General features: G+C 70.2%; 53 protein-coding genes and 1 tRNA gene (2 of these 54 running past the window's edge). 23 read left to right on the plus strand and 31 right to left on the minus strand.

The annotated features are described in order from the left end of the window. The 8 genes from ACIBI9_RS10735 to ACIBI9_RS10770 form a co-directional block, all read right to left on the minus strand. On the minus strand, positions 1–88 hold the 5' end (the start) of the coding sequence (locus ACIBI9_RS10735) for a LacI family DNA-binding transcriptional regulator (protein WP_397221843.1). Its footprint begins 896 nt before the window's first position; the window shows 88 of its 984 coding nt (coding positions 1–88); the start codon lies at positions 86–88; its stop codon lies off the left edge, out of view. A gap of 64 nt (positions 89–152) precedes the next feature. After that, a complete protein-coding gene (gene mmsB, locus ACIBI9_RS10740) occupies positions 153–1412 on the minus strand; it encodes a multiple monosaccharide ABC transporter permease (protein WP_397221728.1) in 1260 nt (419 codons plus the stop codon). Then, positions 1409–2941, minus strand: coding sequence for a multiple monosaccharide ABC transporter ATP-binding protein (gene mmsA, locus ACIBI9_RS10745; protein WP_397221729.1), 1533 nt, complete (start codon positions 2939–2941; stop codon positions 1409–1411). Before mmsA ends, mmsB begins: the two co-directional genes overlap by 4 nt. Positions 2942–3001: 60 nt before the next feature. Next, positions 3002–4117, minus strand: a complete 1116-nt coding sequence (chvE, locus tag ACIBI9_RS10750; protein WP_397221730.1) for a multiple monosaccharide ABC transporter substrate-binding protein — start codon at positions 4115–4117, stop codon at positions 3002–3004. A 193-nt stretch (positions 4118–4310) separates the two neighbouring features. Then, the gene (gene yjfF / locus ACIBI9_RS10755; protein WP_397221731.1) at positions 4311–5303 is read right to left on the minus strand and encodes a galactofuranose ABC transporter, permease protein YjfF; all 993 of its coding nucleotides are present in this window, start codon (positions 5301–5303) and stop codon (positions 4311–4313) included. Further along, positions 5300–6418 carry an ABC transporter permease gene (locus ACIBI9_RS10760; protein ID WP_397221733.1) on the minus strand — a complete coding sequence of 373 codons (1119 nt, stop codon included), beginning with the start codon at positions 6416–6418 and terminating at the stop codon, positions 5300–5302. The genes yjfF and ACIBI9_RS10760 overlap by 4 nt, the downstream gene beginning before the upstream one ends. Further along, positions 6415–7926, minus strand: coding sequence for a sugar ABC transporter ATP-binding protein (locus ACIBI9_RS10765; RefSeq protein WP_397221734.1), 1512 nt, complete (start codon positions 7924–7926; stop codon positions 6415–6417). Before ACIBI9_RS10765 ends, ACIBI9_RS10760 begins: the two co-directional genes overlap by 4 nt. A 195-nt stretch (positions 7927–8121) precedes the next feature. Further along, complete coding sequence (locus ACIBI9_RS10770; protein ID WP_397221735.1) at positions 8122–9102, minus strand: ABC transporter substrate-binding protein; 981 nt, start codon at positions 9100–9102, stop codon at positions 8122–8124. A 347-nt stretch (positions 9103–9449) separates the two neighbouring features. On the opposite strand from ACIBI9_RS10770, the gene ACIBI9_RS10775 reads away from it, so the two are divergent. Further along, positions 9450–12857: an alpha-L-arabinofuranosidase C-terminal domain-containing protein gene (locus ACIBI9_RS10775; RefSeq protein WP_397221736.1), complete on the plus strand. Its 3408-nt coding sequence runs from the start codon at positions 9450–9452 to the stop codon at positions 12855–12857. Between the two features lie 40 nt (positions 12858–12897). Here the strand turns inward: ACIBI9_RS10775 and ACIBI9_RS10780 are convergent, their stop codons facing one another. Further along, complete coding sequence (locus tag ACIBI9_RS10780; protein ID WP_397221737.1) at positions 12898–13647, minus strand: metallophosphoesterase; 750 nt, start codon at positions 13645–13647, stop codon at positions 12898–12900. A gap of 79 nt (positions 13648–13726) precedes the next feature. Between ACIBI9_RS10780 and ACIBI9_RS10785 the strand changes: the two genes are divergently transcribed. The 3 genes from ACIBI9_RS10785 (at position 13727) to ACIBI9_RS10795 (ending at position 16980) form a co-directional block, all read left to right on the plus strand. Next, on the plus strand, positions 13727–15160 hold the full coding sequence (locus tag ACIBI9_RS10785) for a PLP-dependent aminotransferase family protein (RefSeq protein WP_397221738.1): 1434 nt from the start codon (positions 13727–13729) through the stop codon (positions 15158–15160). Between the two features lie 51 nt (positions 15161–15211). Then, positions 15212–15415 (plus strand): DUF4236 domain-containing protein, encoded by a 204-nt coding sequence (locus ACIBI9_RS10790; RefSeq protein WP_397221739.1) that lies wholly within the window; start codon positions 15212–15214, stop codon positions 15413–15415. A 101-nt stretch (positions 15416–15516) separates the two neighbouring features. Continuing rightward, positions 15517–16980, plus strand: coding sequence for a pyridoxal-dependent decarboxylase (locus ACIBI9_RS10795; RefSeq protein ID WP_397221741.1), 1464 nt, complete (start codon positions 15517–15519; stop codon positions 16978–16980). A gap of 4 nt (positions 16981–16984) precedes the next feature. Here ACIBI9_RS10795 and ACIBI9_RS10800 read toward each other — a convergent pair whose 3' ends face one another. Then, a complete protein-coding gene (locus tag ACIBI9_RS10800; RefSeq protein WP_397221742.1) occupies positions 16985–17929 on the minus strand; it encodes a helix-turn-helix transcriptional regulator in 945 nt (314 codons plus the stop codon). 90 nt (positions 17930–18019) lie between these two features. On the opposite strand from ACIBI9_RS10800, the gene ACIBI9_RS10805 reads away from it, so the two are divergent. Further along, positions 18020–18409 (plus strand): VOC family protein, encoded by a 390-nt coding sequence (locus ACIBI9_RS10805; protein WP_397221743.1) that lies wholly within the window; start codon positions 18020–18022, stop codon positions 18407–18409. 16 nt (positions 18410–18425) lie between these two features. On the opposite strand, the gene ACIBI9_RS10810 is transcribed toward ACIBI9_RS10805, so the two are convergent. Next, a complete protein-coding gene (locus tag ACIBI9_RS10810) occupies positions 18426–18860 on the minus strand; it encodes a GNAT family N-acetyltransferase (RefSeq protein WP_397221744.1) in 435 nt (144 codons plus the stop codon). A gap of 169 nt (positions 18861–19029) precedes the next feature. On the opposite strand from ACIBI9_RS10810, the gene ACIBI9_RS10815 reads away from it, so the two are divergent. Beyond that, a complete protein-coding gene (locus ACIBI9_RS10815) occupies positions 19030–20151 on the plus strand; it encodes an SGNH/GDSL hydrolase family protein (protein WP_397221745.1) in 1122 nt (373 codons plus the stop codon). Between the two features lie 9 nt (positions 20152–20160). Here the strand turns inward: ACIBI9_RS10815 and ACIBI9_RS10820 are convergent, their stop codons facing one another. Both ACIBI9_RS10820 and ACIBI9_RS10825 read right to left on the minus strand, forming a co-directional pair. Further along, entirely contained in the window at positions 20161–20883 is a 723-nt protein-coding gene (locus ACIBI9_RS10820; RefSeq protein WP_397221746.1) for a hypothetical protein, read from the minus strand. Further along, on the minus strand, positions 20870–21382 hold the full coding sequence (locus ACIBI9_RS10825) for a SigE family RNA polymerase sigma factor (protein WP_394498804.1): 513 nt from the start codon (positions 21380–21382) through the stop codon (positions 20870–20872). Before ACIBI9_RS10825 ends, ACIBI9_RS10820 begins: the two co-directional genes overlap by 14 nt. Positions 21383–21512: 130 nt before the next feature. Between ACIBI9_RS10825 and ACIBI9_RS10830 the strand changes: the two genes are divergently transcribed. Then, positions 21513–22445, plus strand: coding sequence for a hypothetical protein (locus ACIBI9_RS10830; RefSeq protein WP_397221747.1), 933 nt, complete (start codon positions 21513–21515; stop codon positions 22443–22445). Between the two features lie 116 nt (positions 22446–22561). Next, complete coding sequence (locus tag ACIBI9_RS10835; RefSeq protein WP_397221748.1) at positions 22562–23644, plus strand: pentapeptide repeat-containing protein; 1083 nt, start codon at positions 22562–22564, stop codon at positions 23642–23644. 74 nt (positions 23645–23718) lie between these two features. Here ACIBI9_RS10835 and ACIBI9_RS10840 read toward each other — a convergent pair. Next, positions 23719–23791 (minus strand) — tRNA-Ala (locus ACIBI9_RS10840). A gap of 75 nt (positions 23792–23866) precedes the next feature. Here ACIBI9_RS10840 and sigJ point away from each other — a divergent pair. Next, positions 23867–24757 (plus strand): RNA polymerase sigma factor SigJ, encoded by an 891-nt coding sequence (sigJ, locus tag ACIBI9_RS10845; RefSeq protein ID WP_397221749.1) that lies wholly within the window; start codon positions 23867–23869, stop codon positions 24755–24757. An 11-nt stretch (positions 24758–24768) separates the two neighbouring features. Here sigJ and ACIBI9_RS10850 read toward each other — a convergent pair whose 3' ends face one another. The 7 genes from ACIBI9_RS10850 to ACIBI9_RS10880 form a co-directional block, all read right to left on the minus strand. Then, the gene (locus ACIBI9_RS10850; RefSeq protein ID WP_397221750.1) at positions 24769–25299 is read right to left on the minus strand and encodes a Clp protease N-terminal domain-containing protein; all 531 of its coding nucleotides are present in this window, start codon (positions 25297–25299) and stop codon (positions 24769–24771) included. A gap of 4 nt (positions 25300–25303) precedes the next feature. After that, complete coding sequence (locus ACIBI9_RS10855; RefSeq protein WP_192786846.1) at positions 25304–25519, minus strand: helix-turn-helix domain-containing protein; 216 nt, start codon at positions 25517–25519, stop codon at positions 25304–25306. 401 nt (positions 25520–25920) lie between these two features. Continuing rightward, positions 25921–26751, minus strand: coding sequence for a metal-dependent hydrolase (locus tag ACIBI9_RS10860; RefSeq protein WP_397221751.1), 831 nt, complete (start codon positions 26749–26751; stop codon positions 25921–25923). After that, positions 26748–27977 (minus strand): CynX/NimT family MFS transporter, encoded by a 1230-nt coding sequence (locus ACIBI9_RS10865; RefSeq protein WP_397221752.1) that lies wholly within the window; start codon positions 27975–27977, stop codon positions 26748–26750. The genes ACIBI9_RS10860 and ACIBI9_RS10865 overlap by 4 nt, the downstream gene beginning before the upstream one ends. Positions 27978–28202: 225 nt before the next feature. Further along, the gene (locus ACIBI9_RS10870; protein WP_397221753.1) at positions 28203–28583 is read right to left on the minus strand and encodes a hypothetical protein; all 381 of its coding nucleotides are present in this window, start codon (positions 28581–28583) and stop codon (positions 28203–28205) included. Beyond that, the gene (locus tag ACIBI9_RS10875) at positions 28580–28942 is read right to left on the minus strand and encodes a hypothetical protein (protein WP_350740632.1); all 363 of its coding nucleotides are present in this window, start codon (positions 28940–28942) and stop codon (positions 28580–28582) included. Before ACIBI9_RS10875 ends, ACIBI9_RS10870 begins: the two co-directional genes overlap by 4 nt. Before the next feature lie 66 nt (positions 28943–29008). Further along, on the minus strand, positions 29009–29698 hold the full coding sequence (locus ACIBI9_RS10880; protein ID WP_397221754.1) for a TetR/AcrR family transcriptional regulator: 690 nt from the start codon (positions 29696–29698) through the stop codon (positions 29009–29011). Positions 29699–29741: 43 nt separating this feature from the next. Between ACIBI9_RS10880 and ACIBI9_RS10885 the strand changes: the two genes are divergently transcribed. Both ACIBI9_RS10885 and ACIBI9_RS10890 read left to right on the plus strand, forming a co-directional pair. Next, positions 29742–31097 (plus strand): DHA2 family efflux MFS transporter permease subunit, encoded by a 1356-nt coding sequence (locus ACIBI9_RS10885; RefSeq protein WP_397221755.1) that lies wholly within the window; start codon positions 29742–29744, stop codon positions 31095–31097. Beyond that, a complete protein-coding gene (locus ACIBI9_RS10890) occupies positions 31067–31561 on the plus strand; it encodes a DUF523 domain-containing protein (protein ID WP_397221756.1) in 495 nt (164 codons plus the stop codon). Before ACIBI9_RS10885 ends, ACIBI9_RS10890 begins: the two co-directional genes overlap by 31 nt. On the opposite strand, the gene ACIBI9_RS10895 is transcribed toward ACIBI9_RS10890, so the two are convergent. Further along, positions 31506–31940: a hypothetical protein gene (locus tag ACIBI9_RS10895; protein WP_397221757.1), complete on the minus strand. Its 435-nt coding sequence runs from the start codon at positions 31938–31940 to the stop codon at positions 31506–31508. The two genes, ACIBI9_RS10890 and ACIBI9_RS10895, sit on opposite strands and share 56 nt — an antisense overlap. Before the next feature lie 93 nt (positions 31941–32033). Further along, on the minus strand, positions 32034–32567 hold the full coding sequence (locus ACIBI9_RS10900) for a hypothetical protein (protein ID WP_397221758.1): 534 nt from the start codon (positions 32565–32567) through the stop codon (positions 32034–32036). 27 nt (positions 32568–32594) lie between these two features. On the opposite strand from ACIBI9_RS10900, the gene ACIBI9_RS10905 reads away from it, so the two are divergent. From ACIBI9_RS10905 to ACIBI9_RS10940, 8 genes are all read left to right on the plus strand, one after another. Further along, complete coding sequence (locus ACIBI9_RS10905; protein WP_397221759.1) at positions 32595–33272, plus strand: response regulator transcription factor; 678 nt, start codon at positions 32595–32597, stop codon at positions 33270–33272. 10 nt (positions 33273–33282) lie between these two features. Beyond that, positions 33283–34581, plus strand: a complete 1299-nt coding sequence (locus ACIBI9_RS10910) for a sensor histidine kinase (protein ID WP_397221760.1) — start codon at positions 33283–33285, stop codon at positions 34579–34581. A 41-nt stretch (positions 34582–34622) separates the two neighbouring features. After that, positions 34623–35630 carry a lytic polysaccharide monooxygenase gene (locus ACIBI9_RS10915; RefSeq protein ID WP_397221761.1) on the plus strand — a complete coding sequence of 336 codons (1008 nt, stop codon included), beginning with the start codon at positions 34623–34625 and terminating at the stop codon, positions 35628–35630. 158 nt (positions 35631–35788) lie between these two features. Further along, on the plus strand, positions 35789–37159 hold the full coding sequence (locus ACIBI9_RS10920) for a Dyp-type peroxidase (protein ID WP_397221762.1): 1371 nt from the start codon (positions 35789–35791) through the stop codon (positions 37157–37159). 131 nt (positions 37160–37290) lie between these two features. Next, on the plus strand, positions 37291–37974 hold the full coding sequence (locus ACIBI9_RS10925) for a GAP family protein (protein WP_397221763.1): 684 nt from the start codon (positions 37291–37293) through the stop codon (positions 37972–37974). Between the two features lie 40 nt (positions 37975–38014). Continuing rightward, positions 38015–39811, plus strand: coding sequence for a Na+/H+ antiporter NhaA (nhaA, locus tag ACIBI9_RS10930; RefSeq protein ID WP_397221764.1), 1797 nt, complete (start codon positions 38015–38017; stop codon positions 39809–39811). Positions 39812–39888: 77 nt separating this feature from the next. Further along, positions 39889–40287: a hypothetical protein gene (locus tag ACIBI9_RS10935; protein ID WP_397221765.1), complete on the plus strand. Its 399-nt coding sequence runs from the start codon at positions 39889–39891 to the stop codon at positions 40285–40287. 81 nt (positions 40288–40368) lie between these two features. Further along, positions 40369–40761, plus strand: coding sequence for a hypothetical protein (locus ACIBI9_RS10940; RefSeq protein ID WP_397221766.1), 393 nt, complete (start codon positions 40369–40371; stop codon positions 40759–40761). Here the strand turns inward: ACIBI9_RS10940 and ACIBI9_RS10945 are convergent. After that, the gene (locus ACIBI9_RS10945) at positions 40758–41210 is read right to left on the minus strand and encodes a hypothetical protein (protein WP_397221767.1); all 453 of its coding nucleotides are present in this window, start codon (positions 41208–41210) and stop codon (positions 40758–40760) included. The two genes, ACIBI9_RS10940 and ACIBI9_RS10945, sit on opposite strands and share 4 nt — an antisense overlap. Before the next feature lie 46 nt (positions 41211–41256). Here ACIBI9_RS10945 and ACIBI9_RS10950 point away from each other — a divergent pair, with 46 nt between their 5' ends. Further along, positions 41257–42234 carry a helix-turn-helix transcriptional regulator gene (locus ACIBI9_RS10950; RefSeq protein ID WP_397221768.1) on the plus strand — a complete coding sequence of 326 codons (978 nt, stop codon included), beginning with the start codon at positions 41257–41259 and terminating at the stop codon, positions 42232–42234. Positions 42235–42274: 40 nt separating this feature from the next. Here ACIBI9_RS10950 and ACIBI9_RS10955 read toward each other — a convergent pair whose 3' ends face one another. From ACIBI9_RS10955 to ACIBI9_RS10985, 7 genes are read right to left on the minus strand one after another with little or no spacing between them, the layout of a single operon-like run. Then, the gene (locus ACIBI9_RS10955; protein ID WP_397221769.1) at positions 42275–43270 is read right to left on the minus strand and encodes an ABC transporter ATP-binding protein; all 996 of its coding nucleotides are present in this window, start codon (positions 43268–43270) and stop codon (positions 42275–42277) included. Further along, the gene (locus ACIBI9_RS10960; RefSeq protein WP_397221770.1) at positions 43267–44247 is read right to left on the minus strand and encodes an ABC transporter ATP-binding protein; all 981 of its coding nucleotides are present in this window, start codon (positions 44245–44247) and stop codon (positions 43267–43269) included. The genes ACIBI9_RS10955 and ACIBI9_RS10960 overlap by 4 nt, the downstream gene beginning before the upstream one ends. After that, the gene (locus ACIBI9_RS10965; protein ID WP_397221771.1) at positions 44244–45068 is read right to left on the minus strand and encodes an ABC transporter permease; all 825 of its coding nucleotides are present in this window, start codon (positions 45066–45068) and stop codon (positions 44244–44246) included. Before ACIBI9_RS10965 ends, ACIBI9_RS10960 begins: the two co-directional genes overlap by 4 nt. After that, entirely contained in the window at positions 45065–46045 is a 981-nt protein-coding gene (locus ACIBI9_RS10970; protein ID WP_397221773.1) for an ABC transporter permease, read from the minus strand. Before ACIBI9_RS10970 ends, ACIBI9_RS10965 begins: the two co-directional genes overlap by 4 nt. Further along, positions 46042–47649 carry an ABC transporter substrate-binding protein gene (locus ACIBI9_RS10975; protein ID WP_397221774.1) on the minus strand — a complete coding sequence of 536 codons (1608 nt, stop codon included), beginning with the start codon at positions 47647–47649 and terminating at the stop codon, positions 46042–46044. Before ACIBI9_RS10975 ends, ACIBI9_RS10970 begins: the two co-directional genes overlap by 4 nt. Next, positions 47646–48356 (minus strand): PIG-L deacetylase family protein, encoded by a 711-nt coding sequence (locus ACIBI9_RS10980; protein ID WP_397221776.1) that lies wholly within the window; start codon positions 48354–48356, stop codon positions 47646–47648. Before ACIBI9_RS10980 ends, ACIBI9_RS10975 begins: the two co-directional genes overlap by 4 nt. Further along, positions 48353–49285, minus strand: coding sequence for a GNAT family N-acetyltransferase (locus tag ACIBI9_RS10985; RefSeq protein WP_397221777.1), 933 nt, complete (start codon positions 49283–49285; stop codon positions 48353–48355). The genes ACIBI9_RS10980 and ACIBI9_RS10985 overlap by 4 nt, the downstream gene beginning before the upstream one ends. A gap of 272 nt (positions 49286–49557) precedes the next feature. Here ACIBI9_RS10985 and ACIBI9_RS10990 point away from each other — a divergent pair, with 272 nt between their 5' ends. From ACIBI9_RS10990 to ACIBI9_RS11000, 3 genes are all read left to right on the plus strand, one after another. Beyond that, complete coding sequence (locus ACIBI9_RS10990) at positions 49558–50847, plus strand: PHB depolymerase family esterase (protein ID WP_397221778.1); 1290 nt, start codon at positions 49558–49560, stop codon at positions 50845–50847. A 133-nt stretch (positions 50848–50980) separates the two neighbouring features. After that, complete coding sequence (locus ACIBI9_RS10995) at positions 50981–54748, plus strand: S8 family peptidase (protein WP_397221779.1); 3768 nt, start codon at positions 50981–50983, stop codon at positions 54746–54748. Positions 54749–54951: 203 nt separating this feature from the next. After that, positions 54952–55460, plus strand: partial view of a 4'-phosphopantetheinyl transferase gene (locus tag ACIBI9_RS11000; RefSeq protein ID WP_397221780.1) — the 5' portion only. The gene runs 202 nt beyond the window's last position; only the first 509 of its 711 coding nucleotides appear in the window; it begins with the start codon at positions 54952–54954; the stop codon falls past the right edge of the window.

Below are 55460 nucleotides of genomic sequence, written 5' to 3' on the forward strand. Positions count from 1 at the left end.
GAGTGTCCGCCCGGACGTTCGGGTGGTCGTTGAGCACCCGGGAGACCGTCTGGTGCGACACGCCCGCTTCCTTGGCCACATCGGCCATGACCGGCAGGCGGCGCTTGGGGGTCGTCACGGTCTCTCCTTTCGCTGGGCTCAGGGGATCTTAGCTAACGGGAAGCACCCGCCCTACGCTTGGTCCACACGTCGAACGCGACGGCAGCCAGAAGGACCGCCCCCTTGACGAGCATGACCCGCTCGCTGGGGGAGCCGATCAGGGACATGCCGTTGTTGATGACCGCCATGATCAGACCGCCGGTGATGGCGCCGACCACCTTGCCGACGCCGCCCTGGACGGCCGCGCCGCCGATGAAGGCCGCGGCGATGGCGTCCAGCTCGAAGCTGTTACCGGCGGTGGGGCCCGCCTGGTTGAGCCGGCCGGCGAAGATGATGCCGGCGATGGCCGACAGCACGCCCATGTTGACGAAGATCCAGAAGACCACCGACTTGACCTTCACGCCGGACATCACGGCCGCCTGGAGGTTGCCGCCGATGGCGTAGATCTGCCGGCCGAAGACCGTGCGGTTGGCCATCAGCGAGTAGCCGAGCACGAGCACCGCCAGCAGCACCAGCACCCACGGGAGGTTCTTGAAGCGGGCGAGCTGCACGACCAGGAAGAGGATCAGCGCGGCCCCGGCCGCCAGCTTCAGCACGAACAGCGCCATCGGCTCCACGGCCTGCCCGTAGCCGCGGCGCGCGTTGCGGGTGCGCCACTGGGAGGTCGCCATGCCGGCGATGGCCACGATGCCGATCAGGAGGCTGAACAGGTCGGCGCCGCCGAGCGGGCCGAGGCCGATGTTGCCGAGGTAGCCGTTGGTGAAGCCGTTGGCCAGCGTGCGGACCTGGTCGGGGAACGGGCCGATGCCCTGGTTGCCCAGCACGGTCAGGGTCAGCGCCCTGAACAGCAGCATGCCGGCCAGCGTCACGATGAACGCCGGGATGCCGAAGTACGCGATCCAGTAGCCCTGCCAGGCCCCGATGAGCGCCCCGGCCACCAGCGTGACCAGCAGGGCGAGCGGCCAGGGCCAGCCCATGTTCACCATGAGCACGGCCGCCAGCGCTCCCGTGACCGCCACCACCGAGCCGACCGACAGGTCGATGTGCCCGGCGATGATGATCAGGATCATGCCGATCGCGAGGATCAGGACGTAGGAGTTCTGGACGATGATGTTGGAGATGTTCTGCGGCGTGAGCATCGCGCCGTCGGTCAGCACCGAGAACAGCACGACGATCAGCGCGAAGGCGATGTAGATACCGCTGGATCGCAGGTTGAGCGACACTCCGCCGAACGACACCCTGCCCGGCTGCCGTGGAGCTCCTCCGTCGCCCTTGGCGCCGACCTCCACGTCGGTGGGCGTGATGCTACTCATTTTTCCTGTCCCTTGGTCATCAGGTACATGAGGTGTTCCTGGGTGGCCTCCTGGCGCGGCACCTCGCCGGTGATGCGGCCCTCGGAGAGGGTGTAGATGCGGTCGCACAGACCGAGCAGCTCGGGCAGCTCGGAGGAGATCACGAGCACGGCCTTGCCCTGGTCGGCCAGCCGGTTGATGATCGTGTAGATCTCGTACTTGGCACCGACGTCGATGCCTCTGGTGGGCTCGTCGAGGATGAGCACGTCAGGCTCGGTCAGGATCCACTTGGAGAGCACGACCTTCTGCTGGTTGCCGCCGCTCAGCTTGCCGACGACGCTGTTGACGCTGGGCGCCTTGATGTTCATGCTCTTGTGGAACTGCTCGGCGACCTTGTACTCCTCGTTCTCGTTGACCCAGCCGCGCTTGGACAGCCCGGTGAGCCCGGCCGCCGAGATGTTGCGCTTGATGTCCTCGATGAGGTTGAGTCCGTACCTCTTGCGGTCCTCGGTGGCGTAGGCGATGCCGTGCCTGATCGCGTCCTGCACGTTGCGGATCTCGATCGGCTTGCCGTCCTTGAAGATCTTGCCGGAGATGTGCACCCCGTACGCGCGCCCGAACACGCTCATCGCCAGCTCGGTGCGCCCGGCGCCCATCAGCCCCGCGAGGCCGACGATCTCCCCCCGGCGCAGCGTGAGGGCGGCGCCGTCGACCACCTTCCGGCCGGGCTGGCTGGGGCTGTAGACCGTCCAGTCCTCGATGCGCAGCACCTCGTCGCCGATGGTCGGCTCGTGCGGCGGGAAGCGGTTGTCGAGCGCGCGGCCGACCATGCCGGAGATGATGCGGTCCTCGGTGACGTGGTCGGTGGCCATGTCGAGGGTCTCGATCGTCTGCCCGTCACGGATGATCGTGACGGAGTCGGCGATGGCGGTGACCTCGTTCAGCTTGTGGGAGATGATCACGCAGGTGATGCCCTCGTCCCGCAGGCCGCGCAGCAGGTCGAGCAGGTGGGCCGAGTCGTCGTCGTTGAGCGCGGCGGTCGGCTCGTCGAGGATGAGCAGCTTCACCTCTTTCGAGAGCGCCTTGGCGATCTCGACGAGCTGCTGCTTGCCCACGCCGATGTCGGAGATCGGCGTCGTCGGGTTCTCTCGCAGGCCGACCCGCTTCATCAGCTCGCCGGCCTCGTAGTTGGTGCGGTTCCAGTCGATGAAGCCGCGCTTGGCGCGCTCGTTGCCGAGGAAGATGTTCTCGGCGATCGACAGCTGCGGGCTGAGCGCCAGCTCCTGGTGGATGATGACGATGCCGGCGTGCTCGCTGTCGCGGATGCCGCCGAACTCGACCGTCCTGCCCTCGAAGCTGATCTCGCCCTCGTACTCGCCGTGCGGGTAGACCCCGGAAAGCACCTTCATCAGCGTCGACTTGCCGGCGCCGTTCTCGCCGCAGATGGCGTGGATCTCGCCTCGCCGGACGGACAGGTTGACGTTCTGCAGCGCCTTGACGCCGGGGAACGTCTTGGTGATCCCGCTCATCCGCAAGATGTGCTCGGTCATATATCCCTCGCTCAGAGAGGAAGCCCCGGGGACTCCTGGGGGTCCCCGGGGCTCTGGCCCTTACTTGAGCTGGTCCTCGGTGTAGTAGTTGCCGCCGATGATGACTTCCTTGTAGTTGCTCTTGTCGACGATCACCGGGTCGAGCAGGTACGACGGGACGACCTTGTTGCCGTTGTCGTAGTCCTTCTCGTTGTTGACCTCGGGCTTCTGACCCTTGAGCACGGAGTCGGCCATCTTCACGGTCTGCTCGGCGAGCTTGCGGGTGTCCTTGAAGATGGTGGAGTACTGCTCACCGGCAATGATCGACTTCACCGACGCGAGCTCGGCGTCCTGGCCGGTCACGATCGGGTAGGGCTGGCCGCTGGTGCCGTAGCCGGAGCTCTTGAGCGCCGACAGGATGCCGATCGACAGACCGTCGTACGGCGACAGCACGCCGTCCACCTTCTTGCCGCCGTAGGTCTTGGTGAGGATGTCCTCCATGCGCTTCTGCGCCGTGGCGGGGTCCCACCGCAGGATGGCGGCCTGCTTGAAGTCGGTCTGGCCGCTCGCGACCTTCAGGGTGCCGTCGTCGATCTTCGGCTTGAGCACCGACATGGCGCCGTTCCAGAAGAACGTGGCGTTGTTGTCGTCGGGCGATCCGCCGAACAGCTCGACGTTGAACGGGCCCTTCTTGCCGTCCTCGACGCCGAGGCCCTTGAGCAGCGAGGTCGCCTGCTGCACGCCGACCTTGAAGTTGTCGAACGTGGCGTAGTAGTCGACGTTCGGGCTGTTGCGGATCAGACGGTCATAGGCGATGACCGGGATCTTGTTGTCGGCGGCCTGCTGGAGCTGGGAGGTGATGGCGGTGCCGTCGATCGAGGCGATGATCAGGAGCTTGGCGCCCTTGGTGATCTGGTTCTCGATCTGGTTGGCCTGCGTCGGGATGTCGTTCTCCGCGTACTGGAGGTCGACCTTGTAGCCCAGCTTCTCCAGCTGCTGCTTGACGTTGTCGCCGTCGTGGATCCAGCGCTCCGACGACTTCGTGGGCATGGTGACGCCGATCAGGGCGCCCCCGTTACCGGCCGAGGCCGAGGCGGAGGCCTGGGCGTCGACGGTCTTGGTGCTCGATCCGCAGGCCGTCATCGTCGCGGCGAGGGCGATGACGGACACCACGCCCCCGATTCGTCCCAACCTCATGTCATCTCCTTGCGATGGGGGTCGCGGCAGCGCTGGACGCGGCGGCTGCCGGTAGAGCGAGGGATTCGATTACAGAAAGTAACGAATCAGAACTTAATTCTCGTTCGCTTCCGCCGATTGTTATCGCTAACAACACTCATGTCAACGGGCGCGCATAACCTACCGGAAACTTTCGGGTAACTTTCACCGCAGGTCAGCGCCTCGAACGGGCCGAAAACAGGCGCTGCAGCAAGATGAAGACGAAGAGCAACATTCCGATGAAGATCTTGGTCCACCAAGAGGACAGCGTGCCCTCGAAACTGATGATCGTCTGGATAAGGCCCAGCACGAGCACCCCGAGGACGGTGCCCAGCAGGAAGCCGCTGCCGCCGGTCAGGAGCGTGCCGCCGATGACGACCGCCGCGATGGCGTCCAGCTCCATGCCCACGGCGTGCAGCCCGTAGCCGGAGAGCATGTAGAACGACAGCAGCACGCCGCCCAGCGCCGAGCAGAACCCGCTGATCGTGTAGACCGCGATCTTCGTCCGGCCCACGGGCAGCCCCATGAGCAGCGCGGACTGCTCGCTGCCGCCGGTCGCGTACACCCCGCGGCCGAGGCGGGTGTAGTGCAGCACGTACGCCGCCACCAGCACGACCACCACGGCGACGATCACACTGGGCGATATCCACATGTCGGCGAACAGGTCGATCCTCGCCTGCGCGAACGCCGTGAAGGTGGGATCGTTGATCGGGATGGAGTCCGTGCCGATCGTGTAACACAGCCCCCGCGCCAGGAACATGCCCGCCAGCGTCACGATGAACGGCTGGATGTCGAAGGCGTGCACGATGTACCCCATCACCAGCCCCAGCCCCGACCCGATGACCAGCACCAGCGGGATCACCAGGTACGGCGGCCACCCGGGCCCCGCCATGAGGCTGGCCGAGATCATCGTGGACAGCGCCACCACCGACCCCACCGACAGGTCGATGCCCCCGGTCAGGATCACGAACGTCATCCCGACGGCCACCACCAGCAGGAAGGCGTTGTCGATGAAGACGTTGAGTATCACCTGCCCGCTGGCGAACCCCTCGTAGCGGATCCCGCCGACCACGAACATGGCCAGGAACAGGCACCCGGTCACCAGGACCGGCAGGTACTTGGCGGGCACACTGGCCCTGCCGATCGTGAGTGTGGTCATCGTGTTCATTGCCTCACTCCGTGAGGCGGCTCGGTCGCTGGTGAGCCGCCGCCTTCCCTCGTCGCTCTGGTCGCTACGCTCTCGCCGCTCCTCAGTCCAGGCGGCGGCGCTCCCTCGCGCACTCGCACCTTCTCCTCGGCCGCCGGGCTGGGCGGCGCGGTCCGGCCGCGTCTGCGGAACGCCTTCTCGCGGAAGGACGGGGACTGGATGAGGCAGACCGCCGTCACGACCAGCGCCTTGAACAGCAGCGTGGTCTCCGGCGGCACGCCGATCGAGTAGATCGTCGTGGTCAGGGTCTGGATGATCAGCGCGCCCAGCACGGTGCCGCCGAGCGAGAACCGGCCGCCGGACAGCGACGTGCCGCCGATCACGACGGCCAGGATGGCGTCCAGCTCGATCCACAGGCCCGCGTTGTTGCCGTCGGCGCTGGAGACGTTCGAGCTGATCATCAGCCCGGCCACGCCCGCGCACAGGGCGGCGAACGCGTACACCATGATGATGATCCCGCGCGCCCTGATGCCCGCCAGCCTGCTGGCCTCGGCGTTGCCGCCGACGGACTCGATCAGCATGCCCAGCGCCAGCCGCCGGGTGAGGAACGCCGTGATCGCCAGCACGCCGATCACGATGATGATGCCGAACGGCACGGTCAGCCAGTAGCCGCCGCCGATCACCTTGTACGCCGGGCTGTTGACGGTGATGATCTGCCCGTCGGTGATGAGCTGGGCCAGGCCGCGCCCGGCCACCATGAGGATGAGCGTGGCGATGATCGGCTGGATGCCGACGGCCGCGACCAGGAACCCGTTCCAGGCCCCCAGCACCAGGCAGAGCGCGAGCGCCGTCGCCACGGCGGTGAACACGCTCGCGTCCTGGCTGATCTGCAGGCAGGCCAGCGCCCCCGAGATCGCCACCACCGAGCCCACCGACAGGTCGATGCCGCCGGTGGCGATGACCAGCGTCATCCCGAGCGAGACCAGGATCAGGGGGGCGCCGAAGCGCAGGATGTCGATCAGGCTCCCGTACAGGTGGCCTTCCCTGACCTGGATCGAGAAGAAGCTGGGCGTGAAGAACACGTTCAGCGCCAGCAGCAGTACGAGGACCACCACCGGCCAGAGCAGCCGTCTCATGAGGTCCGGCCTCCGCTCGCGATCGTTTCCATGAGCACGTCCGTCGTGAGCTCGTCGTCGTTGGGCAGTTCGGCCACCAGCCGCCGGTCGCGCAGCACCTCCACCTTGTGGCTGAGCCGCAGCACCTCCTCCAGCTCGGCCGAGATGAACAGCACCGCCATGCCGCCGTCGGACAGCTCGGCCACCAGGCGCTGGATCTCGGTCTTCGCCCCGACGTCGATGCCCCGGGTGGGCTCGTCCAGGATGAGCAGGCGCGGCTCGAGGATGAGCCATCGGGCCAGCACGACCTTCTGCTGGTTGCCGCCGCTGAGGTTGCGTACGAGGTGCTCGGGGTTGGGCGGGCTGATTTTCAGGGCCTTGATGTACCTGCCGACCAGCTCGTCCTGCTGCTCGCGCGGCACCGGCCTGGTCCAGCCCCTGGTGGCCTGGAGGGCGAGGATGATGTTCTCGCGCACGGTGAGGTCCGGGATGAGGCCGTCGGCCTTGCGGTTCTCGGAGCAGAACGCGATCTTGTGGTTCATGGCCGCGCGGGGCGTGCGCAACGACGCCGGGGCCCCGCCGATCACGATCTCGCCCGTGCCCGCGTGGTCGGCGCCGAACAGCAGCCGGGCGATCTCCGTACGGCCGGAGCCGAGCAGCCCGGCCAGACCCACCACCTCGCCCTCGTGGATCGTGAGCGTGAACGGCTCGATGGCCCCCGCCCGGCCCAGCTCGCGCGCCTCGACCAGCGGCCGGTCGAAGACCTTGGCCTCGCCGTGCAGCCGCTCCAGCGCGGCCAGCTCCTGGCCGATCATCTTGGCGACCAGCTCGACCTGCGGGAGCTGATCGGTGAGGTATTCACCGACGAGCCTGCCATTGCGCAGGATCGTCATGCGGTCCGAGATCTCGTAGATCTGGTCGAGGAAGTGGGAGACGAAGAGGATGGCGATGCCCTCCTCCTTCAGCCTCCTCATCACCCTGAAGAGCTGCTCGACCTCGTCGGCGTCCAGGCTGGAGGTGGGCTCGTCCAGGATGAGCACCCTCGCCTCGATGTCGATCGCCCGCGCGATGGCCACCATCTGCTGGATGGCCAGCGAGTACGTCGACAGCGGCGCCGACACGTCCACGCTCAGCTCCAGCCGGGACAGCAGCTCGGCGGCCCTGGCGCGCATCCGTTTCCAGTCGATGCGGCCCCCTTTCCGGGGCTCGCGGCCGATGAAGATGTTCTCGGCCACCGAGAGGTTCGTGCAGAGGTTGACCTCCTGGTAGACCGTGCTGATGCCGGCCTGCTGCGCCTCCAGGGGGCTGCCGAACGCGACGGGCGCGCCGCCCAGTTCGATGGTGCCCGCGTCGGCGGGGTAGACGCCGGTGAGCACCTTGATCAGGGTGGACTTGCCCGCGCCGTTCTCTCCCATGAGCGCGTGCACCTCGCCCGGTAGCAGCCGCAGGTCGACGCCGTCCAGGGCCTTCACGCCAGGGAACTGCTTGCCGATCCCGCTCATCGTCAGGACCGGCGCGGGTGTGACCATGTCTCTCCTCATATGGGCCTTGCCTCGTCACTACGCCTCCCTGGCACCCCGGTCCAGGGCCCTGGGGCGTTCAGAAGGACGGCCGCGCCCCGCGCCCCCGCGCCCCGGCCTCGGCCGGGGCACGGAGGCGCCTTCGCCCCTTCGTCATCCCAGGGACCTCGACCGGAGTACGGAGGCGCGCGGCCGGAAGGCGGGTCAGTACTGGCGGGAGGACAGGACCTGCTTGGCCTGCTCCTGCGTGAACGTGGTCTCCTCGGTCACCACGCGGGCCGGCACCTGCTCACCCTTGACGACCTTCTTGGCCAGGTCCATGAGCTGCGGGCCGAGCAGCGGCGAGCACTCGACGATGTAGTTGATCTTCCCGTCGGCGAGCGCCTGCATGCCGTCCTTGACGGCGTCCACGGTGATGATCTTGATGTCCTTGCCGGGCACCTTGCCCGCGCCCTCGATGGCCTCGATCGCACCCAGGCCCATGTCGTCGTTGTGGGCGTACAGCACGTCGATGTCCGGGTTCGACTTCAGGAAGGCCTCCATGACCTCCTTGCCCTTGGCCCTGGTGAAGTCGCCGGTCTGCGAGGCGATGATCTTGAACTTGGCGTCGGCCCCGATGACCTCCTGGAAGCCGGACTTGCGGTCGTTGGCCGGCGCCGAGCCCGTCGTGCCCTGCAGCTCGACGATGTTCACCGGGTCCTTGCTGTCCTTGTACTCGTTCACCAGCCACTGGCCGGCCTTCTTGCCCTCTTCGACGAAGTCGGAGCCAAGGAAGGTCTTGTAGAGCGACGTGTCCTTGGAGTCCACGGCGCGGTCGGTCAGGATGACCGGGATCTTCGCGTCCTTGGCCTCCTTGAGCACCGTGTCCCAGCCCGACTCCACCACCGGCGAGAAGGCGATGATGTCCACCTTCTGCTGGATGTAGGAGCGGATGGCCTTGATCTGGTTCTCCTGCTTCTGCTGGGCGTCGGAGAACTTGAGCGTGATGCCCGCGGTCTTGGCCGAGTCCTGCACGGACTTGGTGTTCGCGGTGCGCCACCCGCTCTCCGCGCCCACCTGGGAGAAGCCCATGGTGATCGAGTCGCCACCGCCACCGCCGCTGCCGCCGCTGCCACCGCTGCCGCACGCGGTCATCGTCATCGCGGTCAGACCGGCGAGGACTAGCGCCGAGATCCTCTTAAACACGTGGGGGATTCCCTTCTGATGTTCGCGCTAACATCCCAGAGCGGGACGCCGGCGCCTTCCTGCCTTGCGCTACGGCATACGCACCAGCCGCGCTGGTCCCCGAGTGCGTCGCCGAGACCCACCTTTCGATGGGCTGAGGATGCTGACGAGCGTCTTGAAGTGCTTGGTGAGCTCGCCCCGACTGTGAACGCTAACAACCGGTCTCGTCAAGGGGCCGCCTGATTACGGTCGGATCACACGAACTGGGCCTTGACGAGGGTCGGGGCCAGTCCTTAACTTGTCGCGAATCGCCGTTGTTAACGCTCACTTGATTTGTTAACGCTAACAACCTTGAGGAGCCCCCACTCATGACGCGAATCGCCTTATCCGCCCTGCTCCTGGCCGCCTCGCTGGTGGCGCCACCGCCGACAGCCTCGGCGGCCTCACTTGCCGACCCCATCCCGGACGGCGCCGTGGTCGACCAGTTCGACGGCACCACGCTCGGCGAGGACTGGACGGTGTTGTCGCCGGACAGCTCCCGCTGGTCGCTGTCGGACGGCGCGCTGCGCGTGGAGAGCCTGACCGGCGACACCTACCAGGGCACCAACACCGCCAGGAACCTCTTCCTCGTGGACGTCCCCGCCGGCGACTTCGAGGTGGTCACCAAGCTGAGCGCCCCGGTGGCGCTGGACTACCAGAGCGCGGGCCTGCTGGCCTGGCAGGACTGGGACAACTACGTACGCGCCGGGCTCGCCCACGTCGGGTCCGCGGGCGGGCCGGTGATCGAGACGGACACCGAGGTCGGGGCCTCGTTCAACGCGAACTTCGCGGCCCGGCCCGGCTCGACCGGCGAGATCGTCAAGCTGGCCAGGACCGGGGACGAGTTCGTCTCCTCGTACTGGGACGGCTCGGCCTGGGTGCAGGCGGCCAAGGTGACCGCGAAGCTGGACGTCAGGCAGCTCGGCCTGTTCGCGCTGTCGGCGCAGAACGGCACGTCGATGACGGCGGTGTTCGACTACATCGCGATCAAGGCGAGCGAGGGCAGGCCGGTGGTGCCGTCCGGGGCGTTCACGCTGCGCTCCGGCTCGCTGCCGTACCTGTCGGCCGGCCCGTCGGGGGTGGTGCGGGCGTCGGCGAAGGCGGGGATGACCAGCCTGGCCCTCACGGCCACGGCCGCCGGCGACGGCGTGACGCTGAAGGACGTGGCGAGCGGCGAATTCCTGCGGGTCGCCGCCGGGAAGGTGCGGCTGGGCGGGACCGCGTCGGTCTTCCAGCTCAAGGACGCGGGCGGCGGCAAGGTCGTGCTCTCCTCGGGCGGCCAGAGCGTCTCCGTCGGCGACGGCGTCCTGGTCGCGGGGACGGCGATCACGAAGTTCAGGGTCGAGGGCTACAGCTCGGGCAAGCTGACCGTGGACGCCGGGGCCAAGGGCACCAAGGTCAGCCCCGACCTCTACGGGGTCTTCTACGAGGACATCAACCACGCCGCCGACGGCGGGCTCTACGCCGAGCTGGTGCAGAACCGCTCGTTCGAGTTCAACAGCGTGGACGAGAGCTCCTACACGGGCCTGACCGCGTGGTCCAAGGCCGAACGCGGCGCCACCGCCACGCTCGCCATCGGCACCGACCAGCCGCTGAACGCCAACAACCGCAACTACCTGCGGCTCGACGTGACCGGCGACGGCACCGCGGGCGCGAGCAACGCCGGGTTCAACCGCGGCATCCCGGTGAAGCAGGGCAAGCGGTACGACGTGTCGCTCTGGGCCAGGCGTGACGCGGCGGGGCCGCTGACGGTCTCGGTGGAGAGCGGCTCCACCGTCCTCGGCACGGCCACGCTGCGGGTGAAGGCGGGCGGCTGGGCGAAGTACACCGCGTCGTTCACGGCCTCGGGGACGACGGACGCGGGCCGGCTGGTGGTGCTGGCGCCGGGCGGCCGGACCGACCTGGACATGGTGTCGCTGTTCCCGCGCGACACGTTCAAGGGGCACGGCATGCGGACCGACCTGGCCAGGATGATCGCCGACCTGAAGCCCAGGTTCCTGCGCTTCCCCGGCGGGTGCGTGACGAACGTCGGCACGTACGACCCGTACTCGGACAACCAGGACCGGCGGCGCATCTACCAGTGGAAGGAGACGATCGGCCCGGTCGAGGAGCGGCCGACCAACTTCAACTTCTGGGGCTACAACCAGTCCTACGGCATCGGCTACTACGAGTACTTCCAGTTCGCCGAGGACATCGGGGCGCGGGCGCTGCCGGTGCTGTCGGTGGGCGTGAACGGGTGCGGCGAGAACCGGCCGCTGACCGACGAGGCCAAGCTGGCCCGGTGGGTGCAGGACACGCTCGACCTGATCGAGTTCGCCAACGGGCCGGTCACCTCGGAGTGGGGCAGGAAGCGGGCCCAGCTCGGGCATCCGAGGCCGTTCGGGCTGGAGTACATCGGGCTGGGGAACGAGGAGATCTACCCCGAGTTCTTCGCGAACTACCCGAAGTTCTCGGACGCCATCAGGGCCAAGTACCCGGACATCAAGATCATCAGCAACTCGGGGCAGACGTCGCAGGGCGCCTGGTTCGACCGGATGTGGCAGTTCGCCCGCGACCAGAAGGCGGACCTCGTCGACGAGCACTACTACAACAGCCCGGAGTGGTTCCTGACCAACAACCACCGCTACGACACCTATGACCGCACCGGGCCGAAGGTGTTCGTCGGCGAGTACGCCTCGCGCGGCAACGCATTCCACAACGCGCTGGCGGAGGCGTCGTACATGACGGGCCTGGAGCGCAACTCCGACGTCGTGCGGCTGGCCTCGTACGCGCCGCTGCTGGCCAACGTGGACTACGTGGACTGGACGCCGGACCTCATCTGGTTCGACAACGACCAGGCCTACGGCTCGCCGAACTACTACGTGCAGCGGCTGTTCTCCACCAACGTCGGCGACCGGGTGCTGCCCAGCACCTTCGCGGGCGAGGGCAGGCCGGTCGAGGACATCGGCGGCGCGGTGGGGCTCGGCGCGTGGAACACCGCCGTCCGCTACGACGACGTGAAGGTCACCGCAGCGGATGGGACCACGCTGCTGGCGGACGACTTCTCGGCCGGGGCCGGCAAGTGGACCCCGGGCCTGGGGACCTGGGCCGTGCAGGACGGCGCCTACGCGCAGACCGCCCAGGTGACGGACGCCAGGTCCACGGCGGGCTCGGCCGGCTGGTCGAACTACACGATGGAGGTCACCGCCAGGAAGACCGCCGGCGCCGAGGGCTTCCTGATCATGTTCGGGGTCAAGGACACCGGCAACTTCTACTGGTGGAACCTCGGCGGCTGGGGCAACACCCAGTCCGCCGTCGAGAAGGCCGCCAACGGCGCCAAGTCCTCGATCGCCACCTCCGCCACCACGATCGAGACCGGCCGCGACTACCAGATCAAGATCCAGGTGAGCGGGCGGCGGATCACGACCTGGCTGGACGGGCAGAAGATCAACGACTTCGTGGACAACGCCGTCGTGGAGCCGCTCTACCAGGTGGTGTCCAGGGACGGGAAGTCCGTGACGCTCAAGGTCGTCAACGTGCAGGACACGTCCGTGCGCAGCAGCGTGGACCTCGGCCCGGCGCGGTTCCGGCCGGTCGCCACGGTGACCACGCTGACGGGCTCGCCGTCCGACACGAACTCGCTCTCCGAGCCGGAGCGGGTGGCGCCGGTGGAGCGGCAGGTGCACGGCTTCTCCTCGGCCTTCACCTACGACTTCCCCGCGCACTCGGTGACGTTCGTACGGCTGACCGAGCGATGACGGCGCGGGGCGGGCCTCCTCCCGGAGGCCCGCCCCGCGGCTACGCGACGACCCGGTAGTGCGTGGTCATCCGGCCCGTGTCGTCGAGCACGTGAAACGCGATCGCCGGCGGGAGGTCGTAGTCGGCGCAGTTGGCGAACGTCGTGCCGCCCTCCCACGGCAGCTTCAGCGTGGACACGACTCCGGGGGCGGCCAGCAGCGGGCGGCCGGCGAAGGTGGTGGCGGCGCCCGTGTGGGCGTGGCCGACCAGCACGGCGGGCACGTCCGGATGGCGCCCGAGCAGCTCTTCCAGGGGTTCGGACCGGTGCAGCCTGATGCCGTCGGCCACCGCGCTGTGCAGCAGGGCCGGCGGGTGGTGGAAGGCCACGAACACCGGCCGGTCCGCGCCCGCGAGCACGTCGTCCAGCCAGGCGAGCGTCTCGTCGTCCAGGTGGCCCGCGTCTTCGCCGGGGATGGAGGAGTCGCACATGGCGTAGACGGCTCTGTCCGTGCGCAGGACCTGGTTGATCGGGCCCGCGCCGCCGCTCAGGTCGCCCAGCAGGACGCGCCTGAACTGCTCCCGCACGTCGTGGTTGCCCGGGCCGACCAGGACGGGGTGGCGTGAGGAGAGCAGCTTGCGCGCCTCCTCGTACTCCTCGGGGAGCCCGTGGTCGGCGATGTCGCCGGTGACGAGCACGGCGTCGAGGTCGGCGGGGAGCGCGTCGAGGTAGCGCATGACGGAGGTGGCGCGGTCGACGCTCTCGGGCGTCGCGCCGATGTGGATGTCGCTCAGGTGAGCGATCACGATCATGTTTTACGTCGTCCTTCCGGGTTCTGCCTGCTCACCTACCGTAGGCCCGGGTACCGGACCACACGTAAGATCCGGTTTTGTGCGGAAAGATTGGGCCGGTTTCGGGGTGGACCTGCATCTGGAGGTCTCCACCGGCGGCGGGCGGCGGCGCGGGCTGGAGGAGGCGCTGCGGCAGGCGGTCCGGGACGGGCGGCTGCCGCGCGGCACGCGGCTGCCTTCGACGCGGTCGCTGGCGGCGCAGCTGGGGCTGTCGCGCGGCACGGTGAGCGTGGCCTACGACCAGCTCGTCGCCGAGGGCTACCTGGCCACCCGCCCGGGCTCCGCCACCGAGGTCGCCGACGTGTCCCCCACCACGCCGCCCCCGCCGTCCCATCCGGGGCCGCCGTCCGAGCCCTCCCCGGCACCGGGCCACGACCTGCGGCTGCCGTCCGGGCCCTCTCCCGCGCCGCTCCATGACCTGCGGCCGGGGCAGCCCGACGTGTCGGCGTTTCCGGCGCGGGCCTGGTTGCGGGCCACCCGGCACGTGCTCTCCACCGCGCCCGCCGAGGTCTTCGGCCCGTGCGACCCGCGCGGCCGGATCGAGCTGCGGGCGGCGCTGGCCGACTACCTCGGCAGGACGCGCGGGGTGGTCACCACGCCGGACCTGATCGTGGTCACGACGGGGTTCGTCCAGGCGCTCAACCTGATCGTCCAGGTGATCGACGGCCCGATCGCCACGGAGGAGCCGGGGCACGACTTCTACCGCGAGGTGCTGCGCCGTGCCGGGCGCGAGACCGTACCGCTGCCCGTGGACGGGCTGGGCGCGCAGGTGGACACGCTCACCGGCGCCGTCGCGGCGGCCGTCGTCACGCCCGCGCACCAGTACCCCATGGGCGTGCCCCTGCACCCCGTCCGCCGCCGCACGCTGCGCGAGTGGGGCGGGCTCGTCGTGGAGGACGACTACGACGGGGAGTTCCGCTACGACCGGCAGCCGGTCGGCGCGTTCCAGGGGACCGCCCCCGATCGGGTCGTGTACGTCGGCACCACCTCCGAGTCCCTCGCCCCGGCCCTGCGCCTGGGCTGGATGGCGGTGCCGCCTTCCCTGATCGGCCCCGTGGCCGAGGCCAAGCTGCACGCCGACTCCCACACCGAGGTGCTCGGCCAGCTCGTGCTGGCCAGGCTGATCGAGACCCACGACTACGACCGCCACATCCGCGCCGCCCGCCTGCGCTACCGCCGCCGCCGCGAGCTGCTGCTCGCCCGGCTCGGCCCCGGGCCCGGCCAGCCGCTGCCCGGCGTCGCCCTGCCCGGGGTGGCCGCGGGGCTGCGCGCGCTCCTCCTGCTCCCGAAGGCGGGCCCCGCGGAAGGGGAACTGCTCGCCGAGTGCGAGCGCAGGGGCATCGCGCTGCGCGCCGCCTCCCCGCTCTGGCGCGGCGACGGCCCCGGCGGCCTGCTCATCGGGTACGCCGCCCCGTCCGAACGCGCCTACCCGCACGCCCTCGAAGCCCTGGCCCGGGCACTCGCCGGAACCTGACGGCGGCCCCGTCCGTTGTCAAGGTGAGCGCACGAACGGCGAAGGAGGGAAATGGGCTGGCACTACCGGAAGACCATCAAGGTGGGCCCGTTCCGGATCAACCTGTCACGTCACGGCGTCGGTCACAGCTTCGGCAACCGCCGCTTTCACGTCACGACCACTCCCGACGGCCGCCGCCACATCTCCGTGCACCTGCCCGGCGGCTTCCATGTGGGCAAGTCGTTCGGCGGCCGGCGCCACCACAGACATTACTGACCCAAGGCGGTCGCTCGACCGCTCGACATAGACGGGCCGAAGGCGGAAAGCCTCCGGCCCGTCCCCTTTCCCAACGCCCGCCATGCGATCAGAGTGGGCGGATGAGCGGTCACATGAGCCCGGAGGAGTTCCGCCGCCACGGCAGGCAGGTCGTCGACTGGATCGCGGACTATCTCGCCGGCATCGAGTCCTATCCCGTGATGTCCCAGGTGAAGCCGGGTGACATCCGCCGCGCGCTGCCGCCCGCGGCGCCCGAGCACGGCGAGCCGTTCGAGGCCGTGCTGTCGGACCTGGGGCGGATCCTGCTGCCCGGCATCACGCACTGGCAGCATCCCGGATTCTTCGCCTACTTCCCCTCCAACGCCAGCGGCCCGGCCATCCTGGGCGACCTGCTGTCCGGCGGGCTCGGCGTGCAGGGCATGCTCTGGGTGACCAGCCCGGCGTGCACGGAGCTGGAGACGGTGGTGGTCGACTGGCTCGCCGGGCTGCTCGGCCTGCCGGAGCATTTCCGTACGGACCGGGCGGGCGGCGGCGTCATCCAGGACTCGGCGTCGAGCGCCTGCCTGGTCGCCCTGCTGGCCGCCCTCCACCGGGCGAGCGGCGGCCGGGTCACCTCCGACGGCGTCACCCGGAGGTACACGATCTACGTGTCGTCGCAGACGCACTCGTCGCTGGAGCGGGCGGCGCGGATCACGGGGGTGGGGGCGGCGGGCGTACGGGTGGTGGACGTCGATCCCCGTACGCTGGCCATGGACCCCGGCCACCTGCGTACCCTGCTGGACCGGGACGAAGCGGACGGCGCCGTCCCGGCCATGGTGTGCGCCACGGTCGGCACCACCTCCACCACCGCCGTCGACCCGGTGCCCGCGATCGGCGAGGTGTGCCGCGAACGCGGGATCTGGCTGCACGTGGACGCGGCCTACGCCGGGGTCGCGGCGATCTGCCCCGAGCTCCGGTGGCTGAACGAGGGCGTGGCCGAGTACGCCGACTCCTACTCCACCAACCCGCACAAATGGCTGCTGACCAACTTCGACTGCACCGTGCTCTGGACGGCCGACCGCGCCCCGCTGCTCGACGCGCTGTCGGTCATGCCCGAGTTCCTCAGGAACCCCGCCACCGCGACCGGCTCCGTCGTCGACTACCGGGACTGGCAGGTGCCGCTGGGCAGGCGGTTCAGGGCGTTGAAGCTGTGGTCGGTGATCCGCTGGTACGGGGCCGAGGGACTGCGGGCGCACATTCGGAAGGGCGTGGCGCTGGCGCAGGAGCTGGCGTCGTGGATCTCCGCGGACCCCGGCTTCGAGGTGCACGAGCCGCATCCGCTCGGGCTCGTGTGCTTCCGTCCGGTGTGGCCGGGGCTGGCGGCGGACGAGGCGGACCGGGCCACGATGCGGCTGCTGGAGCTGCTCAACGCCAGCGGCTCCATGTACATGACGCACACCAGGATCGATGACCGGGTGGTGCTGCGGATGGCCATCGGCGGCGTGGCGACGGAACGGCGGCACGTGGAGCAGGCGTGGGAGCACATCCGGTGGGAGCACGCGGCGCTGTCGGGCACGCTCCCCTGACGGCTCAGGCGCGGTAGCGCTCCACGAGCTCGGACCCGATCCTGGCCAGCTGGGCCCTGACCTCCTCCGGCTCCACGACCTCCACCGTCGCCCCCCATCCGGCCAGCTGCTCGGCGATCGACAACGCCATCGGCGCCGCCACGCGTGCCCTGACCCGCCCGTCCTCCTCGACACGTTCGACCTCGCAGTGGCGCCCGAAGTGGTGGCGCAGCACCGGCAGGAACCGCTCGGCGATGAGCACGGTCGCCGACAGCAGCGAGCGCCGCCGCTCCATCTCGTCCACGACCTTCCCCCACGCCTCCGACAGCACGAAATCCTCCGGCCGCTCGAAGGTCAGCTCCGTCACCTCGGCCCCGGCGATCCGGTCCACCCGGAACGTGCGCTGCCCGGCCTCGGTGCCGGCGATCAGGTACCAGACGTCGTCCTTGTCCACCAGGCCCCAGGGGTCGACGAGCCGGTGCGTACGTTCGCCGGAGCGGCCCTCGTACCCGAGCCTGACCTTGCGGCGCCGTACGGTGGCGCTCTGCAGGACCCGCACCAGCTCGGGACGGTCGGGGTCGCGCTCGCCCCAGCCGGTGGGGTCGATCACCACGGCGTCGGCGGCGGCCTCGGCGTCGTCCCTGAACGTCTGGGGCAGGGCCCGCACCAGCTTGCGCAGCGCGGACTTGACCTCGGGCGTGGCGGCCGCTGCCGGGCCCGCCAGCAGGAACAGCGCCTCTGCCTCGTTGGCGGTCAGGCCGCTGAGGTCGGTCCTGGCGCCGCCCAGCAGGGACCAGCCGCCCCCGCGCCCGGCCTGCGGATATACCGGCACGCCCGCCGTGGACAGCGCTTCGAGGTCCCGGCGCGCGGTGGCCACGGACACTTCCAGCTCCGCGGCCAGCTCGGCCGCGGTCACCCGGCCGCGCGACTGCATGAGCAGCAGGACGGCCACAAGTCGATCGGCTCGCATGGCAGGAAATTCTCCCCAGAAAAGTGCTCAATGGATGAGCACTTTGACCGGAAGAATCATAGACATCACCCGGAAGGAAGGACCACACAAATGCTCCGCGGATTCGCCACCATGAGCTTCTACGCAGCCGACCTCGAGGCGGCCAAGGCCTGGTACACCGAGCTGCTCGGTCTCGAGCCCTACTACCAGGTGCCGGGCTACATCGAGTTCCGCGTCGGCGACTACCAGCACGAGCTGGGCATCATCGACGCCCGCTTCGCCCCTGCGGGCGCGACCGACGGGCCCGCGGGCTCGATCACGTACTGGCACGTGGACGACCTGGAGGCCGCCCTCGACCGGCTCCTCGCCCTGGGGGCCGAGGAGCACCAGCCGATCACGAAGCACGGCGAGGGGTTCGTCACCGCGTCGGTGGTCGACCCGTTCGGCAACGTCCTCGGCGTCATGTACAACCAGCACTACCTGGACATGCTCGCCAAGTGACGGGCCGTCGGGTCGCTCAGGAGTTGTCGACCCTCAGCCCGAAGGCGGACAGCCCCTGCTCGTGGTGCTCGATCAAACCCATCCGCCGGTAGAAGGCGTGGTTGGCGACCCCTTCGGGGGTCGACTCGTGGTCGGTGGTCAGCACGAAGTAGCGGCAGTGCGCATAGCGCTCCTTCAGGCGCTCCAGCAGCTGCCGCCCGATCCCCTGGCCGTGGCGCCGCTTGTCGACGAGAATCTCCTGCACGTAGCAGACCATCTCGTCGTCGGAGACCGTCCGGGCCAGTCCGAGCAGTCGGCCGTCCTCGTCCCTGGCCACGAGGACGAGGTGCGAGTTCGCCAGGCTGCGGCACACCTTGGCGATGTCGCGGGTCCAGGGCTGCCAGCCCACCGAGTCGTACAGGGCGAAGATCTCGGCCTCGTCGAACGACGTCTCCTGAGCGATGCTCACCACTTATGGGGCTCCCGATATTCCTGCGTGAAGTAGACGGTTTCCAGCTTAGTTTCAGGCTCCGTTCATCGAGCCGACGGTGAAATCCCAGGTCGGCGCGTAAGGGCGGAATCAGATCTTGCGGCGTCCGGACAAGCGCTCGTTACAATCGCCCAGCCGCAAAGGAGAAGCTGTGCGAACTGTGCGTGTGACCGTAGTACTGGCCGCGTTGGTGGGCTCCATGGCGCTGCCCGGCGTCGCGAGCGCGGCCCCGGCCCACTCGTCCTGGGGGACGGCGTCCGGCGCCCTCTCCAAGGTGCACACCGCCGGACGCGTCAAGGCCGGCGGGGACTCCCTGCAGTACAGCTGGCCCGGTGTCTACTTCGAGGGCCGCTTCCGCGGCACCGGCGTCGGGATCGTCCTCGACGACGCCGACAACGACTACGACGTCGAGGTCGACGGCGCGACCGTCGCCACCCTGGTGACCCCGGGCCGGACCACGTACTGGGTCAACGGCCTGACCCGCGGCGTGCACCGCGTACGGCTGGTCAAACGCACCGAGAGCCCGTGGGCCACGAGCGCCTTCGGCGGCTTCGTCGCCGCCCCCGGCAGCGCGATCCTCGGCAGGCCCGCCGCGCGCCACCGGCAGATCGAGTTCATCGGCGACTCCTACACCGTCGGCTACGGCAACCGCTCCGACAGCCGCGACTGCACCAACGACAAGCTCGCCCGCACCACCGACGCCAACCTCAGCTTCGGCGCCCTCACCGCGCGCCGCCTCAACGCCGACTACCAGATCAACGCCTTCTCCGGTCGCGGCATGGTGCGCAACTACAACGGCAGCGCCCCCGGTACCGACTACCGCACCTACTACGACCGGGCCCTGCTGAACGTCGACGGCGACGTCTGGCAGAACCCGGGCACCTGGCGTCCCCAGCTGGTCGTGATCGGACTGGGCATCAACGACTTCTCCACCGCCATCAACCCGGGCGAGCCGTGGACGCCGGACACGCTGGTGGCCGCCTATCGCACCGCCTACCAGGGCTTCCTCGACAAGCTCCGAGCCCGGTACGGCCCCCGCACCACCATCGTGGTCAGCGCCACCTACATGTCCAACACCACCGGGTTCGCCGAGACCGCGCAGCAGATCGTCCAGGAGCGCAACAGCAGGGGCGACGATCGCATCCGTTACTGGTACTACAGCGAATCCGGCCTGGACTATCTCGGCTGCCACTGGCACCCGTCCGTCCACGACCACCGGATCATCGCCGACCGGCTCGGCGAGTTCATCGCCACCCTCCCGCTGCGCTGGTAGCCGGATCCTCTAGTCGTCGGCGGTGAGCCCTTCGGCGATCTTGGTCAGCTCGCGGTTGACGGCCTTGGCGTCGCGGAACTTCTTCGCGTACACCGGGCTGAACATGATCTCGGCCCTCCGCCGCTCGCCCATGTTCAGGATGAGCGTGGGGGTGCCCTTCATGCCGTCCTCGCCGACCCCTTCGACGACCACGTACCCGGTGCGGTCGCCGACGGTCACCTCCTCGCCCCTCCCCTCGTCGCGATTCACCTGCACGCGATCGTCGACCTCCTGGACGCTCTGGCCCTCGTACACGTAGATCTGGACGCAGTAGAAGCCGTTCTTGTCGCCGTCGTAGTTCCACGAGGTCGTGTACCTGTCGCCGAAGTCATAAGACCGCTGGGACCACCGCAGGCCGTCAGGCAGGTAACCCACCCTGACATGCTTGAACGCCCTTCCGTCGCCCAGGTCCCCGAGGCTCGGGGGCTCGGACGGCACGGGCGGGGTGTCGTCGATGGCGGGCGGCTCCGGCGTCTCCGAGACGACGGGCGTCTGCACGGCGCCCGGAGCCGCCACCAGGTAGAGCGGGGCCGCCGCGGCCACGGCCAGCGACGTGGCCACGGCCGCGATCCGGCCGCGGGTCCTCTTCCGCCGTGAGGACCGGACGACCCGGTCCACGAGGTCGGGCGCGGCGTGCAGCCGCGCGGTCTCCTCCGCCATGATCTGGCGGAGCTGGTCCTCAAGCATGGGCATTCCCGATCACTCCTTCCATGGCTTCCTCGCCGAGTGCCGTACGCAGCTTGGCCATCGCCTTCGAGGCCTGACTCTTCACCGTGCCGAGCGTGCAGCCGAGCACCTGCGCGGTCTGCGTCTCGCTGAGGTCCTCCCAGTACCGCAGGACGACCACCGCGCGCTGCCGGGGAGGCAGGCTGCGCAGCGCGTCCATGAGCACGTGACGCAGGTCGACGTCGGTCGCGCGCGCCGCTCTCTCCGGTGGCACGCGCATCGGGATGATGCTCAGGATGGCCCGGCGCCGGGCCCGGCTGATGGCGGTGTTGATGATGACGCGGCGCACATAAGCCTCGACGGTGTCGCGCCGCACCCGGTCCCAGTTTCTGTACGTACGCTCCAGCGCCGTCTGCAGCAGGTCCTCCGCCTCCGCCTCGTCTCCGCAGGCGAGGTAGGCGACCCGCAACAGGGTCGTGGCCCTTGCGGCCACGAACGCGCTGAAGTCATGGTCCGCGCCGCTCACGGCTGTCTGTCCAGTTTCACGCCCCCTAATACGCCTCGGCCGCGCCAAACAGTTGCCAGGCGTCGCGGGCAACCTTGCCCGGCGCCCAGGCGTATTGGTGGACATCAAATCGGATTTCTGGAGGAAGCACATGAAGCGCGCGACCGCACCGGCCCGGCCGCTGATCGCCGTCGGGGCCGGCCTGGCCGCCCTTGGCACCGCCGCGCTGCTGGGCCTGCCGAGCCTCGCGAAGGCACCGGAGGCACGGCTCACGGCCGCGGCGTCGGCTCCGCCGGAGGGCACGTATTGGCATACGAGAGTGCTGTTGAAGCGCACCAATCCCCGGCAGGTCGGCAGCGGCGCGAACCGTTACTGGGTGGTCCAGCAGTCGCTCACCGAGGAATGGTCCGCGCCCGACGGCAGACGCTGGGGCGGGTACCGGGAGCTGGGGGCGTACCCGAAGAGCGCGGCGGACCGCGCGGCGTGGCGCCGCGACGGCTCCCCCACCAAGTGGACCCGCACCGCCGACGGCCAGACCGTGTCGCTGTCCACCAAGCCCGCCAAGGGCCACGTCACCCCCGTACGGGGTGAGAACACGTTCTTCCTGGCTGGCCAGCGGCTGACGTACGACGAGGTCCAGCGGCTGCCCGCGGACCCGAACGCGTTGAAGACCTGGCTCGGGCAGGCCGCGCGGGTCTCGCAGGTTCCGGAGAACGGCGTGGACAGGTACATCACCGGGGCGCTGCCCACGCTGCTCCACCGGCTCCCGGCGCCGAAGGAGGTCCGCGCCGCGGCCTACCAGGCCCTGCTGACGATGCCCGGCGTCCGCTCCGGCGGAAAGGCCGTGGACGGCTCCGGCAGACCCGGCGCGGCCCTCTCGATCAACTATGAGCCGGTCAGTCAGAAGGAGGAGAAGATCAAGGTCACGACCGACCTGGTCGTCGACACCGGCACGATGCTCCTGCTGTCCGAAAGCCAGACGAGCTTGATCAACGGCAAGGTGTTCCCGAACAAGACCATGACCCAGACCGTGCTCCAGGCCGGCTGGACCCAGGCCGAGCCGGCCGTACCCGCCCTGCCGTAGGGCGGACGACAGCGCGGAGGCCCGTCCGGGCGATTCCGGACGGGCCTCGCCTCCAAGCGGAACGCGCTTTCGCCGGCCCCATCCCCGTGCAGGCCTTTGTCGGCTTTACTTGCTTCATGCAGCGCATGCGGACGCTCGCGGGCTGGTTCGTCGCAGGTCTTGAGCAGGCCTTCTCCGACGGCCGATACCCGTCGATCAAGGGGGTGTCCCGCGCGGAGTTCGACGCACTGCCCGTGAAGGAGCGCATCGAGGTCAGGGCGCTCGCCACGCAGAACAGAATGCAGTTACTCTCCACGGCCGGGGTGCTGCTTGGGCTGCTGTTCACGGCGGCAGGGCTGTTCTACACCGCGCGCTCGCTCGACGCCACGCAGGAAGGCCAGATCACCGAGCGTTACACGGGGGCCATCGAGCAGATCGGCTCGAACACGCTGGAGGGGAGGGTCGGCGCGATTTACGCCCTGGAGAGGATCTCCCGCGACTCGCCGCGCGACCAGCGGACTGTCGTGGACGTGCTCGCCACGTACGTGCGCGAACGCTCCCCGAAGAAGGCCAAGGGAAAGGACCAGCGCACCCCGGCGGACATCCAAGCGGCGCTGGCGGTGATCGCCAGGAACAAGCCCGCCGGCACGCCGCCGCCGACAGGACCGCCGTGGTCCGCGCAGCACTGGGTGAACTTGTCCGGCATCCGCGCCACAGGCCTGACGCTGGTCAACGCCGACCTGTCCGGCGCGGACCTCACCGACACCGACTTCGGCAACCGCGAATACATAGAGAGGACGGACGGCTCCATCAGGTGGGTGCGCAGTTTCCTCGACCACGCGAATCTCTCCTACGCGGACATAGGCGATTCGACCTGGATCCGGGTGTCACTGTCCGGGGCGAACCTCACCGGGGCGTACTTCGGCGGGTCCGACCTGACGAACATCGACCTCAGCGGGGCACGGCTTCCCGGTGCGAGTCTCATCGGCGCGAAGGTCCGGTACGCGGACCTGGACGGTGCCGACCTCACCGGCGTCGACCTGGCCGGCGTCGACTTCACGGGCACTCACTTCCGTGGGGCCGACCTCACCGGTGCCAAATGGCCCAGTGACCAGGGGAAGATCGACCTGCGCGGCGCCGACCTCAGCGGCGCCAAGGGCGTCCCGTCGGACGACGTCCTGAAGAAGATCGCTCTGATGGACGACCAGACCCGGCTCTGACCGGCGTTGTCCACAGATGCGAAACCGCCCCTGACCTTGAGCCGTTTCGGCAGGTCAGAGGCGGTCTGATCGGGTGGAGCTATGGGGATTCGAACCCCAGACCTCCTCCATGCCATGGAGGCGCGCTACCAACTGCGCCATAGCCCCTTGCGATCACCAAGTGTATCGGAGATCGGGAGCCCCCGTGTCACGCCGAGGGCCTTGTGGTACGTCTATGGTTTTATGCCGACCTTTGAAGACCACCGGAGCCTGCTGACCGGAGTCGCGTACCGGATCCTGGGCAGTGCCGCCGACGCCGAGGACGTCGTGCAGGAGGCGTGGTTGCGCTGGTCGGGGGTGGACGAGGCGGACGTCGGCGACCCCAAGGCGTACCTGGTCAGGGTGACCTCGCGGCTGGCCATCGATCGGCTGCGGTGGGCGAAGTCGCGGCGGGAGTCGTACGTGGGGCCGTGGCTGCCCGAGCCGATCAGCACGACGCCCGACGTCGCCGAGCACGCCGAGCTGGCCGAGTCGGTGGAGCTGGCGCTGCTCCTGGTGCTGGAGACGCTGTCGCCGCTCGAACGGGCCGTGTTCGTGCTGCGGGAGGCGTTCGACCTGCCGTTCTCCGAGATCGCGGAGATCATCGGGCGGGCCGAGCCGGCGACCAGGCAGCTCGCGCGGCGGGCGCGGGACCACGTGCGGGAGAAGCGGCCCCGGTTCGACGTGGACAGGGAGGAGCGGCGGCGGATCACCGAGCGGTTCATCAACGCCTCCGCCGAGGGCGATCTCGACGGGCTGATCGAGCTGTTCGCGAGCGGGGTCACGATGGTCAGCGACGGCGGCGGCAAGGCCAGGGCCGCGCTGCGGGTCATCACCGGCGCCGACAACGTCAGCCGCTGGCTGCTGTCGGTCAACACCCCCGCCAACATCGCGGCCTTCATGACCTCGATCGGCATGGCGGGGATCTCCGACCTGTCCTTCGGGCTGGCGACCATGAACAACGCCCCCGCGATGGTCATCTCCGCGGGTGGACGGGTGATCACGGTCGCCTCCCTGCTGATCTCCGACGGCAAGATCGACACGATCTACCTCATCGCGAATCCCGAGAAGATCGCTCACCTGGAGCCCGTCTGACGCCGGTGTGATCAGGCCGTGCGCCGGGTGGGGATCCGGGCCTCGCGGATCAGCGCGGCCAGGTCCACCCCGGCGTCCCGGAGGATCGCGGCGGTGCCGTTGGCGTGGTCGGCGAGCAGCCCCCACAGCAGGTCCTCGCCCGTGACCGGCCCGGGGCGCCACATGGCCACCTCGATCGCCTTCCTGGCGTGCATGGCCAGCGGGGTCTCCCCCAGCGGCCCGTACAGGGTCACCCGCAGCGGCCGCACCCGGGACCGCCGCAGGCTCCACAACCCGGGCTCGTCCAGACCCGCCCTGGTGCGGCGGTGCACGGCGTCGAGGTCGATCCCCAACGTGGCCAGCAGCGACCGCGCGTCGCCCACGTCCACCCGCGCCCGCACGTCGGCCTCGGAGGCGGTGAACGCCGCCAGCGAGAACGGCCGGACCTCGGCCACCCCCAGCAGCAGCACATCGGCGTCGAGCGCGGGCCGGCCCGCGTCGAGCGCGAGTATCCCGGCCTTGACCACGGCCCTGCGGGCCCCCTCGGTGAACCTGGCGAACACGCGGCTACCTCCCCGTCCTGCGAGCATGCTTGCGATGAGCCGACTGCCGCCGAACCCCCAGCGCGTCGGCGATCTGCTCCCACGACCAGCCCTGGGCGCGGGCGTTCGACACGTGCGTCGCCTCCAGCTCCTCCAGCAGGGCCCTGAGCGCGGCCACGGCCGCCAGCCCCACTCCGGGATCGCGATCGCCGGCCGCCTCGGCCAGCTCGGTGACTTCCATGGTGTCAGCATGTGCTGACAAGCACCCGCTTGTCAACACTTGCTGACAAAACCGATCAGAGTCGCGCGATCTGGGCCGAGGTGTGCGGCGGGCGTGGTGATCCTGCCCGACGTCCGCGGGCTCCACGAGTTCTACAAGCAGCTGGCCGTACGGCTGGCGGAGCAGGGCCACCCGGCCGCCTGGGCAGCTCGGCCGTGGCGCTCGGGTTCTGCATGGGCGGGCGCAACGCGTTCTTCGCCTCGGACCCGAGGTTCGGGTTCGCGGGGGTGATCGGCTTCTGCGGGGCGCCGGGGATCGCGGGGCCGTACGGTCCCGGCCCGACGCCGCCCATGCCGAGCACGCCGCCGCCTGCGAGGACGCCTGGAAGCGGGTGCTCGCCTTCCTGGCGAGCCGCTGACCGCCTAGCTCGGGTCGCCGCAGGTGGTGCGCATGGTCAGGGCGGCCTCTTCCAGCTCGAACGCGACCTCCACCCGTCCCAGCTCGGCCGTGCTCCCCACGTGGGTGCCGCCGCACGGGATGGACGCCTCGCCCTCCGGCAGCGAGCAGTGCCACGTGCGGCGGGCGGTCAGCCCCGGTCCAGGAACGTCCAGCCGGACCTGCGCGTCGGCCGCCACCCAGGCCGCGAGCTGCTCGTTCGCCTGCCGGGCGACCTTCCCGAAGTCCAGGCCCTCGGCGGAGAACCCCTTCTTGCGCAACGACTTGCCCAGGCGGTAGACGTCCACGCTGCCGTACGGTTCAATCCGCGACGAGACGATCGCCGCCTGGTCGAAGTCGGGGTGCCCGAGCTGGTCGGTCGCGGCCTCCTTGCGCCAGTGGCCGGCCAGGGCCGCGTTCACGGCGAGCGCGGCCAGGTGGCAGGCGGTGTGGCCGGCCGAGAGCGCCGCCCGGAAACCGGCGTCCACCTCGAGCTCGACCTCCGCCCCGACGGGCAGCGGCGTCTCGGTGACGTGGACGGCCAGCCATTCCCAGCCCTCCGTGCCGCGCCGCACCGGGATGGCGTCGCCGACGAAGACCTCGCCGGTGCTCGACTGGGCCCCTGTCACGCAGTCGACGACCGGCAGGCCCCCGATCGTGCCCCGGTCTGCGGGCTGGTCGGGCCAGGTGTGGTCAAGGGGGTGGAACGGCGTCTCGGCCACGACGAGACCGTGCCGGTCCCCCACCGGCACGGCCCCGACGATCTCGGAACGGCCGCTGGTCCGGCCGTCGGGAAAGGTGACGACGGTGGATCTCATCCGGTCATTCTCGCAGGGACCGCCTGCTCGTCCTCCAGGTAGCGGTTGCGGCCCGCGTACAGGCCGGTGACCAGCTGCGCGACGAGCACCACGAAGATCAGCATGTACGGCAGCGTCCACCCGCCGGTCACCTCGCGCAGCACGCCGACCAGCAGCGGACCGGCGCCGGCGATGAGATACCCGGCGCTCTGCCCGAACGCCGACAGCGCGGCCGTGTTCTCCGGCGTACGGGTGCGCAGGGCCAGCATCATCAGCGCCAGCGGGAACGACCCCATGCCCACCGCCACCAGCGTCACCCAGAGCAGCGCCAGGTCGGTCGGCCCGACCCACAGCCCCAGGAACCCGGCCGCGTAGAACACGACGAGCCCGACCACGGCGGGACGCTGGTCGCGGAAGCGGGAGGCGACGATGGGGACGACGATCGAGACCGGGATGTTCAGCGCGGTGAACACGCCGAGGATCACCCCGGCCTCCGACGTGGTGAAACCGCTGTCGGTGAGGATGGTGGCGAGCCAGCCGAACATCATGTACGCGATCATCGACTGGGTGCCGAAGTAGATCGCGATCATCCACGCCAGCTTGCTCCCGAGGAGGCGGCGGATGCCCGCGTCCCGGCTGCCCGCGTCCCGCTCCGGCTCACTGCGCAGGAGCGCAAGCCACGGAATGGCGGCGACGGCGGCCAGGGCCGCCCACACGCCGAGCGCGATGTGCCAGTCACCCGACGCGCGCTCGATCGGCACGGTCGCGGCGGCGGCCAGCATGGTGCCGACCGCCAGGGCCGTGGTGTAGACGGTGGTCATGATCCCGGTGCGGGCCGGGAAGTGGCGCTTGATCAGCGTGGGGATGAGCACGTTGCCGACCGCGCCGCCGGAGAGCGCCACGGCGCTGCTCAGCAGGAACACCGGGGCGGAGCCGACGAGCGACCTGACCAGCATGCCGACGCCCAGCGTGACGAGGGCGAGCAGGAGCAGGCGGTGCTCGCCGACGCGCCTGGCCAGGGTGGGCGTGATCGCGCCCACGCTGGCGAAGGCGAGGACGGGGAGGGTGGTGAGCAGGCCGGTGCCGACGCTCGACATGCCCAGCGCGCCGGTCAACTGGTCGAGCAGGGGGCCGACACTGGTGACGGCGGTGCGGAGGTTGAGGGCGGCGAGGACGATTCCCAGCACGAGGAGCCAGGCGAGGGGTCCGGTGGTACGGCCTCGTGCCTCTTGGGTCAGCACACTCATGTCGGGGGCGGTCCTCCACTCATCAAGTCATAGGACGAATCGCCATCTTAACAGGACCGAAATATCCATTTATTCCTGGCAGTCTCGGTTGTGAGACGCACAACCCGGGCCAGGACCCGCCGGGCAGCGCGCGGGGACGGCGCACGCTCGGCTCGACCAGCACCACCGCGCGCAGCGCAAGCGGGCGCGGCTATGGGCTGCGGGTTCGGCGCGAGCGGGGGCGGGTCAGCGTCTGTGGCGTAGCACCCAGTAGAGGCCCACGACCGGGAGCACGAGCGGGATGAACGCGTACCCCTTCCCGTACACCGACCACACCGTCTCGTCGGGGAACGCGGCCGGGTCGAGGAGGCTGAGCGTGCCGATGACCAGCACCCCGACCAGCTCGATCCCCAGCCCCACCAGCGCGAGGAGCCGCGCCCCGCGCCAGAGCGCGACGGTGAGGGCGATGTAGACGACGGCCGCGAAGGCCGACAGCGAGTACGCCAGCGGCGCCTGGTCGAACTTGGACACGATCTGCACGCCCGCGCGAGCACCGGCCGCCAGCGAGAACACCCCGTAGACCGCGATCAGGGCACGCCCGGGCCCCGTGCTGATGGAGGTGGTCACGCGCCACCCGCCCAGATCTGCAGCATCCGCCCCGTCATCACCGCGATCGCGAACCCGGCCACGACCAGGATCGCCGACCCCCACCTGCTCCGCTCCGCCAGCGCCAGGAACACCCCGGCGGGCGGGATCACCACCTGGCCCCCGACATAGCCGAAGAGCGTGACCTTCTCGGCGGGCCCCTGCCCCCCGGCCACCGCCGCGATCACGAAGCCCGCCTGCACCAGCACGGCCACCTCGAGCACGGCGAACCCGACCAGCAGCACCATGCCCATCGGCCGGTTGCGGACGGCGACGATCAGGCTCGCCAGCATGAGCAGCAGCGAGACGACGATGACGATCGTGGAGATGACGGTGTTCATCGGGGCTAAGGCTATCCCCAGGGCGCCCCGGTCCCCATTTCGCGGCGCCTGGAAGCGCAGGCGGCGCTACCGCTGCGGGATGGCGCGTTCGATGCCGTCGAGAACCCAGTTGAGGCCGCGTTCGAAGTTGTCGTCCGCCCCCCGCACCCCCTCCTCGATCATCGGCCCGAGCCGCGGGAACTCCCCGCTCTCGACCAGCTCCTTGATGTACGGCTCCGCCACGGCCGCCCGCTCCGCCTCGTTGATCCCCTCCGACCGGGGCGCCCCGCGCTCCTGCGCCTCCCGCACCACGAACCCGGTCATGTAGTCGTTGAACACCGCCAGGAACCGCCACCGGGTCAGCCGGTCGAGCCCCAGCCCGTCGAAGGCGGCCAGCTTCTGCTCCACGTGCCGCAGCGCGTTGGGCCCCACGGCCACCCGCTGCGAGATCAGCTCCACCCGCCACGGATGCCGCAGCACCAGCTCGCGCTCCCGCCGTGCCATCACCAGCAGCGCCTCGCGCCAGGAGGACGGCAGCGGCTCCTCGACGAGCACCTCGGCGCTGACCTCGTCGAGCATCAGCGCGAGCAGGTCCTCCTTGCGCTCGATGTACGAGTACAGCGTCATCGCCCGCGCTTCCAGCTCGGCGGCCACCCGCCGGATCGAGACCGCGGCCAGCCCTTCGGCGTCGGCGACGGCGATGGCGGTGGCCACGATCGCCTCCCGGGTCAGCACCGGGCGGCGTGGCGGCGTGGGACGGGACCAGATCGAACTCACGCCCAGATCCTAGACACTGTACGAAAGTGCTACGGTGTACGACATGCGATACGGCGTACGAAGTTCACTCCGGACAACGGGCCTGGTCGTCCTCCTGGGCGTCGTCATGACGATGCTCGACACCACGATCGTCAACGTCGCGCTCGGCACCCTGGCCCGCGAATTCCACACCACGCTCGCCACCATGCAGTGGGCGGTCACCGGCTACCTGCTGGCCCTGTCGATGACGGTCCCGGTCACCGGCTGGGCCGTGGGCAGGTTCGGCGCCCGGAACGTCTGGCTGGTCTCGCTCGTGCTGTTCGTCGCGGGTTCCGCGCTCACCGCCGCCGCCGGGTCGGTCGGGAGCCTGGTCGCCTTCCGCGCGGTGCAGGGACTGGGCGGGGGCCTGCTCCTGCCGGTCGGCCAGATGATGCTGGCCAGGGCGGCCGGCCAGGAGCGGATGGGCCGCGCGATGGCCATGATCTCGCTCCCGGCGATGCTGGTGCCGGTGCTCGGGCCGCCGCTGGGCGGGGTGATCGTGGAGGGTCTCGGCTGGCGGTGGCTGTTCCTGATCAACGTGCCGTTCGGCGCGGTGGCGCTGCTAGCGGCGTTCCTGCTGCTCCCCCGCGAGCCGGGCGCGAACCCGCAGGGGCTCGACGTGCTGGGCCTCGCGGTGCTCTCGCCCGGCCTGGCCGCGCTGGTCTACGGGCTGTCCGAGATCGGCAACGGGGCCTCCCCGCTCCACCCCGCGCTGTGGATCGGCGTGGCGCTGGTCGCCGCGTTCGCCGTGCGGGCGCTGAGGACGACGGGCACGCTGCTGGATCTGCGGTTGTTCGGGAACAGGCAGTTCGCCGCCGCCGTGGGCGCGCTCGTGTGCTACTCGGCCGCCATGTTCGGCTTCACGGTGCTCGTGCCCCTTTACAGCCAGCTCGCGCAGGGCGGGAGCGTGCTGGAGGCGGGCCTGCTGCTGGCCCCGATGGGGATCGGCGCGGCGATCACGATGCCGGTCGCGGGCAAGCTGACCGACAGCAGAGGGCCGCGCGGCGTCGGCGCGGCGGGCGTGGTCGTGGCGGTGGCGGGCATCGCGGGATTCGCCGCTTTCGGGGGTCTCGTGCCGATGTTCGTCCTGGGGCTCGGGCACGGGCTGGTGTCGACGTCGGTGATGGCGGCCGCGTTCAAGACGCTGGAGCCGGTCGCCATCCCGGCCGCGACCACGCTGAGCACGATCGCGGTGCGGCTCGCCTCCCCGTTCGGCGTGGCGGTGCTGGCCGTGCTGTTGCAGGTGTTCACCAGGACGGGCGTGGAGCGGCCCTTCACGTACGCGTTCGGCGTCGCGATCGCGCTGGCGGCCGTCTCGCTGGTGCCGATCGCGCTCATAGGATCGAAGACATGGAGAGGATCCTCGTCAGCGCCTGCCTGATGGGCCGCCGGGTCCGCTACGACGGTCGCGCCAAGACCAGTTCGGACGCCCGGCTCGCCGCATGGCGCGAGGAGGGGCGGCTGGTGGCGCACTGCCCGGAGGTGTCGGGCGGGCTGCCGATCCCGCGTCCCGCCGCCGAGATCGAGGGCGGCGCGGGCGGGGCGGCCGTCCTGTCGGGGGCCGCCCGCGTGCTGGCGACCGACGGGTCCGATGTGACGGCCGAGTTCCTGTCGGGCGCGCGGTCGGCGCTGGCCGTGGCGCGCTCGCACGGCATCCGGCTGGCGGTGCTGAAGGAGGGCAGCCCGTCGTGCGGCGCGCTGTCGGTCTATGACGGTACGTTCAGCGGCCGGCGCAGCCCCGGCCAGGGCGTCACGACGGCGCTGCTCGAGCAGCACGGCATCCGCGTGTTCACCGAGGACCACGTCGACGAGGCGGCCGACTATCTGCGGACTCTGGAGACGTAGCCCCGCGCACCCTCGACACGTAGAAGGAGCCCGCCAGCCCGGTGGCGAGCAGGACCGCGATCACGCTGTGATACCAGCTCAGCAGCGTGCTCGCCGGGCCCGCCCCGAGGGCCAGCGCCAGGATTCCCATCAGCACCCCGCCGAGCGCGGCCGCGTGGCCGTAGATCAGCCCGTCCCAGGCCCACGCGCGACCGGCCAGCACGCCGTACGCCCCGGCGAGCGTGGCCCCGGCGCACAGCGTCTCCACGATCGCGGCCGGCACGATCACGGGCTCGCGCACCGGGCCGAACGCGATCCCGGCGTGCAGCAGCGCGAACGACAGGAAGATCAGCGCATAGAGCAGCGACAGCCAGCCCAGCGCCCTGCGAAGTGCGTCCATGCGATCCACCCTCGCACCCGGGACGGGGCGGCGAATCGTCCTCAGGGAGGCGGTGCGGATACCACGACCGCCGTAGCCGGCGACCGCCGCCCGTCAGTACTCCCAGGTGTCAGTGCGCTGCTCGTGGCTGATGCAGAACACCCCCGTGCCGTGCTCGCCCTTGACCAGGTCCACCCTGATCCAGCCGGTGGCGCGGGCGACCTTGGCGGTGTAGCCGCTGACCGGGGTGGCCGACACCAGGCGGCAGCCCTCCGGGCCGAGCGTGAACGCCACCTCGCCGCCCTTCACCTTCACCACCTTCAGCGGCTTGCGCGGCGCGGGGCTCTTCATCGGGCTCTCGACCGGACTCTTCACCGGGCTCTTCACCGGGCTCTTCACCGGGCTCTTCACCGGCTTTCTCGGCGCACGACTCAAGCTGGGCGTCGGACTGGGGCTGGGGCGAGGACTGGGACCGGTGACGGTCAACGGGGCTTCGTCGGCCGCGATCGTCTGGGCGACGAAGGGCTCCACGTCCACGTCGTCCACGAACTCGTCCCGCAGCACGCCCCGTACGCCGAACCACGAGACCGACACGGCCACCGCGGTGGCCCCGCACCAGATCGCCGCGTATCGAAGGGCTCGACGCATGAGACGAATTATGTACGGTTAGTGCGCATGGCGACGGTGCTCGTAGTGGAAGACGATGAATTCGTCAGATCAGCGATCATCCACGAGCTCGGCCGGCGCGGGCACGCCGTCCGCAGCGCCGGGTGCGCGCTCGACGCGCTCAGGGAGATCTCGCAGCGCCCGCCGGACGCCGTCGTCCTCGACCTCGGCCTGCCTGACCTGGACGGTTCAGAGGCGCTGCGCATGGTGCGCGGCGTCTCCGACGTGCCGGTCATCGTGGCCACGGCCCGCGACGACGAGACCGAGATCGTCCGGCTGTTACGGGCGGGCGCGGACGACTATCTGGTCAAGCCGTTCTCCGGTGACCATCTCAGCGCCCGGCTGGACGCCGTGCTGCGCAGGGCCAGGTCCGCGCCCGCGCCCCAGCTGTTCCGCGTGGGCGGCCTGGAGGTGGACGTGGGCCGGCGCGAGGCCGCGCTCGACGGCGGTCCGCTCTCGCTGACCAGGCGCGAGTTCGACCTGCTCGCCTACCTCGCCGCCCGGGCCGACCGCGTCGTCACCCGCCAGGAGCTGCTGGCCGAGGTCTGGCGGCAGTCGTACGGCGACGACCAGACGATCGACGTGCACCTGTCGTGGTTACGGCGCAAGCTCGGCGAGAGCGCCTCCCAGCCGCGCTACCTGCACACGGTCCGGGGTGTCGGCGTGATGTTGTCGGCGCCCCGATGAGAGCGCACCGATGAGACGCACTCTGGCGGTGCTGATGGTCGCGGTCACCTCGATGGTCGCGCTGGCCTTCCTCGTGCCGCTCGCGCTGATCGTCAAGGAGACCGCGCAGTCCAGGGCGCTGGCGGGCGCCGAACGGCAGGCGTCCGCGCTGGTCCCGGTGCTGGCGCTGACCACCAGGAGCGACGACCTCGGGCACGCCATGGCCCGCACCGAGGCCGGGCGGCGCGGCCTGCTGGCCGTCCACGTCAAGGGCGGCGCGACGCAGGGCACCTCCCGCGCGCCCGCCGCCGAGGTGACCAGGGCCGCCCGCGAGACCAGGGCGAGCACGGTCGAGCTGGACGGCGGATACGTGCTGCTGCGCCCGGTCGCGCTGGACGAGGACCGGGGCGCGGTGATCGAGGTGTTCGTCCCCGCCGCCGACCTCAACCGGGGCGTCTTCACGTCATGGGCGGTGCTGACCGGAGTGGCCGTGGCGCTGGTGCTCGGCTCGGTGCTGGTCGGCGACCGGCTCGGGGCCCGGGTCGTACGGTCGGCGCGCCGGCTCGGCACGGCCGCGACCGCGCTGGGAGCCGGTGACCTGAGCGAACGCGTCTACCCCGACGGGCCGCCCGAGCTCAAGGCGGCGGCGACCGCGTTCAACGCCATGGCGAACCGCGTCACCCAGCTCGTGGCCGCCGAGCGGGAGCTGGCCGCCGACCTGTCCCACCGGCTCCGTACCCCGCTCACCGCGCTCAAGCTCAGCCTGGACCAGCTCGGCCCGCAGGCGGAGCCCGGCAGGCAGGCGCTGGCCAGGCTGGAGGGCGAGGTGGACACGATCATCGCGGCGGCCCGGCGGCCGTCGCGGGCGGCCAGGTCGTGCGACGCGGCCGAGGTGCTGCGCGAGCGGCTGACGTTCTGGTCGGCGCTGGCGGAGGATCAGCGGCGTCCGTGGGAGCTGGTCGGGGCCACGCTTCCGGTACGGGTGCCCGTACCGGCCGGTGAGCTGACGGCGGTGGTGGACGCGCTGCTCGGGAACGTGTTCAGGCACACCCCGGAGGGCACGGCGTTCGGCGTCACCCTGCACGAGGGCCAGGACACCGTCGGCATCCTGATCGCCGACGCGGGGCCCGGCATCGCGGACCCGGATTCGGCGATGGAGCGGGGCAGCAGCGGCAGCGGGTCCACCGGGCTCGGGCTGGACATCGCGCGCAGGCTCGCCGAGTCGACGGGGGGCCGGCTGCGGCTGGACCGGTCGTCGATGGGCGGGGCCCAGGTGCAGGTTTGGCTGCGTACTGAAATAGCAGCTAAGCCAGCCTTAAAGGACACTTAAGCCCGAAGTTTCGCGCTTTAGGGTGCATCAAGGTGATCTACATGCAGATCACCCGTAAGGCGCTCGTCGCCACCACCCTGGCCGCCCCCACGCTGCTCGTGCTCGCCGTCGCCCCCGGCACGGCCTCCGCGCACGGCACCATGAGCAACCCGCCCAGCCGCACCATGGTCTGCTACAGCGAGGGCCCGGAGAACCCGAAGTCGGCCGCCTGCAAGCAGGCCGTGGCCATCGGCGGCACCCAGCCGCTCTACGACTGGAACGAGGTCAACATCGCCGACGCGGCGGGCCGGCACCGCCAGATCATCCCCGACGGCAAGCTGTGCAGCGCGGGGCGGGACAAATACCGCGGGTTCGACCAGGCGCGGGCGGACTGGCCCGCGACGACCCTGGCGAGCGGCGGCTCCCACACGTTCAGGTACCGGGCGACCGCGCCGCACAAGGGCTCGTTCGAGCTCTACATCACCAAGGACGGCTACGACCCGGCCAAGCCGCTGAAGTGGTCGGACTTGGAGGCCAAGCCGTTCCAGACCGTACAGAACCCGGTGGTGACGGACGGCTTCTACACGATGCCCGCCAAGCTGCCCGCCCGGCAGGGCCGTCACCTGATCTACGCGATCTGGCAGCGCAGCGACAGCCCCGAGGCGTTCTACTCCTGCTCGGACGTGGTCTTCGGCCAGGCCAACCCCGCCCCGGCCCCGACGCCCACCGGCACGCCCACCGCGACCCCCAAGCCCACCCCCACGACTGCGCCGTCCGGGCCCACGTCGGCGCCCACGCAGCCGTCCGGGGACCTGCCGGCCGTCAACGCGGGCGTCGGCGTCGCCCCCGCCGCGGCCAAGGTGGGCCAGCAGGTGAGGGTGACGGCCGTCTGCGGCGGGTCCAGGGTGCGTGACGTGACCTCGAACGCCTTCGCCACCGTCAGGAACCGCCCCACCACGTCTACGGCCACCTGGTCGCAGGCCATGAAGGCGGTCAAGGCTGGCCGGTTCGGGGTGACGGTGCGCTGCGAGAACGGCGGCGTGGCGCGTACCGCTCTCACCGTCGGCTGATCGGGAAAGCAACTCGACCGCTTTCTCGGAAACCTTCTCGCCTTCCCGGGAGTCGTACAGGTGGGGCGCGTTGGAATACGGGGGATTCGTGGAGAGCGTTCCTCGTGCGGCGCGTTAGGGGGCCCGATTTCACATCGAAACGGGGAAGGGACTCGGCAATGCCTGTCGACCTGAACAACGCACAACCTCTGGCCTGGGACTCGGCCACGCTCGACGCGGACACCAAGGCGATGCTCGACAATCTCCAGCCGAACATCCTGCGCGCCCACGTGCGCGAGCACCTGTCCGTGCTGTTCGTCAGGTTCAACGACGTGGCGGAAGGAAAGGCGTTTCTCCGGCACATCGCGACCACCAAGATGAAGTCGGCCCGCAAGCACCTGCAGGAGGTGCGCGACTTCAACGCGAAAGGCAGCCGCGGCACGCCGTACGTGGGCATCGGCATCAGCAAGGCCGGCTACCGCGACCTCGGCCACTCGGTCGAGGACGTGCGCAAGTTCGGGGACAGGGTGTTCCGCGACGGCATGAAGCGGCGCGTCGCCGAGGTCGCCGACCCGCCCGTGGAGACGTGGGAGCGCGCGTACCAGCGGGAGATCCACGCCGTCATCCTGATCGGCGACTCGGAGGCCGAGCCGGTGGCGGCGCTGCGCGAGGAGATCCTCGGCGAGCTGCCGGAGAGCGCCCGGCTGCTCGGCGAGGAGACCGGGCAGGGCATGCGCAACCCGGCCGGCGACGGCATCGAGCACTTCGGGTACGTGGACGGCCGCAGCCAGCCGCTGTTCGTGAAGGACGAGGTGGACAAGGAGCCGAAGAAGCACTGGGACCCGGCGTTCCCGCTGAGCAACGTGCTCGTGCCCGACCCCTTCGCGCCGAACCCCGTCCGCCACCACGGCAGCTACCTGGTGTTCAGGAAGCTCGAGCAGAACGTACGGGCGTTCAGGACGATCGAGCAGGACCTGGCCGACGGCCTGGGCCTGGTCGGCGCCGACCGCGACCGGGCGGGCGCCATGCTCGTCGGCCGGTTCAGGGACGGCACGCCCCTGACCGGCAAGCCCAAGGCGGGTGGCGGGCCGGTGAGCAACGACTTCACCTTCGACGGCGACGACGGCTCCAAGTGCCCGTTCAGCGGGCACATCAGGAAGACGAACCCGCGCTCGTTCGGGCGCGAGGTGATCATGGCGCGGCGCGGGCAGACGTACGGGGAGCGGACCGACGAGCCGTGGGACGACTCGCCGCCGGAGACCCGGCCGAGCGGTGAGGTCGGGCTGCTGTTCATGGCGTTCAACGGCAGCCTGCTGAACCAGTTCGAGTTCACGCAGCAGTCGTGGGCGAACAACCCGGACTTCGAGAACCCGGCCACCGGGCACGACCCGGTGATCGGGCAGGGAGATCGGGACATCAAAGTCGCGTTCCCGAAGGTCTGGGGCAAGCCCGAACTGTCGGCGCCGCAGGCTCAGGTGGCCCAGACGGTCACGATGAAGGGCGGCGAGTACTTCTTCGCGCCGTCGCTGGCATACCTGCGGAACCTGTAACCGGGAAAGAGGCCGGGCCCGTTCGCGGCCCGGCCTCCTCCGGCGCGCCTTCTTGATGCGCAGAAGGATGTACGCCGGTTTCAGCCCGCCGGAGGAGGAGATGCCGGTCGCGGCCCGGCACGATCGAGAGCATGACGATCGGACTGCTGCTCGCACTCGCCGCCCTGGCTCTCGTCGACAGCACCAGCTTCGGCACCCTCGGCATTCCCATCTATCTGCTGCTGGCCTCGAAACGGTCGCGCGGGTTGTTGATCTACCTGGCCACCATCGCTGTCTTCTACTTCCTGGTGGGGATCGCGCTCATGCTGGGGCTGACCACGGTGATGGAGCGCTTCGGCGACGTGCTGCGCAGCGGTCCCGCGTACTGGGTGCAGCTGGTGCTGGGCGTGGGGCTGTTCGCGCTGAGCTTCAGGCTCGACCCCAAGCGGCGCGCGAAGCTGGGCAAGCCCGAGCACCGCTTCGAGCCCCGGGTGGGCGGTCCGCGCGTGATGGTGCTGCTGGGGCTGACCGCCGGGGTGCTGGAGGTGGCGACGATGGTGCCCTACCTCGCCGCAATCGGCATCATGACCACGGCGGAGCTGACCACCGGGCAGTGGGTGCCGGTGCTGGGCGCGTACGTGCTCGTCATGATCCTGCCGCCGCTGGCGCTCATGGGCCTGCGGGCCGTGGCGGGAGCCTGGCTGGAGCCGAAGCTGGAGCGGCTGCGGGCCTGGATGAGCAAGCACGCGGCATCGGCCCTGAGCTGGGGCGTTGCCATCGTCGGATTCCTGCTTGCCCGGGATGCGGCGTTTTATCTGTTCTTCCAGAGACCGTAGGATCGGATGCCTCCGCTGGATCTTCGGGGGGAGATCTTTGATGTTGCGGGCGTTCCTGCGGACCGAGGCAGGCAGCACGACCGTGCTGCTGGTGGCCACGGTGCTCGCCCTGCTCTGGGCGAATTCGCCGTGGGGTGACACCTACGAGGCGTTCTGGCACATCCCCATGGGGATCTCCTTCGGGGACGCCGACTTCTCGCTGGACCTGCGGCACTGGGTCAACGACGGGCTGATGACCGTCTTCTTCTTCCTCATCGGCCTCGAGGTCTCCTACGAGGTACGGCTCGGGCAGCTCAGGGACCGGCGGCTCATCGCCGTGCCGGCCGTCGCGGCCTTCGGCGGGATGCTGGTGCCGGCCGGCGTCTATCTCCTGCTCAACTTCGGCGGGCCGGGTGCGGGCGGGTGGGGCGTGCCCATCGCCACCGACACGGCGTTCGTGCTGGGCGTGCTCGCCATCGTGGGGGCCCGGTGCCCGGATCCGCTGCGGGCGTTCCTGCTGACGCTGGCCATCGTGGACGACGTGCTGGCGATCATGATCATCGCGATCTTCTACACGGCCAGCCTCTCCGTGCCCGCGCTCATCACCGCCGTCGCGCTCCTCGGGGCCATCGTGACCCTGCGGTGGCTGAGGATCTGGCGGGCGCCCGCCTACGTCGTGCTGGGGTTCGCGCTCTGGGTGGCCACCCTCGAGAGCGGGATCCACCCGACGCTGGTCGGCATCGCCCTGGGCCTGCTGGTCTTCGTCTACGCGCCCACGGACCAGAAGCTGCTGCTCGCCGGCGAGGCCGTGCAGGAGTTCACCAGCGAGCCGAGCGCGCGGGCCGCCAGGGAGGCCACGCGCCGGGTCCAGCGGGCCGTCTCCGTCAACGAGCGGCTGCAGCTGCGCCTGCACCCGTGGAGCAGCTACGTGATCGTGCCGATCTTCGCCCTGGCCAACGCCGGGGTGCGGCTCGACGGCGAGACCCTGCGGGCCGCCCTCACCTCACCCGTCTCCATCGGGGTGGCACTGGGGCTGGTGCTCGGGAAGTTCGTCGGGATCTCCCTCGGCACGTGGCTCCCGCTGCGGTTCGGGTGGGGGATCCTGCCCGGGAACCTCGTGTGGGGGCAGTTGCTGGGCGGGGCGGCCGTGTCCGGGATCGGGTTCACGGTGGCGCTGTTCATCGTGGACCTGGCCTTCGACGGGTCGCCTGTCCACGCCCAGGCGAAGATCGGCATCCTGGCCGGATCGCTGCTGTCCGCCCTGCTGGGGTGGGTGATCTTCCGGATGGCGTGGGATCGCGGCGGGGTGTGCGCGCCGCCCGAGGCCGAGCCGCCCGAGGAGCTGCCCGACCGGCTCACGGTGCCGGTCGGGCCGACGGACCACGTGCGCGGGCCCGAGGACGCCAAGATCACAATCGTCGAGTACGGGGACTTCGAGTGCCCGTACTGCGGGCGGCTGCACCCGGTCCTGGAGGAGATCCGCCGGAAAAATCCCGATGTACGGATGGTTTTCCGGCATTACCCAATCCGTACGCTGCACCCGCGGGCCGCGTCGGCCGCGATCGTCTCCGAGGCCGCGGCCGACCAGGGCAGGTTCTGGGAGATGCACGACATCCTCTACGACAACCAGCGCTTCCTCACCGACGCCGACCTCGAGCACTATGCCGCCGAGCTGGGCATCGACCCCTGGTCCGACGTGCCGGGCCACGCCGCCAGGATCGCCCTCCACGAGGAGTCCGGCCGCGACAGCGGCGTGCGCGGCACCCCCACGCTCTTCCTGAACGGCGTGCGCTACCAGGGCAACCTGGACGAAGGGTCGATCAGCCGGGCGGTGGACGATCTACTCAAATCCCCGTAGCGTCATCGAGTCCGGCTTGTCCTCGAACGGAGTTCCCTGTGATATCAACGATCGCCGGTATTGTCACCTTTGCCGTGATGGGCATCCTGTTGCTCTTCGGCGTCGTCGTGACCGCGATGGCCCGGCGCGAGCACGGCTCGGCCGCGATGATCGGCATGGTGGGCTGCATCCTGCTTCTGCTGGGACTGCTGTTCAACATCTTCCGCTCTTACGTGCTGTTCCCGCAGATGAGCTCATCGATGGGCATTGAGACGACCATAACCGTCACCAACCTGGTCTCCCTGCTCTTCGACGCGGGCGGCACGGCTCTGCTGATCTGGGCCGTGGTGGCCCGGCGCAAGCCGTCCCAGCCCGCCCAGCCGCCGCAGGGTCCCGGCTGGCCGCAGCAACCCCCGTATCCGCAGCAGCCGTACCAGCAGCAGCAGCAGCCCGGCTGGCAGAACCCGCAGCAGCCGCCCTACGGCCAGGGCCAGTGACGGACCCGCGGGACGGGTCCCCCGGCGAAATGTGACAATGGCTGGGCACGCCCACTCTCCGCAGCAGCTCCTGAGGAGATCATGACTCGAGAGCAACCTGACCCGCAGGGACAGGATCCCCACCAGACGATCAGGCACCGCCAGCCCTTCCCGACGCAGCCCTCCCAGCTAGGACCTCCCGGACAGGTCCCGCCGCCGCGGCACGGCCACCCGCCCCCGCAGGACCCCCCGACCGTGCGCGTGCCGCCACCTCCGGCCCCGCCGACCGTGCGCGTGCCCCGCCCCGGGCGACCGCAGGACCCGCCCTCCACCCAGCGGCTCCCCTACACGCCGGACATGCTGCCCGACGTGTCCCACTACGAGGCCAAGCCACCCAAATCGGCCTGGTGGTGGGCGATCGTGGCCGGATCGCTGGTGCTGCTGGTCGCGGCCGTCGCGGTGGCGGCGGTCCTCTGGGCCCGCGCCGGTGCTTAGGCCCGGGTGAGGTCCATCGTCCAGTTCGTCTCCCAGGTCAGCCCGCCGTCGACCGAGAACGCCTGCTCCCAGCGGGCCGCGTCCGGGCCGAGCACCGTCCAGATGAACCGGCACCGCACCCGCCTGCCCTCATACGTCTCCTCCCCGTAGAACTCGCCCCGGTTCCCCTCGAACTCGCCCACCATGGGCGAGCTGTCGAGCGTGCCCCTCGTGCTGCTGGCCCAGTAGATGGACCACTGCCGCGACTCGGGGTCGAACACGCGCACGGTCAGCCCGCTGGACCCTTTGGTCGGGAACGTGATCTCGTCGAAGCTGGCGGCCCCGTCGAAGTGCCGGGTGGCGACCGAACGGCCGGGGAACTCGTCCCATTCGTCGCTGCCGGCGAGCGCCTTCACAAGCCTGCGGTTGTCGACGTTCCAGTGGCCGGCGAGAAAGTCGAAATCGTTCATGCGGGCGAGGCTAGGTCGTGGTCACTGACAGGTAGTGTCAGTGAATGTGCGCGCCTCCCGCCTGGTCTCGATCCTCCTGCTCCTGCAGACGCGCGGCCGGATGACCGCGCAGGATCTGGCCGAGCGGCTGGAGGTCTCGGTACGCACCATCTACCGCGACGTCGAGTCCCTCCACTCCGCCGGCATCCCCCTCTACGGCGACGCGGGCCCGAAGGGCGGCTACCAGCTGCTCGACGGCTACCGCACCCGGCTCACCGGGCTGACGGCCGACGAGGCCGAGTCGCTGTTCCTGGCAGGGCTGCCGGGTCCGGCGGCGGAGCTGGGGCTGGGCGCGGTGGTCACGGCGGCGCAGCTCAAGCTCATGGCCGCGCTGCCGGTCGAGCTCCGCGACCGCGCCGGCCGCATCCAGGAGCGCTTCCACCTCGACGCGCCCACCTGGTACCGCGACCAGGAGCCGGTGACCTTCCTGCCCGCCGTGGCCGACGCCGTCTGGAACGAGCGCCGCATCCAGGTCAGATACCGCCGCTGGAAGGCGCCCCAGGAGGTGGAGCGGCGGTTGGACCCGTACGGGCTGGTCGTCAAGGCCGGGCGGTGGTATCTCGTCGCGCGGGCGGGCGAGGACGTACGCACCTACCGCGTCTCGCAGATCCTCGACCTGCACCCGCTCCCCGAGGGCTTCACCAGGCCGGACGGCTTCGACCTGGCGGCTTACTGGCAGGGGTATCTGGCCGAGTTCGAGGCCCGGCTGCGACGGGGCGAGGCGGTGCTCCGGCTGTCGCCGCACGGCGTGGAACGCGTACCCAACCTCATGACCCCCGGCGTGGTGGCGGCGGCCAGGGAGAGCGCGCAGCCGCCCGACGAGGAGGGCTGGACGCGGGTCACGGTGCCGATCGAGTCGATCGAGCACGCGCTCGCCGAGTTCCTGCGGCTGGGCACGGACGTCGAGGTGTTGGCCCCCGCCGAGCTGCGCGACCGCATGGCCGCCACCGCCGCCGAGCTCGCCGCCCGCTACCGCCCCACCTGAGCCGCCTACCACCTGCCTGAGCCGCCGCCCCGCTCTATCTCTATCGCCCCGCCTGAGCCGTCGATTCCACGTGCCAGCAGTGCGTCCAGTGGCCGTCCCCCAGCGGGGTACGCGCGGGCGCCTCCTCCGAGCACACCGGCAGCGCCACCGGGCAGCGCGGATGGAACCGGCACCCGCCCGGCGGGTCGATCAGGCTCGGCGGCTCGCCGTGCCGCGTGACCTCCGGCGCGGCCACCCGGTCGGGATCCGGCGCCGACTCCAGCAGCAGCCGCGTGTACGGGTGCCGCGCCGACTGCGTGAGCTCCTCGCTCGGCCCGCTCTCGATCAGCCGTCCCGCGTACATGACCGTGATGTCCTCGGCGAAGTAGCGGGCGCCGGCGATGTCGTGCGTGATGTACAGCAGCGCCAGCCCGCTCTCCTTCGCCAGCCCCTCCAGCAGCCGCAGCACCCCGAGCCTGATCGACACGTCCAGCATCGACACGGGCTCGTCGGCGATCAGCACGACGGGCCGCACCGCCAGCGCCCGCGCGATGGCCACCCGCTGCCGCTGCCCGCCGGACAGCTCGTGCGGCAGTTTGTCCATGAACTGCTCGACCGGCGTGAGGCTGACGCGTTCGAGCAGCTCGGCGACCTGTGCGCGTTCCTCCGCGTCCGAGCGGACGTGTCCGTGGATGCGCAGCGGCCTGGCCAGGTGGTACCGCACCCGGTGGAAGGGGTTCAGCGAGGCGAACGGGTCCTGGAAGATCAGCTGCACCTGCCGCCGGAAGTCCCTGAACGCCGCCCCGCGATGGGCGCGCACCGGTTCGCCGCGCAGCAGCACCTCGCCCGACGTGGCCGGATACACCTGCGCCAGCAGCCGCGCCACCGTGCTCTTGCCGCAGCCGCTCTCCCCCACCAACGCCGACACCGTCCCGGCCCGCAGCGCGATCGACACGTCCTCGACGGCCCGCACCGGCGGCCGCCTGCCGAAGCGGCCACGCGGACCGCGGGCCGCGGTGAAGTGCTTGGTGAGGTTCCGTCCCTCCAGGACGATCATGACGCGTCCTCCAGACCGCGGCCGCCGTTCAGCAGGCACGCGACGTCGCCTTCGAGCTCGGGCAGGACCGAGGAGCACTCCGCCACGGCCACCCCGCACCGCGGGTGGAACGCGCATCCCGGTGGCAGCGCCCTCAGGTCGGGCGGGCTGCCGGGGATGCCCAGCAACTCCTCGCGCGGCCCGTGCAGGCGCGGGAACGAGCGGAGCAGCCCCAGCGTGTACGGGTGGCGCGGCGACTTGTGGATGGCCTTCGCGGATCCCGTCTCCACGACCCGGCCCGCGTACATGATGGCGATCCGGTCGGAGATCTCCATGAGCAGCGACAGGTCGTGCGTGATGAACACGACCGCGAAGCCGTACTCCTGCCTGAGTTCCCTGATCTCGTGAAGGATGTCGCGCTGGACCACCACGTCGAGCGCGGTCGTCGGCTCGTCCATGATGATGATCTCGGGGTTGAGCGCGAGCGCGATGGCGATGGCGGCGCGCTGCCGCATGCCGCCGGACAGCTCGTGGGGGTAGGAGCGCCGCCTGTCTGCGCTGATGCCGACGCGGCGCAGCAGCTCGACCGCCCGCTCCGTACGGTCGGCGCGGGACATGTCCGGCACGTGGACGCGCAGGACGTCGTCGATCTGGGCGCCGACGGTGCTGACCGGATTGAGGGCGTTCATGGCGCTCTGGAAGACGACGGCCAGCTCCTTCCAGCGGAAGGCCCTGAGCTCGCTTTTTCCGAGCCCGAGCACGTCCACCGACGAGCCGTCCTGGCGGCGGAAGACGACCGAGCCCGAGGTGATCGCGGCGGGCGGCCGCAGCAGCCGGGCGACGGCGTTGGCCAGCGTGGACTTGCCGCTGCCGCTCTCCCCCGCGAGGCCCAGCACCTCGCCGCGCCGCAGGTCGAGGGAGACGTCGGCGACGGCGTGCACGGTGCCGCTGCCGGACAGGTAGTCGACGCTCAGGTCGCGGATCTCCAGGACGTTCATGTGCGGGCCTTCACCTTGACCGTTCGCAACCGGGGGTTGGCGATCTCGTCGATGCCGAAGTTCACCAGCGCCAGCCCGGTGCCGATGAGCGCGATGCACAGGCCGGGCGGGATGAACCACCACCAGGCCCCGATGAGCAGCGCCTGGCCGTTCTGCGCGAAATAGAGCATGCTGCCCCAGCTCACGGTGGACAGGTCGGCCAGGCCGAGGAACGACAGCCCGGCCTCGGCCAGGATCGCCGCGACCACGGTGGCCAGGAAGCTGGTGGCGATGACGGGCAGCAGCACGGGCAGGATCTCGAAGAAGACGATCCGGAAGGCCCCCTCGCCGCTCGCCCGCGCGGCCTGGACGAAGTCCCGCCGCCGTACGGACAGGGTCTGCGCCCGCAGCACCCGCGCGCCCCAGGCCCAGCCGGTGACCGCGATCACCACGGCCACGGAGGCGACCCCGCGCTGCGGCAGGTAGCCGGCCAGCACGATGATCAGCGGCAGGGCGGGCAGCACCAGGAAGATGTTGGTGAGCACGGACAGCACCTCGTCCACCGCGCCGCCGAGATAGCCGCCGACCAGGCCGACCGCGACCGCGATCACGTTGGCGATGACCGCCGACAGCACGCCGACGCCCATCGAGACGCGGGCGCCGTACACGATCTGGGTGAGGATGTCCTGCCCGGTCTGCGTGGTGCCGAGCCAGTGCGCGGCCGACGGGCCCTGGAGTCCGTCGTCGCCGGTCGCGGCCGGGTCGGCGCCGATGAGCAGCGGCCCGAGCACGGCCATCAGCGTGAAGAAGACGAGGATGCCGGCGCCGATTTTGATCTTCATTCGGACTCCTGCCTGGTCCGCGGGTCGAGCACCACGTACGCCAGGTCGGCCAGGAAGTTGGCGACGAGCACGGCCAGCGAGATGACGAGGAAGATGCCCTGCATGAGCGGGAAGTCCTCGTTCTCCACCCCTTTGAGGAGCATCGACCCGATCCCGGGATAGGAGAAGACGATCTCGGTCAGCACCGAGCCGCCCACCACGAAGCCGAGTGACAGGGCGAAGCTGGTGATGTTCGGCAGGATCGCGTTGCGGGCGGCGTACGCCCACATGACCCTCCTGGAGGTCAGCCCTTTGGCCTCGGCCATCACCACGTAGTCCTCGCCGAGCGTGGTCACCATGACGTTGCGCATGCCGAGGATCCGGTCGGCCATCGACGCGACCACGATCGTCACCGCGGGCAGCGCCGCGTGGTAGACCACGCTGCCGGCGAACTCGCCCGTGAAGCCGGGCATCACGTCCAGCCCGTACGCCCTCGACACGGGGAACCACTGCAGCGTCACCCCGAAGACGAACACGAGCGCCAGCGCCACCCAGAAGTACGGCACCGCGTGCATGAACGTGGCCGCCGGCAGCACCCCGTCGAGCCAGGTGCCCCGCTTCCACGCCATCAGCACGCCCAGCGAGGTGCCCATCAGGTAGCTGATCAGGGTGGCGACCCCGACGAGCCCGACCGTCCACGGCAGGCTGTCGGCGATGACCGTGGACACTTCGGTGGGAAAGAAGGTGATCGAGCGGCCCAGCTCCCCTTGTGCGAGATTGCCCAGGTAGTCCAGATACTGCTGCCACAGGTTCGCGTCGCTGATGCCGAACGCCCGCCGCATCGCGTCGATGGCGGCCGGGTCGACGTTGCCTTTCATCCGGGCCACCAGCAGCTCCACCGGGTCCCCCGGCATGAGCCGGGGGATCAGGAAGTTGAGCGTGACGGCGGCCCAGGCGGTCAGCAGGTAGAAGCCGAGCCGCCGGGCCAGGAACCTCACTTGACGGCCGGCTTCAGGTGCAGCAGCACGACCGCCGCGTCGGGTGAGGCGTACGGCGACGGCCTCGCGTACGGATCCTGCTCCGACGGCCAGCCGACGTATTTGTCGGTCCGGAACTGCGCCCACCCCGGGCTGTAGAACAGCGGCAGCTGGGGCAGCTTCTCCACCATGATCCGGCCCAGCCCCTGCGTGGCCTTCTGCTGCTCGGCCAGGTCGTCGGTGGCGGCGTACTCGTTGATCAGCCGGTCGGTCTCGGCGTCCTTCCACCGCTCGTAGTTGCCGCTCGCGGCCTCGCCGACGGGCTTGGCCAGGCCGCCGAAGAGCATGAAGCGCATCTGGAAGTACGGGGTCGGGCCGGCCTCGGCGCCCCTGATCGACAGCTCGTAGTCGCCCTTGCCGACCTTCGACACCCAGTCCTGGAAGGCCACGCCCCTGGTCTCGACCGTGATGCCGACCTTGGCCAGGTCCTCCCTGATGAGCTGGGCGGCGTTCACCCAGTCGGTGAACGGCGACGGCACCAGCAGCGTGAACTTCAACTCGGCCGGGTTCACGCCCTTGAGCAGTTCCTTGGCCTTCGCCACGTCCACCTTGAACGCGGCGTCCTTGTACTCCGGCGGCACGTACGCCTCACCGCCCGGCATCGGCACGCTGGTCGGGTGGGCGACCTTGGTGTAGCCGCGCTCGGCCACCTTGACGATCTTGTCCCGGTCGATGGCGAGGCTCATGGCCTGCCGTACCTCCGGCTTGGCCAGGACCGGGTTGGTCAGGTTCGGCAGCAGCGACACCACGCCCTCGGGCGGGAAGAAGAACTTGTTCTGCTCCGGCTTGCCCTGCACGAAGATCTTCTGGATGTCCGGCACGAACGCGCCCGCCCAGTCCACCTCGCCCTGCTGGAGCGCCGTCTGCAGGGCATTGGCCGTGTACGCCGGGAAGCGCAGCAGCGGCACCTCCGGCTTGCCCGGCTGCCAGTAGGACGGGTTCTTCTCCATCTCGTAGAGCTGCGCCGAGAACTTCGACAGCTTGTACGGCCCGGTGCCGACCGGCTTGGCGTTGGTGAACGTCGCCGGGTCCTGCTGCTTCTCCCACAGGTGCTTGGGCACGATGGGCGAGCCGCCGGCGATGTTGTAGAGCTTGGCGTACGAGGTGGTCTTGAAGTCGACGCGCACCTTGTCCGGAGCCAGCGCCTGCGCGCCCTTGATCTCCAGCGCGGACGTGTTGAGCTGCGCGTGATCCTTGAGCATCTGGAAGGTGAAGGCCACGTCGTCGGCGGTGAACGGCTGCCCGTCGGTCCACTTCACCCCCGGGCGGAGCGTGAACGTGAGCGACTTGCCCTTGTCCGACCATTCGTACTTCAGCGCCAGCCACGGGACGATCTCTCCGGGCTTGAGCTTGTTGAAGTACATGAGGGTCTCGTAGATCATCCCGCTCGTGCCGAAGTTCACGCCTTCGAGGTGGTACGGGTTGAAGTCCTCCTGGAACGTCCCCGCGTCGACGGCGTGGATCACCAGGGGCGGCGCGCTCGTGCCGGTCTTGCCGGTGGAGCCGCCGCTGCTCGAACAGCCTGCGAGGGCCAGGGCGAGGAGTACTGCCAGACAGCGTTTCATTGGGGGGTGGCCTTTCCGAAATACTTCGTCCGGAGGTCGCGCGAGCCCTTCGGGGCAGCGAAGGCCTGGGCGCGGCCGAACCCGGCTGGTGCGCCGCGCACGATCGTCAGCGCGCGGTAGTACTCGACGTACGGGAAGCCGTAGGTCTCGCCTCTGGCGTAGGCGTACCCGGTGATCGCCTTCGACCAGAGCTCGTACGCCTCCTCCGTCAGCTCGACGAACACGTCGGGCACGAAGCCCTCGGCGTCCTCCCAGTTGTCGGCGTAGTAGAGCTCGCTCGCCCAGTAGGCCGGGTGCTCGCGTTCGAGCGTCTTGAGCCCGCCGTAGAAGCGGGCGTCCTCGACGATCCGGTGGGTACGGGCGTGATCTTTGTGGATGGACGCGCTCCAATGGGTCAGGATGACGTCCGGGCGCAGCTCCCTGATCAGGTCGCCGACGCGCAGCTTGACCTCTTCGTCCTCGGGCAGCAGGCCGTCCTCGTAGTCGAGGAAGCGCACGCCCGCGCCGATCCTCTCGGCGAACGTCTCGGCCTCCTCGCGCTTCTGCCTGGCGTAGTCGGGGACGGGCAGGCGGGGGTGGCCGCGTTCGCCGAGGGTGAGGTGGAGGAGCGTGGCCCGGTCGCCCCGCAGGACGTGCTGGGCGAGCACGGCGCCCGCCGTCAGGTCCAGATCGCCGGCATGCGCCCCGATCGCCAGGACATGAGTCATGACTTCCTCATCACGTGGAAGCGCCGGGTGATCTCGTAGCCGGCCTTGGTGTAGAGGCGGCCGGCCGGGCTCGCCTCGCCGGTCCACAGGAACCACGACGAGTGGAGCCCTTCGGCGCGCATCATGGTCATGGTGAGATGGAGGAGGATCTTGCCGAGGCCGGTGCCGCGCTGCTCGGGGTCGACGCCGAAGGGACCGAAGCGCTCGGGGATGCCGCGGTAGGCCGCGTACAGAGCGAATCCCACTATTTGATCTTTTTTCGCGATAATCATGCGTTTGGGGTCGCGGTGCCGGCGGATCGCCTCGCCCCAGTCGGGGTTGAAGGCGTCGGCCGCGAAGCGGATCAGCTCGGGCAGCTCGCCGTCGGTGGGGCTGCGGAAGGCGTACCCCTCGCTCTCCCGCTCGGCGCGCAGCTCGCGCACGTCGTCGGGGGTCACGTGGCCGACGAGCGTCCGGTCCATGGCGACCGGCGAGTACAGGGTCCGGAAGCCGAGCCCGTCCAGGAGCCGGTAGCCGTCGGGGTAGAGCTCGGCGTCCGCTCCGGGGAGCACATAGTTCGGCGTATAGGACGAAAAATCGACCTTCGTCCGGCCGGCCCGCTCGAGGAACGCCAGCACCTCGCCCACCAGCCGCCTCCCGAGCCCGCCCCCGCGATGCTCGGGGACGACGAAGAAGAACGGGATCCAGCCGGTGTCCGGCTCCAGGTCGGTGCCCGGGGCCAAGGGGGTCAGGCGGCGCACGCCATACGCGCAGCCCACCACCCGGCCGCCGGAGACGGCCACGCGCAGTCCCTCGGGGTCGAAGTTGGGGTCGAGCAACACGCAGTCGCGGAACCAGCCGGAGGTGGTGGGATCGGCCGGCATGCTGCGGTTCCAGGCGTCCACCAGGGAGACCTCGTCACCGGACGCGAAGGCGCGGACTGTGACCATCGGGGTCCTTTCACCTTTGGCTCTCCGGTCCCAGCTTTCCCACGGTCAACGGGCAAGGTCAAGACGAGTCGGGAATTTATTTTCTCCCCCGGCGCATGTTTAGAAAATTTCTTTTGCGCCCTGCTCGCCCGAAACTTTCACATCGGGGCGACCTTGCCTCAGCCTTCGCCGCAGGTCACCCAGTTCTCCCGATGTGTCGCCACCAGCCTCGATTGCGCTGGCGAAAGTTTCTCTTCACACTCGCAATGTTTCAGGCGAACGAGAGGAACCCGATGAACGTGAGAGCTCGGATCGTGGGTGCCTTGATCGCCGCCGTGACGCTCATCGTCGCGGGGCTGATCACCGCGCCACCGGCCTCGTCGGCACAGCTGACGGAGGTGACCGGCTTCGGCACTAACCCGACAAACCTGCGCATGCACCTGTACGTCCCGGACGGCGTCGGGACCCGACCACCTCTCCTGGTCGCCGTGCACTACTGCACGGGATCGGGCCCGGCCTTCTACTCCGGCACGGAGTTCGCCTCGCTGGCCGACCGGTACAAGTTCATCGTGATCTACCCGTCCGCGACCAGGAGCGGCTCCTGCTTCGACGTCTCCACGCCGCAGGCGCTGCGGCACGACGGCAGCAGCGACCCGGTGGGCATCGTCTCGATGGTCAGGTACGTGCAGCAGCGCTACGCCACCGACCCCGACCGCACCTTCGTCACCGGGGCCTCGTCGGGCGCCATGATGACGAACGTCCTGCTGGGCGACTACCCCGACGTCTTCAAGGCCGGAGCCGCGTTCGCCGGCGTGCCGTTCGCCTGCTTCGCCACCACGGACGGGTCGATGTGGAACAGTGCCTGCGCCAACGGCCAGGTCACCAAGACGCCGCAGCAGTGGGGCGACCTCGTACGCGGCGCGTACCCCGGCTACAGCGGCCCCCGCCCGCGCATGCAGGTGTGGCACGGCACCGCGGACACCACGCTGCAGTACCCGAACTTCCAGGAGGAGATCAAGCAGTGGACCAACGTCCATGGCCTGAGCCAGACGCCCAGCAGCACCGACCAGCCGCGGTCCGGCTGGACCAGGACCAGGTACGGCGGCACCGGCACGATGGCCCCCGTCGAGGCGATCAGCCTCCAGGGCGTCGGCCACAACGTCCCGACGAGCGGGATGGCCGCCGCCGTGATCGCGTTCTTCGGCCTTGACCAGGGCGGCGGCGGGCCCACGACGACGCCGACGCCGACCCCGACCCCGACGCCCGGGACCGGGGCGTGCCGGGTCACGTACACGATGAACACCTGGAACACCGGCTTCACGGCCGCTGTCACGCTCACCAACACCGGCACCAGCCAACTCACCTCCTGGGCGCTGACCTTCACGCTCCCCGCGGGCCAGAGCGTCACCTCCGCATGGAACTCCACGATCTCGCCCGCGAGCGGCCAGGTCACGGCCAGGAACGTCAGCTACAACGGCACGGTCGCCCCGGGCGCGTCCGCCTCGTTCGGCTTCCAGGCCACCCACACGGGGAACACGTCCAAGCCGGCGGCCTTCACCCTCAACGGCGCCACCTGCACCTGACAGCCCACTCCACCGGGCTCGGACCCTCCCGAGCCCGGTGTGATCATCTGATGGATACTGGCCCTTCTCGGAGAATTTGGGAGCGCTCCCGAGAGTGCTCCCGCTGTAGCCGAAAGGGCACATCTTGTCCAAATTGCACACGCGGTTATCGGCGGTGTTATCGGGCGCGGCGCTCGTGCTCGCCGCCGGACTCGCGCCGCTCCACCAGGCGGCAGCCGCGGCCACCGAGCCCGCTGAGACCCAGCCGGCCCGTGTCACCCTCACCCTCATCACCGGAGACGTCATCGAGTACGCGCCGTCGCAGGGCGGCGCCCCCTCCATCGCCATCAGGCCGGCACCCAGGCCCGACGGCGCGGACGTCACGTTCGCCACGCTGCCCGGCAAGGACGGCGGATATCTGGTCCTCCCCTCCGACGCGGCCCCCATGGTCGCCGCCGGGACGCTGGACGAGGAGCTGTTCGACGTCGAGACGCTGGCGCGGGACCAGCGCGTCGAGGCGATCCCGCTGCTCGTCACCTACCCGGGCGACCCCGCCCCCGCCGCGCTCGCCAGATCCGCCCGGTCCCTGCCGGCCGGCGAGAACGTGCGGGTGCTCGACAGCGTCAACGGCGCCGCGCTCACGGTACGCGCCGACCGGGCGGACGACTTCTGGGCCGGGCTGCGTACCGGCGACAAGCTGAGCGGCGGCGGGATCTCCAAGATCTGGCTGGACCGCAAGACGCGCGCCTCGCTCGACAAGAGCGTGCCCCTCATCGGCGCGCCGGCCGGATGGGAGCGTGGGTTCGACGGCAAGGGGGTCAAGGTCGCCGTCCTCGACACCGGGATCGACGCCGGGCACCCGGACTTCGCCGGACGGATTCTGGCCGGCGAGAACTTCTCCGACTCGGCCGGCATCGCCGACAAGGTGGGACACGGCACGCACGTCGCCTCGACGATCGCGGGCGCCGGCCCGACGTACAAGGGCGTGGCGCCGGCCGCGTCCCTGCTGGTCGGCAAGATCCTCGCGGACAACGGCCTGGGCGACTGGTCGTGGGCCATCTCCGGCATGGAGTGGGCCGCCGCGCAGGGCGCCGACGTGGTCAACATGAGCCTCGGCACCTGCTGCGGCAACGGCACCGACCCGATGAGCCAGGCGCTGAACGAGCTCACGAAGAAGTACGGGACGCTCTTCGTGACGGCGGCCGGGAACGAGGAGGACCCGCTCACGGTGAGCGTTCCTGCCGCGGCCGACGAGGCGCTGGCCGTCGGCGCGGTCGACAAGGAGACCGGCACGACCTTGGCCGATTTCTCCAGCAAGGGGCCGCGGCTGGACGACGCCGCCGTCAAGCCGAACATCGTCGCCCCCGGCGTGGACATCGTCGCCGCGCGCTCGGCCGACTCCTCGCTGCCCGGCATCCCGGGCGACGACAAGTACACGACCTTCAGCGGCACCTCCATGGCCACCCCGCACGTCGCCGGAGCCGCCGCGATCCTGGCCCAGCAGCATCCCGACTGGCGGGCCGCCGAGCTGCGCGACGCGCTGACCTCGACGGCCGTGCGCAACGACGGGCACAACTGGTTCGAGCAGGGCAGCGGCCGGGTGGACGTGGCCCGCGCCGTCACCCAGAGCGTGTTCGCCACCTCCGTGGTGGACTTCCGGCTCCTCGGCAAGCCCGCCACCAGGCAGGTCACGTACCGCAACCTCGGCTCCGAGCCGGTCACGCTGGCCGTCTCGCTCGTCACGCGCGGCTGGAGCGGCAGGCCCGCGCCGGACAAGGCGGTCAAGCTGGGCGCGCAGAGCGTCACCGTCCCCGCGAACGGCGCCGCCGCCGTCTCCCTCACCGCCGACCCCTCGGCCGGCCCGATCGGCGCGTACGGCGGCTGGGTGACGGCGAGCGGCGGCGACGTGCGGCTGGTGACGCCGTTCAGCTACTACACGGGTCCCGCCACGCACCGGCTGGGGGTGTCGCTGGTCAACTCGTACGGGACCAAGGAGTTCTTCCCCGGTTACCAGGCCGAGCCCCTGGTGTACGCGATCCCGTCGAAGCGGGCGAACAGCCCGGAGGACCCGTTCAACCCGTACGGGTACTACTACCTGCGTACCGACTATTCGGGCAACGGCGAGTTCTACCTGCCCGCCGGGGACTACGAGCTGATCGGCGTCGCCAACGAGAGCCGGATCAGCAACCGTACGAGCTGGGTGATCGAGAACGTCCGCCTCGACGGGGACAAGACCGTCACCCTGGACGCGCGCAAGACGGCGCCGATCCGGCCGAGGACGCCGAAGGCGCTGGACGGGGGCGGGAACGCGTACTACGTGCGCACGTTCACCGACCGCAGCCAGCCGGTCTCGCTGTACGGCGGGGTCCAGGGCGGCGGGCAGGAGCTGTTCGTCACGCCGGTGTCCTCGGTGAAGGCGGGCAAGGTGCGGCTGTCGCACCAGTGGAACCTGGAGCCTCCCGTGCTCGCCTCGGCCACCGCGGGTGAGCTGACCCTGCGTCCCGCGTACGACGTGGAGGCCATGCGCAGGCTGACCTCCGCCACGACCTACCCCGTGGTCTCGGTCGGCAGGGGACGGCCGGAGGACTTTTCGGGCGTGGACGTCTCCGGCAAGATCGTGCTCGTCGGGATCCCGATCGAGAGCGGCTACGTCAACGCGAGCGTCCAGATGGACGACGCCGGTCGCGAGGCCTCCCTGCGCGGCGCGGCGGGCGTCATCGGCTTCCTCGATGTGGACGGCGGGCGGGCGCGCGTCCCGCAGGGCTGGTCCCTGCGGCTGGGGCTGGACGCCGCCGAAGGGCGTTCGCTGCGGTCCGCGCTGGCCAAGGGGCCGGTGTCGCTGCGTCTCGAGCCGTACGCGGGGCCGGGCGCGATCTACCACCTCCGCTTCGACTCGCGCGGACGGGTACCCTCGCGGCCCGTCAAGGTCGACATGGGTCGGCTGGTACGGATCGACGCCGCCTACCACGCCGACAAACCGGACACCAGCGGCTGGGAGTACGGCGAGTCGACCGCCGGCGAGGAGCCGGGGCGGATGGCGTACGGCGGGTCGCTGCGGATGCCCGTCACCCGGACCGAGTACTTCGGACCCGTGTCCGATGACGTGGTGTGGTCCCGCACGATCACGAACGACGGGCTGGTCCTGCACTCCGACGACCGGTTCACCGGTGGCGACCGGCGGGTCTCCGAGCAGTGGTTCAAGGCGCCCCTGGTGCCTGCCGCCGCGGACGTGCCATCGGGGTACCCGGTCAAGGTGCCGTGCGCGCTGTGCCGGGACTCCGAGCGGTTCGTACCTTTCGAGCAGTGGCGGGACTCCGACCCCCGTCACTACAGCGACCTGAGCCCGGTCACCTCGGCGCCCCGGCTGTTCGTGGGCGATCAGGAGCTGTCCCCGCAGGGCTGGCGCCCCCGGTCCTTCACCGTGCCCGCGGGCCCCGGGTCCTACCGCGTGGAAGCGGTGGACGCCCCAGGGCGCACCCTGTCCGGCAAGGTCACGACGACCGCCCGTTTCGCCTCCGCCCCGCCGCCGTCCTCGGGGGCGCCTCGGGGGTACTCGTGCCCGTCCGGGGCGGGGTGCGCGTTCCAGCCGGCCGTCCAGGTCACGTACGACCTGCCCCTCGACCTGCTGAACCGGGCCCCGGCCGGGGCGCCGTTCGCGTTCGACCTGCGCGCCGGCGCGCACTCCGCCGTGCGCCGGGCGCCCGCCGTCAACCGGGTCACAGTCGAGTTCTCGGTCGATGACGGGACCACCTGGCGGGCCGCGACACGGGTCAGGAAGCGCGGCGACGGGCGGTTCCGGGTGGAGCTGGCGCATCCCGCACTGGCGCAGACCAGCGGCTTCGTGTCGCTGCGGGTCACGGCGTCGGACACGGCGGGCGGCTCGACCACCCAGACCGTCAACCGCGCCTACGCCCTCAGATAACACCGATCGGGCTCCGGTGACAGCCGTGACGCCACGGCTGTCACTGGAGGCCACGAAAGAACGTCCGCACGTCACCGACTGGGGAACACCGCCACCCCCGGCGGGCACCTCTGACCGTTTCGCCGGTCACCCCCAAGCGGCCCTCGCCTCGCCTCTCCGGACAACCAGCACGACGCGAGGCGGTGAACAATAATGCGTTCACCATGCTCGATGAGATCCTGCCCCCGTGGGTCGCCACCGCCGAACTCTTCGGCGACCCACCGGACATCACGCTCTTCCCGGAGGAGGAAGCACTCGTCTCGGACTCGGCGGACAAGAGGCGGCGCGAGTTCCGTACGTCCCGCCACTGCGCCCACCTGGCACTGCGGCAACTCGGCGTGGCCCCCCGCCCCGTCCTCCGCGGCGACCGCGGCGCCCCCACCTGGCCGCCCGGGGTCGTGGGCAGCATCACGCACTGCCCGGGCTACCGAGCGGCGGCGGTGGCGCACGGCGCCTTGTCGATCGGCATCGACGCCGAACCCCACCTCCCGATGCCCCACGGCGTCCTGGAGCGAACCGCAACGCCCGCGGAAGCCGCCGCCCTGGACCTCCTGGACCTCCCGGACCCGGGCCGCCTGCTGTTCAGCGCCAAAGAAGCGATCTACAAGGCGTGGTACCCGCTGACGGGCCACTGGCTCGGCTTCCTGGACGCCGCAGTGACCTTCACAACCTC

It is taken from the genome of Nonomuraea sp. NPDC050451, from assembly GCF_044458585.1.

Excerpts from the sequence above, each read along its gene's own strand:
- ACIBI9_RS10805 (WP_397221743.1), top strand. The coding sequence starts at position 18,020 with ATGCTCCGCGGATTCGCCACCATGAGCTTCTACGCAGCCGACCTCGAG.
- ACIBI9_RS10830 (WP_397221747.1), top strand. The coding sequence starts at position 21,513 with ATGAAGCGCGCGACCGCACCGGCCCGGCCGCTGATCGCCGTCGGGGCC.
- ACIBI9_RS10980 (WP_397221776.1), bottom strand. The coding sequence starts at position 48,356 with ATGACTCATGTCCTGGCGATCGGGGCGCATGCCGGCGATCTGGACCTG.
- ACIBI9_RS10760 (WP_397221733.1), bottom strand. The coding sequence starts at position 6,418 with ATGAGACGGCTGCTCTGGCCGGTGGTGGTCCTCGTACTGCTGCTGGCG.
- chvE (WP_397221730.1), bottom strand. The coding sequence starts at position 4,117 with ATGAGGTTGGGACGAATCGGGGGCGTGGTGTCCGTCATCGCCCTCGCC.
- ACIBI9_RS10795 (WP_397221741.1), top strand. The coding sequence starts at position 15,517 with ATGAGCGGTCACATGAGCCCGGAGGAGTTCCGCCGCCACGGCAGGCAG.
- ACIBI9_RS10800 (WP_397221742.1), bottom strand. The coding sequence starts at position 17,929 with ATGCGAGCCGATCGACTTGTGGCCGTCCTGCTGCTCATGCAGTCGCGC.
- ACIBI9_RS10960 (WP_397221770.1), bottom strand. The coding sequence starts at position 44,247 with ATGAACGTCCTGGAGATCCGCGACCTGAGCGTCGACTACCTGTCCGGC.
- ACIBI9_RS10865 (WP_397221752.1), bottom strand. The coding sequence starts at position 27,977 with ATGAGTGTGCTGACCCAAGAGGCACGAGGCCGTACCACCGGACCCCTC.
- ACIBI9_RS10790 (WP_397221739.1), top strand. The coding sequence starts at position 15,212 with ATGGGCTGGCACTACCGGAAGACCATCAAGGTGGGCCCGTTCCGGATC.
- ACIBI9_RS10910 (WP_397221760.1), top strand. The coding sequence starts at position 33,283 with ATGAGACGCACTCTGGCGGTGCTGATGGTCGCGGTCACCTCGATGGTC.
- ACIBI9_RS10990 (WP_397221778.1), top strand. The coding sequence starts at position 49,558 with ATGAACGTGAGAGCTCGGATCGTGGGTGCCTTGATCGCCGCCGTGACG.
- ACIBI9_RS10885 (WP_397221755.1), top strand. The coding sequence starts at position 29,742 with ATGCGATACGGCGTACGAAGTTCACTCCGGACAACGGGCCTGGTCGTC.
- ACIBI9_RS10985 (WP_397221777.1), bottom strand. The coding sequence starts at position 49,285 with ATGGTCACAGTCCGCGCCTTCGCGTCCGGTGACGAGGTCTCCCTGGTG.
- ACIBI9_RS10940 (WP_397221766.1), top strand. The coding sequence starts at position 40,369 with ATGACTCGAGAGCAACCTGACCCGCAGGGACAGGATCCCCACCAGACG.
- ACIBI9_RS10905 (WP_397221759.1), top strand. The coding sequence starts at position 32,595 with ATGGCGACGGTGCTCGTAGTGGAAGACGATGAATTCGTCAGATCAGCG.
- ACIBI9_RS10765 (WP_397221734.1), bottom strand. The coding sequence starts at position 7,926 with ATGGTCACACCCGCGCCGGTCCTGACGATGAGCGGGATCGGCAAGCAG.
- ACIBI9_RS10920 (WP_397221762.1), top strand. The coding sequence starts at position 35,789 with ATGCCTGTCGACCTGAACAACGCACAACCTCTGGCCTGGGACTCGGCC.
- ACIBI9_RS10975 (WP_397221774.1), bottom strand. The coding sequence starts at position 47,649 with ATGAAACGCTGTCTGGCAGTACTCCTCGCCCTGGCCCTCGCAGGCTGT.
- ACIBI9_RS10925 (WP_397221763.1), top strand. The coding sequence starts at position 37,291 with ATGACGATCGGACTGCTGCTCGCACTCGCCGCCCTGGCTCTCGTCGAC.
- ACIBI9_RS10820 (WP_397221746.1), bottom strand. The coding sequence starts at position 20,883 with ATGCCCATGCTTGAGGACCAGCTCCGCCAGATCATGGCGGAGGAGACC.
- ACIBI9_RS10955 (WP_397221769.1), bottom strand. The coding sequence starts at position 43,270 with ATGATCGTCCTGGAGGGACGGAACCTCACCAAGCACTTCACCGCGGCC.
- mmsA (WP_397221729.1), bottom strand. The coding sequence starts at position 2,941 with ATGACCGAGCACATCTTGCGGATGAGCGGGATCACCAAGACGTTCCCC.
- ACIBI9_RS10965 (WP_397221771.1), bottom strand. The coding sequence starts at position 45,068 with ATGAAGATCAAAATCGGCGCCGGCATCCTCGTCTTCTTCACGCTGATG.
- ACIBI9_RS10855 (WP_192786846.1), bottom strand. The coding sequence starts at position 25,519 with ATGGAAGTCACCGAGCTGGCCGAGGCGGCCGGCGATCGCGATCCCGGA.
- sigJ (WP_397221749.1), top strand. The coding sequence starts at position 23,867 with ATGCCGACCTTTGAAGACCACCGGAGCCTGCTGACCGGAGTCGCGTAC.
- ACIBI9_RS10835 (WP_397221748.1), top strand. The coding sequence starts at position 22,562 with ATGCAGCGCATGCGGACGCTCGCGGGCTGGTTCGTCGCAGGTCTTGAG.
- nhaA (WP_397221764.1), top strand. The coding sequence starts at position 38,015 with ATGTTGCGGGCGTTCCTGCGGACCGAGGCAGGCAGCACGACCGTGCTG.
- ACIBI9_RS10875 (WP_350740632.1), bottom strand. The coding sequence starts at position 28,942 with ATGAACACCGTCATCTCCACGATCGTCATCGTCGTCTCGCTGCTGCTC.
- ACIBI9_RS10895 (WP_397221757.1), bottom strand. The coding sequence starts at position 31,940 with ATGGACGCACTTCGCAGGGCGCTGGGCTGGCTGTCGCTGCTCTATGCG.
- mmsB (WP_397221728.1), bottom strand. The coding sequence starts at position 1,412 with ATGAGTAGCATCACGCCCACCGACGTGGAGGTCGGCGCCAAGGGCGAC.
- ACIBI9_RS10780 (WP_397221737.1), bottom strand. The coding sequence starts at position 13,647 with ATGATCGTGATCGCTCACCTGAGCGACATCCACATCGGCGCGACGCCC.
- ACIBI9_RS10900 (WP_397221758.1), bottom strand. The coding sequence starts at position 32,567 with ATGCGTCGAGCCCTTCGATACGCGGCGATCTGGTGCGGGGCCACCGCG.
- ACIBI9_RS10945 (WP_397221767.1), bottom strand. The coding sequence starts at position 41,210 with ATGAACGATTTCGACTTTCTCGCCGGCCACTGGAACGTCGACAACCGC.
- ACIBI9_RS10935 (WP_397221765.1), top strand. The coding sequence starts at position 39,889 with ATGGGCATCCTGTTGCTCTTCGGCGTCGTCGTGACCGCGATGGCCCGG.
- ACIBI9_RS10915 (WP_397221761.1), top strand. The coding sequence starts at position 34,623 with ATGCAGATCACCCGTAAGGCGCTCGTCGCCACCACCCTGGCCGCCCCC.
- ACIBI9_RS10860 (WP_397221751.1), bottom strand. The coding sequence starts at position 26,751 with ATGAGATCCACCGTCGTCACCTTTCCCGACGGCCGGACCAGCGGCCGT.
- ACIBI9_RS10775 (WP_397221736.1), top strand. The coding sequence starts at position 9,450 with ATGACGCGAATCGCCTTATCCGCCCTGCTCCTGGCCGCCTCGCTGGTG.
- yjfF (WP_397221731.1), bottom strand. The coding sequence starts at position 5,303 with ATGAACACGATGACCACACTCACGATCGGCAGGGCCAGTGTGCCCGCC.
- ACIBI9_RS10890 (WP_397221756.1), top strand. The coding sequence starts at position 31,067 with ATGGAGAGGATCCTCGTCAGCGCCTGCCTGATGGGCCGCCGGGTCCGC.